The following is a 57,671-nucleotide window of genomic DNA, read 5'->3' as shown; positions in this document are numbered from 1 at the left end:
GCTGAGTGCCTTCTCAAGAGCACAGCGCTCCTTTATCGCATCTTTGCTAACTTCTCTAATTAACAACGCTTCTAGTACATATGCTCGGTATCCTTCAGCGAACGAATATTCCTTAATGTATTCCTTACATATGGCAAGTATACTCTCCGCTACGAGATATTCTTTTTTTTCTATTTCCAGCTCTACTAACATGAAAAGACATCTTACTTTCTGGGACACAATGTTTTCGGGAACTGTAACAGCAGTAACCTCTCTTAAATATTGAAACATATCTTCAATAATAAGATGTGGTTTAACACGATACATTACAAAAATGAACTCTAGTGAATTAAATAGACTTGCTAAGTCGCGTTGTCTTTGAAACCAGTTCATCGAACGAAATAACAAGTTTCTAGCATTCTCATACTCTTCTTTGAGCCAATAGGTTATGGATAATAGGTAGAGTGCATGATAATAAGCCTGTTCGCTTTTTCCTTCAATTGTTTCAATACAAGTTTGTACGTGATATTCGGCAAGATCCATATAACCGATGTGTATATAGATAAGAGTTAAGTTATAATGTACATTTGAAATATCTAAACTAAGAACCCTGTCATCTTTTTCAACGAAGTTTAAAGCTTTTTTAAGTGTTGTGATCGCATCTTTAATATGACGCTCCTGTAACTGAAGCGACGCAAGAGCATTATAGGTGCGTATCTTTACTTCAACGCTATCTTTATCATAGACTTCAGCATTAATTACTTCATTATAGTACTCCGAGGCCATGTCATAATCCAACAGCTCTCTATAGTATTCTCCCCAAAGAAAGTTAATGTGTATTATCATATTCTTGAATGATAATATTTCTATATTTTCTTGCAGTTCATGAAGAGAAGTTTTCAACCCGTCCAATAAACCTACGCTGAGACGATGTTTCGCTAAGCTTATTTGCTGTCTAATATTTTCTTGTTCCGTTATATATTGATCCGATTCATCTATAATAAATAACTCAACCGGTTCTTCTAATGCACCTGCAATGTCAACTAATTCCTCAAAGGGAAATTTAGCTCGTTTACCCTTTTCGATGTTGCTCAGTTTACCTGTAGCATAACCTAGTTTATTGGCGAGATCGATAAGTGTATATTCTTTTCTTTTCCTAATTTCACGGATTTTTCTCCCTACTGATTCGGGATCAAGAGCTCTCTCTCTTTCCAGCATTTAATTCATCCTCCAACAAACAGATCACTATTTTATCATTATAGCGCTTATCGTTTTTTCTGTAACTGTCATCCACTTATCTCATATTTTAGAAGTTCTCTCTGATCAAAATAGTCTTCAAAGGCACCACTTGAGGAACCAAGGCTGATTCTGTGGGAAAACCTCATAAATAAATTGGAGGAACATGGAATTATGAAGTTTGGTACAGGTATGAATGTTCTAAGGTGGTAATTGCTTTCGATTTATTATTTTCATAGACCCTATTGTATCAAACGATATCACTCGAGATAGTCAAACATTAATCTCGGAAATATTTATTTCCTTACTTTTAGATTAATCATAGGTTGATCATCGATTAACGTTTGAATTCTACATTGGATATTTTGTATTTCTAAGTTCAGCTGTTCTTCATCTTCTCTCTGATTGCATGAGATACGATCATCTGAGTAGTATGAGGCAAAATAGCTCAATTCTGATTCTAGAAGACTAAGTACTAATTGGAGAAACTCAATTTCGCTAAGTTCTTCCTTATGGTTTGATGGAACTTTATGTAGGGTCAAGTGATTTACCTCCTAATTCAATAGGTGGAGCACCCAGAAATTGAAAAAACCATTTCAAGGTGCTCCTTGTCGTAACCTAATGAATTTTCATTTTACCATTTTCATACTTTTGGTGCATTAGGAAATGTTAACCTTCCTATTGTGACTTCTTGTTATTATTCTCCAAATCCTTGTGGACCACTTCCATCAATCTGAAAATTAGTGCTGCTGCCTCAGACCGAGTGAGATCTTTCAACGGACGAAACGAACCATCTTGATACCCGTTGACTAATCCTAATTCAGATAGGTAGTTTACTTTATCAGCTGCCCATCCTGAAATTTTGGTCTCATCCACAAATCTCTGCTGTTCACTAGTTCCTGAAGCGTTCATTCCTCTCAACACATTAGCTAAGATCACCGATGCTTGTTCTCTTGTTATAAGTTCATGTGGTGCGAACACTTGGTTTCCCATACCGGCTATAACCTTATTTTTAATGCCGGCTGCAATATATTCTGCAAACCAGTCTTCTGGGCTTACATCCTTAAAAGTCCCTTTGTATTCTGCCGACTCAATTCCCATTAAACGGACGATTAACGCAGTGAATTCCGCTCTTGTAATCGCACGTTGCGGCTCGAATTTAGTTTCGCTAATCCCTGAGATTACTCCTTGTTGCGCCAAGAATATGATCTGTTCCTTATTAAAAGTACTGTCTATGTCTTCAAAGAACACTTGTTTTACAGGCGGAGTTGGTACTACCTCAAGATCAGCAGGTACATCTTTAATTGATTCTGTAGGTTTTGATACAGGTTGCCCGCTGATGTTTCCTCCAGAAGGTGCGAGGAAGCCCAAAGTCCGAGCAGTGATCTCTTTAACTTCACTCCGGTCAGAATTTTCGTTCTCTGTCCAAGCTTCCATCAGATACACTGTTCCCCCACTAAGATTTTTCAGCGTAAAGTGCTGATCCTTTCCTCTATATACTTCTGTCCCATGATGAGCAAGAACGAAAATTTCGTTGGCTGATGGGAGCGTCCAGGTGAAATCAACTTCATTCGTGGTTTTACCTACAGCTTTTACCTCGAAATCTCCACTTGGTAGCGTCTCAAAGATCGGCACATCGATCCCCTTAGCTTCACCAACTTCATTAAATGGAACTATTCGGTATGTTCCGTATTTCGTAGAGCTGCGAAGTCCAGTCAAGGAGAATGATGTGTTCTCCGTGGATGTAATGATTGTATCATCATCATCATCATATAGGTTGTATCCTGTTGCACCTATAATAGGCTCCCAAGAAATCTCTACTCCATCGACATCTCTTTTATCAATAGATGGAGAGATGGTCATATCAGCGGGTAGTGTTGTTGCATCTAATGCAAAACCTTCCTCACTTATACCCGTGTCATTTAAGGTTCTAATGAAGTATTTATATGTCTTTCCTGGCTCAAGGTTTTCATCATTATATACAGACTCCGTCACTGTGACTTGGCCGATTTCCTCTCCACCTCGTTGAACAATGTAAGCTGTAGCCCCTTTTACCTTACTTAAAGCAAAATCTAGAGATACTCCATTCGATGTAGATGTGTAACTCACAGTTGGAGGAGCTGCAGGTAATGTAAGTAGAGAATGAGTAAATTCTTCTGATCGATCTCCTTGGCTGTTCTCCGTGATAAATGAAACCTCTTCGTTTGTTCCCGCTCTTAATTCAGTTAAAGTGAAGTTAGTTTCCTGTCCTCGGTAAACTTCCTCGCCCTGATACTCAATGACCATCATTTCATTCTTCAATGGAAGAGTCCATGAAAGCTCAGCTTCCGTTGTTTTAGGTTTTGAATTCACGATCAACCCTTTAATTACTGGGAGCGTCGTAAATTCTTTTACCGAGAATGCTATGGCGTCGCCTGCATTGTTAAATGGAACAACACGAATATTATTGTACGTTTGTGCACTGATTAAATTGTCCACTGATGCACTAAATTCGGTCGTTATAGTAATTAATTCTGAGTCAAAATAAACTTTGTACCCCTCTGCCCCCTGAATTTTATCCCACGAGATCGATACGCTATTATCTGATACAGACAGAACTTCAGCTAGTTTTGAAGATGTAGCTGGAACGGTTCTTGCTGTTAGTGCAAATCCTGTTACACTCTCACCTGACTTATTTGAAGTTTTAATAACATAAGTGTATTCTTCTCCAGCTTCTAGTCCATCTTCTTTAAATGAAGTTTCATTCAACGGGATTCGTCCAACTTCCTTACCGTCACGTTCAATGATATACTCTTCAGCTCCGCGAACAGCACTCATGGATAAATCGATAGTTAGGGAGGTATCCGTTATACCACTAATAGTGGCTGTAGATGGTGCTGTCGGTTTTGTTAAGCTTGTAAATGTAAGAGGCTCGGATTCAATACCTTCTACATTAAAAGAAGTGATGGTAAACGAATAAATTGAACCCGCACTTAAGCTAGGAATGATACTCTCCAAATTCGAAGTTGAATATTTATCGCCCGTTTCATTATTTAAAATTTGATAAGAAACAGCTCCCTTGACTGGAGACCATGTCACGTTAATTTGATTCGTTTCAGGATGAACTACAATAGAGTTCTCATTTACGACTTCTGTCTTTGTCGTAACTTGAACCGTCCTAACTTCTCCTGCTCCACTAGTGTTCTCCCCGTGAATCGAATAACTGTATTTAGTACCTGGAAGAAGACCTTTATCTGTGTATCTGATGTCTGATGAAGGAATCTTCGCAATAAGTACCCCATTACGTTTAATCACATATGTGTCAGCTCCTGTTACTTGTGTATCAGAGAGATCAAGCGTTAGTGACTCTTTCTCGATGTCTACCGTATTCACGTTAACGGGTTTTCGTGGCAGCGTCTTAAATCCAAATTTTGAATTCTGGGAACTGACACCAAACTCATTTACAGCATGAATCACATATTCATAATTCGTTCCATCCGAAAGTCCGGTTATTTCGAGAGAAGTCTCCGTCCCTTGATACAATACGTTGTCGTCGTGTTCAATAATATATTCAATAGCTCCGGTTACGGGTTCCCAATTCACTTCTGCTTTATACGTTGCTGGGGATGACTGAACATTTGTAACGAATGAAGGTTTAGTCATCCATACATAAGCTGTCTTCTGACTTTCACCTGTTTGATTTACAGCCTGAACAGTAAATGTATGCTTTGAACCTGGAATAAGATCATTGACTTCGAATTCTGCTGAAGTCGGAGTTCCGACAATTTGTCCATCCATAGAGACAATGTACGAATTAGCGGTTGCTACTGTTTCCCAGCGAAGGCTTATAGTCGTCTCAGTCGTCTCAGTCACTTCAACTTGATTAGGCGAGTGAGGATTGGTTAAGAATTCGCCTCCTACAGAATCACTATAACCAGAGTTGTTGCCTGCTTCCACTGTGTAGTTGTACACATGACTACCTGAAAGCCCCGTAAGTTCTAGATGAGTCCCCGCAACTTCAAATGAACGGTCTCCAATCTTAAGTCGATATCTATCTGCCCCAGGTACGGGAAGCCATGAAACGGTAGCACTTGTTTCAGTTATTGAATCTAACTTTAATTCTTGTACTTGATCAGGGACGGTGATAGAGCTTGCCGAAACAGATGAACCTTGTCCACTCTCATTCACTGCAAAAACTTCAAAGGAATACGATGTTCCCGGAACAAGATCTTGGACAACAGCTGTGGTTTGTTCACTAGGGACGGTTAAATACTCTCTGCCTTCTTGAACAATCACATAGTGGTCAGCTCCTTGAACTGCCTGCCATGTTAAGCCCAACGAATGCTGAGTCGGATTCACGATTTGTAAACCTTGTATTTTACCAGGTAGTGTCATCAGTCCATTTAAAGTAACTGTCTCGCCCGTTCCTGTTTCATTGGAAGCACTTAGTCCATATTGATATAACGTCCCTGATTCAAGACCAGAGTCTGTAAAGGTAAGTTCAGGTCCTTCAAATAGCGATTCACCATCTCTATTCAATGAGTAATAGGTTGCTGAAGTGACCGTATCCCAACCGAGTGTTATTTTCGTTTCCTCTATTTGTAGACTTGCAAAATGACCAGGAGCAGATGGTAAAGATAAGAAACCAGCATTTCGACTAGAGCCTTCTCCGGATTCATTTATGGCAATTACACTTACGGAATAGACCGTCCCTGCAGAAAGTCCACTTATTAACTGTGCACTTGTACCATGTACGATTTGATCAGAAACAATTTGATTGTTCCTATCTCTCGCTATGACTCTATAGGAAGAAGCGCTCGTCACGGGATCAAAGGAAACACTCGCCTGACTATAATCATTTCCAACCTTTTGAATTACAACATTTTCTGGAGCAAGTGGTAGTGTGAGCGTAGAAACAGTATTTGAGAATTCACTATGTCCAACATGATTCATGGCACGTACTCTGTATTCATACCTGTTTCCACCTGATAGAGCTTCATCTAAAATCCCATTTGAAGGGTAGTCTAGACTCCAAGTTTGACCTGTTGTTGTGTTTTCAATTTCAAATTGATACCCATCTGTGAGTACATCTTCAGGTAGATCAAAAGAAACTTTTGCGGTCCCTTCAGAGACATTAGTTACCTTTAAATGCTCAGGTATATCGGGCAACCTTTGTAGCCTGAGCGGGGAAGTCACGGTAGTGAATGAATTCCCTGCGTTATCTTGTACTTTGGCATGCACGTACCATGTCCCTTCAGAATCAATAGTAACTATTTTTTCATTTTCATCAGCAGAATCCCAACTTACGGGTGCTTCTGCACTGTTAGTGATTTTAAAATATCGTTGATTTGGATCCACTCCTGAGTGTACATCAGAGTAAGTAATAGAAACGTCAATGTTTTTATCCGTCCAATCTGTAGTATTCGGAGTAATTGAAATTGACGGGTCAAGGTTATCAATAAATACTTTTTTGACAACTTCTTCTCCTACATTGCCGACTGCATCACGTGCTCTTACCGTTAAAGTAGTAATACCGTTATCATGAATTGTTCCAGTACTTCCTTTCACGAACTCGGTATCATTGATTTTATATTCGTAATGGATTGGATTATGATCTGTACTTCCATTAATAGAGAACGTAACCGAATCCTGTGTCCAGGATGATTCACTCAACAAGACTTGAGGAGTTGACGGAGCCGTCTTATCAATCTTAGCCATAGCTGATGACAATGCTCCAACATTACCTACGTTGTCCACCGTTCTTGCAAATATTTCAGTTTCACCTTCTGCTGAAATGGTTTCTTCGGCTACATAATCAACCCAGGCTCCTGTAGCTCCAAACCGATATTGCGTCTTAGCAACTCCGCTTCCCTCATCTACCCCATCGGTAATAGTGAATGTCACGTTTTTGTTGGTCCACTCCAAATCACTCAATGTTAACTTCGGTGCTGTTGGACCAGTTTTATCGATTTTAGCTTCAACTACTGCTTCAACACTTATATTTGAAGCATTATCGATGGAACGTCCGTAAATTTCACTTCGTCCTTCCGTAGTAATGGAAAAGCCTTTTGTATAGTCTTTCCATTCACCCCCGGGACCGATTTTATACTGGATTTTTTGAACACCACTGAGATTATCCGTACCAGGAGATAACGTCACATTTACATCTTTATTGGTCCAGCTAGAAGGATCCAATGAGAAAATAGGTGCTTCCGGAGCAGTTTTGTCTATACGAGCTGTTGAAGAGGAGACAATGCTTGTATTTCCAAAGTTGTCTATTGTTCTAGCATAGATATCCTGAAGACCTTCTTTAGAAACTTCAAATGGCTCTTTATAATCCACCCATTCACCGGTTGATCCGACTTTGTATTGACTTTTCTGTACACCACTTAAGTCATCTGTTCCGTTTTTTACGGTCACTATTGCAGATGTATTAGTCCAACTTGAAGGAGCAACCGATACTTCAGGTGCAGTCGGTGCCGTGGTATCCTTAATGATTTGGCCCGCCGCAGTATATGCTGTTGCAATTCCCCCTCCATTTACCGCACTGACAAACACGTTATATTTCCCATCTGCAACTCCGTCCAATGGAATATTCAGCGGTGTCGCTGTCGTTGTCCCAGATTTTACAACTTTGCTATCTGCATCACGTAATTCATATTTGTATGTAGTCCCAGTTGGGTTTCCATTCGCTGACCATTTTACGGTTGGTGAGTTTCCTGTCTGCGTGACAGTTGCTGAAGTTGGAGTATTAGCATAGGTATAACTACTAGTTTGAGTAGAATAATCCGTGTAAGAACCACTAGAATTTTTAGCTCTAACTTTAAAGACATAATTGGTATTAGGTGATAATCCAGTAACCGTTGCTGTATTAGCAGAACCTGCATTAATCGTTTGGTTCGTCGTGACATTGAGTAACTCATAGGTCACAGCTGACTCGTTCTCTTTTTTGTCCCAGGTGACCGTAAGACCATTGGTAGAAGTTGAACTGATTACGGGCTGACCCGGAACAACAAAACTTCTTATATTAAAATTGACTGTGTTTGCTGTAGAAACGCCACCTTTATCATCCATAACCCACACCTGTAAGGAGTGAGCGCCATCCGATAGGGTTGAAGGCAGTGTATAATTACTGCTAAATTGTTGATTAGATCCATTGGCCGTCAATGTAGAAAGAACATTTTCGGCCCCCCCATCTATAGACCACTTCACAGTCAGAAGATCACCGATATCCGTATCTTTGGTAGTACCGGCAATCTGAAGTGTTTGACCTTTGTAGTAGGATTGGTTAGCAGCTGGAGAACTTAAAGCAAATGAGGGCGGTGTATTCTGTGGGCCAATTCCCACAATGGTTGAAACTTTCCTCGATCCGCCGCTCGAAACGGTTTGTTTATCCCACCAAAACTGTGCAGCTGTATCTCCTGCAGTAATCTGTTGTCCCACGTAAAAAGAGGAAGGAGGACTGCCGCCTGTCAAGCTGGCGTTTCCTGGGCTCTGATAAGCTCCCATAAAAATTCGATCTGCGTTTACTACGTTATATGTGTTTGCGTAAAAAGCAGTGATCTGTACCCCACCACTATAATTTCTCCAGCCATTTTGAATAACTTCAAATGGTGAAGCGTCATTACCGTTCACCATAGTATCCCAGTAAAAGGTTCCACCTAGATTTTGATTACCACTACCTCGATTGACTGCCTCTAACTCAACCTTCATATACCCACCTTGTGATGTTGCATTAACAATCGACACACGAAGGATGAATTCAACATTATCTTTCTGACGTGACATTTCAATGATATTGTCATTAATTCTAAAGTAATTTAAAGGCAGCGAGTTGAAATTGATTCGTTCCCCGTTATAATCCAGGAACGTTGAAACATTCCCGGCATTGCTACCAAAAAATACGTTGGTGTTTGGTAATAAAATGATACGGTAATTACCCTGATCGTTCATCTCCACTTTTACTACGGAAGATTGAACAGCTTTTAATGATGTCGTGTTGGAAACAACAGAAATAGTATCTACTGCTGCATAGGCGGCAGGTGTAAATACACCGGTTGCCACTAATGGGGGTGCAAGTAAAGCTAACGCTAATACAACTTTAGTTGCTTTTTGTGCTGCCTCCCTAACTTTCTTTCTCTTCTTCAATAGTCTCCCTACCCTTCTAACTGTAAAAACAAAAAAAGCACCTCAATATTGGTGGTTAACCAATATCGAGGTGCTTCCCCGTTTCTACTATTAAGTTATTTGTATTATAAGCCATGGTCATACTGCTGTAAATATATTGCCTTAAACTCATGTTGATTTTTATGAACTGAAATTGTATTAACACTTCATCTCAGTGCTTATTACATTGAAACCAACCTGATATACGATTTTAAAAAAACTAATGATGATGCTATGATCTTAAGGAATGAGATTGCTTTTACACAACTACCTAAGTCATTTTCTTAGAAAATCGATATAAAGTTTCAAGTACTGCTTTGGCACTAATATCCGTGATGATAAATGAACACTACTAAGATGCACGGTACGAAACTCTACATCATTTAAGTTATTTAGCAGCAGTAATGGCATCATAGAAATGAGTGCCTTCACGAGGTTCTATACAAGTAATCTTTTTCAAGGCCACTCATCGGATCTCCTATAGTTCTATTTCTGTAACAATCGGTCCTTAGATTGCATTGGCAATACTTATGACCAACAATAATACCACTGCGAAGACAACCCCATACCCAAGTACATACAAGGTAACTCTCGATAAAGACTTAATCAACCGATATGAGATATAAAGAAAATTCATTAACAGATAACTCATATGATCCTACCTTTCTTTAAAAATAAGAAAACGCACCTACCCAATACGGGCAGATGCGTGCTTCGCATATATTTTATTAAGTTATCTTTTACTCTATCATCCTTCATACAGCCTATCAACTGCACCTTCACAAAATATTGAACAATGTTTTAATTCTCGCGCAACTTTGAGTTGTATTTAATTAAACTTCATTATTGAGTTATATGTCATTTCTCCAATTGTTTTCGTTCCATAAGTTGTTTGTATATGGAAGCAGATCTTCTGAGAAGATCTGAAGGTATTCCTTCTTCACTCATTGTTGTAGGAGAGTGAACTGGTAACACTTCCTCTTTTGTTTCGATTCTTTTATATTTGTCCAAAATAACTATGTCGTGAAGCAACCATAAACTTCCTGATTGTCTTAGTAATCCTAATTTCTTATATCTCTCTAGGGATCCTCGTGAGTTATCCCGGCGTATTGTTCCCTTAGGTAGACCATGTTTCTTCTCAGCTTCAGATGTAGTCATCACTTCTGAAATTATTTTTTTGCACTGATCACAAATTGTGTAGTTTCCAAAAAACGTTGGAATACCGTTCTCTTTCAACCAGACATTACATTGAGAGCAACGATAAGGTAGCCTCCCACCTTTAATTCGATCTACTTTACTTTGTAAATCTTGGATTTGTGCTTGTAAGCTAAAGATTTGAGTATGCAAATCCGGGATTAAGGTTCGCATCCCTTCCATAAATTTTTTTTGCTCTTGAAGGTGATTCAAGCGATTAATCAATTCATCGATCCAAGAATGTAGTAGGTTAGTTTTACGCCGGCCGGCTCGATAGTAGATCTCACCTACTACCTCATGTATAAGCCAGAATTTCTCCGATTTACGTATGAGAAACTGCGATTGCAGCATTTTAAGGGGACCTTCACAATCTTGTTTTACAGTCCCGGGACTTTTAATGTCAAGATCTCGTTCCATTTCAGTAGTACCTTTCACCTGCTTAATCGTACATAAACACCTTGGACATATCAGGATGCTACCTTTGTCCCCAAGTTTAGCTGGTTCATCTTCATTCCAAATAGGCTGCTTGCATAAATGGCAGTCTATCCGAGAAAATCTGAGGTTTAGTCTTTCTTTTCTCTGCTCAAAGCTTCTAATCTCTCCTTCGATACTAAATATCTGATAGGAGGCATCCGGGAGTAAGTCATAATTATCTATAAGGGTTCCAAGTGTGGCTCGAAGATCTTTTAGGCGTTGTTCATAATCATCCATTATATGCATATATCTCCCCCATCTCTAAGGTTCACTATTGCATATATTATATTCGAAAACGCACCAACTAGAAATGAAGCAGTTAAATGATTGGCTTCTTTTACTGTTCCTTAACCGTGTTAATAACTCATCTAATAAAGCATATCGTAAATCATCTATAGTATTATGTAGTTAATCATTAATGACATGAAAAATCGGGTTCTTCTCATTCCTTCTATATCAAATAGTTATTTTGTTATATTAGTTCCATTGCTAGTTTATAATACTGAGGTGATTCTCTTGGACATAAAAGATTACAAGGTGATTATTCTTTATATAGCTCCCTTCATTGTTGTTATCCTATTTTTGGGTTTGTTGCTGCTTAAGCCTTTAAAGGTGCCAGAGGTTTGGACAGCACCTGGGAGTATTCTTTCAGTTGACCCCATTATTGATGCAAAACCAATTCGCGAAAGCGCTCAAGCCCATCCTACTAATCTTTACATGACTTATGTAAAAAAAACACAAATTAATTCTGTATGGGAGAAAATATACCTCGGGTCTGAGGGTTATACAAGAACTTCTGTTACAAAGTTCTATGCTTCAGCTTCTGAAAGCACTAGTGACTTTACCGAAAGAGATTTGACTATTTTAGATAAAGAACTTTTACCTTATATGAAACACACTATCGTAAAGGCTGCAATGGTACATGAGGAGATTGATTTACCAGAAGAAATATCTAAGCCAGTTGTGGTTTTTCATCCAGAGAAGTTTAAAACAGGTCAAGATCTTAAGGTTGGAGATGAAATTCTATTCATAGATGATATAGAAGTTGACTCGCCAGAAGATATTAATTTTTATCTAGAGAATTTTAAAGTCGGAGATACCGTAAACGTAATCGTTCATCGTGATACTAGCAACGTAGAGATTCCAGTGACTATAAAGGAACTGGATCGCCAAGGAAAAGCAACGTTAGGAGTTTATTTAAAAAACCAATTTGTCTTCAAAGGGTTATCTGTTGATGACGTTATCCATTTGGACAACAACTATTCAGGCGAGTCAGGAGGTTTCATGTTGGCATTGGGTTTAATACAGCAACTCGATCCGAATGTCGATTTGGCTAGAGGAAGAAAGGTTGCTGGCACAGGAGGCATAACTAGGGGTGGTGATATTCAGTCAATAAGTAACCTGGATCTCAAATTGCTTACTGCAAAGAATGAAGAAGTAGATATTTTTATCTATCCTAAATATCAAGAACAAGAGGTTGCCGAAGCAAAAACTAGCTACAATTTAGAAAACATTAAACTAGTAGGGGTAAGAAACTTACAGGAGGCTATAAACTACCTCAGTCAATAACTGAATTGTTATAGATCCCTTTCCAAATTAAGAACGTTAATATCAAGCTAAATAAACCGATTATCTGACATTAATTGAAACTCTGGTAAAGTGACTTACATCCGTGAGTCTGCCATGTCCGTATATAACTATAGAAATAGCCGTGACATAACTCAGTACAATTGAGAGACCTGAATGGAGTTTCTCAATTGTACAAAATAGATATTCTTAAGAAATGAAGTAGACTCTCAAGTCAAGCAAAACCAGGTCTCAACTCCCCATATTTTCTGCTTCGCCAACACCTCTTGTACTGTAACATTTCTGGCCCGTTTGAACATGGATTTCTTCTATAATCTCCATGGCATGTGAAGAGTATTTTCTTCTCTCCCCCCATACATTAGTAAGGTTCATTTATTTCCTCCGTTTTTTTCTTACTGATGTTATTACCTCTCTCGAATTTTCCCATACAAAACCTCATCAATTTTATTCATTACCAACTGATATGGTTCTATAGCTTCAGCAATTAATTGAGAATATTTCTGAGCAGTTTGATGCCCCTTTTTGTTTCCATCGTACATCATCACATGAGATTCTATTTCTAACGCAGCGATAACTGAATGGATTATATAGAGTGACATACTAAGATACAGATCATTAGAGGTACTATTAGTTTTGTGAATTGTTAATTCCTTATAAATAGTTGAGAATATGCTTAAATCAGACTCTTGGCTATCGTAATTATCAGTAGACCTCAACCATTCTTTAGCACAATTCACTCGATCTAAAATCATTCGGTTCCAAAATCCTAAATCATAAGAGTCTATTTTAATCCTAATGGATATATGAATACCTGGGATAAGCTTTTCGGCACGTAAATAATACATCGTATCTTGTATTGCTATTATTGACTGACTAGAGATGGATTCGATGTCTTGCTCTGCTTGATCTCGAACCTCTTGTGGGCCTCGTAATATCGGGTCCATGAATTCAACTCCTTAAGCCCTAAACTGAGTTAGAAACTAGTGAATGGTTAAACACAAAAAAACGCACCTTGCCCAAGATTGGGTAGATGCGTACTTCGCATATGGATTATTTGATTCTCATAAAGATAACATTATTTAATGTGTTTCTCAACACTGGATGTTGGAAAAGGTCTTGAATCAGGAAGGTCAAATAATTAATAGATACACCTATTCATTCCTAAGTGAAGAGATGAACGGAATCTTACTCCCAACACCCTTCCCCCAAAAATGGATTCTGCTTAGTCTGCTTATCAAAGGTTAAATAAAATACTTATATTACTGAATATATTATGTAATATTTAATTGTTCAATTATGTACTATTTTATCGAGTTCAAATTTCCGTATATTAATCGGGTTCATTAGATTATCTTTATGAGATAAGGAAGCGAGTGCTAAACATTTAAATGCATTACTATTTTCCCGGAGCAAGGTAAGTTCATCTTATGGTTAATGAATAATAATATATTACTGAATATAAAACTTAATACTCAAATCACTTTGCTCTATAGAATATCGTCTGCAGCTTAAAATAGTAAGTATTATTGTTCAGTAATATTAACATATTATTTAAACTTAATACTTTTATTAATCGCACAACTAAGAAATGTCCAGCTCTTATTGATTTTGACTGTTGTTCATGCACAAAGGCAAGTAAGGAATTTAGTAAGGAGGTATTTGTTACACAATGCAAACTTACTGAACTCAAATAGGAAAGTACGGAAAATTATCAATAATACTTCAACCAATCAGCGAAAAACATCACACGGCATTCTGCCGACGAAATTGCACCATCTTCAAGACGGAGCAATAAAAACGCATAAGAATACATAGAGTCACTAAATATCATAACACTGGTTACAAATCATACAGAAGAGAGGTTTACTCGTGTTGTCTGTTGAGAAAGTAAAATGGTATGGGAAACAACTTGTTTAATTAGGGCAATGGGTCCAACAAGCGAAATTTGTTCATTCTGTGGAAATAGATACTGAATTACTTTACACATTCATATAGAGGGCTGCATAAATTCATTCTCATGAAGATTGAGGATGTAAATACGAGCCTTAACTCTTAGCTGATGGCTACGAAAAATTCATTCAATCGGTACCGCTTCCCAACGCGTTCACATTTTCGATCGTTGTCTAAGTAATCGCAGTTTACATAGTTCATATTCCTTGGAGACTAACGGCATATAAGTTTCTTCAATGTTTCATACTTCTTAAGATGAAAAATATGTATATTTTAAGTTGGTATCAGATATTTCATTTCATCGATCATTTATACGCTGAATAAGTTACAAGTTGCGTGGTACATAGAAAAATCAGATACTGAACAGTTATTTATAATGAATTGATACGCTATCGTATATTTGATAATTCAATCATTTAATTGTTTATCGATTTTTCTGTTTTATTCTTTCCCTTCTTGATCTGAAGTAGCTCTCAAATCCTTGATAACACTGGGTTTACTATCGATCGAAACTCGGAAGAAGAAATTTATTATTGACTGATAATTTGTGAGTGAAGAATTGGTACGTTATCGTATTTTATAACATTCAATCATGTTTTAATCTATAGCTTTCTTAAGTTTTATCCTTCCCCTTTTCAAAAAAAGGATAAGCTAAACCCTTGATAATACTGACTTTTCGTAGATATTTTATAGAATTCATAATCATAATATGAGATTGCCTAGATTCGTAGGGACAAGATGTAAGTGCACCCAAATTACATTATCGATTCGACTAATTTTAAAGTACCCATCAACAGCATCTCCAAATTAGCTAGATGATATACTTCAAACAATTAAAGATTAAGGTGGCGAAATAATTTAATTGAAGGAGAAAACACACTTGATAGCTTAATTAAGATTGATTAGCTAATTAAAACTTTATTACAGAGAATCTATATGATTCGTATACTTTTTATAGAGACCTTAATATGTAAGTAAGCATTATCTTAACTAATACGTCTAGGTGATTACAGCGAAGGAACACTGTATTTCACAATACGGATAACTTAGTCTTTCCTCCTTGATAATCTTCAACTCTATTGAAACGGGTATATGTTCACATTACTCATTAAGTTGAGTTCCAAAAAATGTTGTCGCTACTCAATACTATTGAAAACAGCTAAACAAATTTTAAGAAATATACGAAATCTCGTGTATAGCAAATCCTTAATGTGTTAATACTATTAATAGGGAGCTTTTAATTCGCAGTATAAGCGTAAGCGTCATATGAAATTTACATAATATAAATATATTCAACAAAGTATTTAGTTTACTGAACATTTTTGGAATTCAGACATTATATTTTTGAATAAAGCAATACGCTGTGTCAATGCAACATGCAATGGATTGGTGAGTTGTTTATAAATTACATAATATGATTATAATCAAATGACTACACCTGAATTTAGCGTCTCTTAGAAACAGGGATTAGCTATTCTGCTAGGTCAAATGAGCTGAACATGTAAACGCACTAGAATTTTTTCATAATACTAAAGTATTCAGTTTATTATTACTTTATAAACATTGTTTAATATATCAGATCTTATCGGAATAAGATGATGTGGTTGTTTATCCCAAACTATATGTTTATTCAAAGTGCGGTTATGCTCTGCGAAAGACTATCAAACGAATCGAGTCAAATTTCCATAATAGATCATAACAGTGTCTTACAAGACATAATGCACCTTTTTTATTACAACATATATTACGTAATATATGAGTATTCAGTTGTATATTTAATTTTAAGTGTCAATTCACACCATATCCTAACGGAAGTTAACACAATTAACTAGTCTGTTGGCATCAACAACGTATTTGTGTGAACAAGCTATATTCTTACTTAATACAAACGTATTCAGTTTACTATTACTTCTAAATAATGATTATACAAGCAACCCCTCAGTTTATGGTAGATTAAGCTGAGGGGTTTTAGTTACCACACTCCATGAATGTACAGTGTACGTACTACAAGCGAATTTCAAAGGCCACCGACAATATAAATCTCCAATGGATGGCATGAAGTGATCTTATGAGAATACTATATGTTAGCTTATAAATCACATAATAAGTTCAGTCACGTATAGAACACTCAATATGAAGAATCATTGTATCAAAAAAGTTACTCTCTCATTGAAATTACATAAACTGTTACGTTGTATATTACGTAATATATAATTATTCAGTAATATCGTATTCGGTGTAGCACAACAATCAGTAGATGATTATACATAATCAATGAGTATTCGTACTTAGTAATGTATACTTCTTATTCAGATTAATGAACTTGAATATATTCATTCAAGTACTGAGGTTACTTAATACTTGATGACACCACAACTGATCATTTTGTCGCTAAACATCATATTTATCCTTTTTCTATGCGTTAAAGAAGGATAAGTAAATAACTTTCAAGTCAGATAATATGAATATATTCAGTTATATATTCAGGTTACTAAACGTGAATAATCATCCCATACTACAAGCACAAGATAACTCAATAATACCTCTGACGGGATCAACAGGTACTCGTCATGAACAAGCCAGATTCTTGCTTAAACAAACGTATTCCGTTTACTGTTAGTTGAAACTAATGATTACACAGGCAGCCCCACTGCTTATGCTGGATTAAGTCGAGGGGTTTTAGCTACGACACCCCATGTATGTTCAGTATCGGTCAAGCTGTACAGGAGAATTCGAAATACCATCATGAGTATAAATCTCCAGTACGTAGCTTGATATGATCTTATGAGTGTACAGGGTTAACTTATATATTACATAATATATTCAGTAACTTATTCACTATTCAATATGTAAAATTATTCAATCAGAACGATCAGTATCTCTTTTGAAATAACAAATTAAATCATATATTACGTTGTATATTACGTAATATATAAGTATTCAGTTAATATTACATTTGAAATGAAGCACTACAATCAATAGAAGATTATAAGTCATCAATCAGAATCTATTCTTGGCAATCTATACTGCTTTTTCATATTATTGAACTTGAATTTATTCAATTTAGTATTTAGTTTACTGAATATATTTATAACACTACACCGAGTCATTAATCGCTAAAAGGAAATATGTCTTGATTCTATACGTTATAAAGAAGGATACATATGTGATATTCAAATAAAGTAATATGAATATATTCAGTTATATATTCAGGTTCCTACGCATGAATAGACACCAGAAACTAGAAGAACGTTAACTCGATTAACTCCTCTGTGGGTATCAACAACGTATTAGTTTGAACCAGCTAATTTCTTCCTTAATACAAACGTATTCAGTTTACTGTTACAGTTAGCCCCTCAGTTTATAGTGAGCATACTTTAATGTATGTTAACTGTACCGTTAAGCTGTACAGGAGATTTCGAAAGGCCACCGAGAGTAGATATCCCTATCTTGTGGCTTGTTGGCCTCGTGTGAATACTCACTGGTAGTATTAAATAATATATTCAGTAACATATTATACAATGATAACGAAGAATCATTGTATCAGAAAGATTAATGGGTTCTTGAAATTACATCATCTATTACGTTGCATATTACGTAATAGATAAGTATTCAGTAGATACTAAATTGGAATGTGGAAACACAATTCAATAGATGATTATAAGTCATCAATTTGTATTCATGCTTGGTAGTATAAACTGTTTATTTAACTTAATGAACTTGAATATATTTAATCAAGTATTGAGTTTACTGAATAGTTTATAACATGACAGTCGCTCATTTATCGTTAAAATGCGAATATGCATTGATTCTATGCGTTAAAGAAGGATACGTATGTAACATTCAAATAATTTAATATGAATATATTCAGTTATATATTCAGGTTACTTCATATGAATATACATCACATACTAAACTAAAAGCAGAAGTTTATTTGAATAACACCTCTACGGGGATAAACAACGTATTAGTAACATACAAGCAATGCTTAATATAAACGCATTCAGTTTACTGTTACTTGGACCTATTGATTATAAAGTCATCCCCACCGCTTATGGTGGTTTAAGCCGTGGGGTTTTAGTTACGACACCCTACGTATGTTTAGTTTACGGTGAAATTGTACAGGAGAATTCGAAAAGCCACCAAGAGTATAAATCTACTCTGGGTGGCTTTTAATGGTCTAATAAGAATACTAACAGTTAACTGTATTACATAATATATTCAGTAACGTATTATATACTTGCTGAGAAGAACATTGTATTGAAAAGATCAGTATTTCTTTCGAAATTATAAATTACATCATCTATTACGTTGTGTATTACGTAATAGATAAGTATTCAGTTAGTATTACATTGGAATGTAACACTATAATTTAATAGATGATTATAAGTCATCTATGAGTATTCATGCTTGACTGTAGATACACATTATTCAGATTACTGAACTTAAATATATTCAATTTAGTATTTAGTTTACTGAATATTTTATAACACTACACCGAGTCATGAATCGCTAAAAGCAGATATGTCTTGATTCTATACGTTATAAAGAAGGATACATATTTGATATTCAAATAAAGTAATATGAATATATTCAGTTATATATTCAGGTTCCTACATATGAATATACATCACATACTAAACGCAGAAGTTTATACGAATAACACCTCTACGGGGATAAACAACGTATTAGTAACATACAAGCGCTAAAATCTTGCTTAACATAAACGCATTCAGTTACTTGGAACTATTGATTGTACAGTCATCCCCACCGCTTATGGTGAATTAAACCGTGGGGTTTTAGTTACGACGCCCTATGTATGTCTAGTATACGGTGAAGTCGTACAAGAGAATTCGAAAAGCCGTAGAGAGTATAAATCTCCTTTGGGTGGCTTGTAGTGGTCTCCTAAGAATACTAACTGTTACTTATATTACTTAATATATTCAGTAACGTATTATATACTTGCTGATAAATTGTATCAAAAGATCAATACTTATTTTGAAATTACAAATTACATCATCAATGAGTATTCATTCTTGGCAGTATGTACTGCTTATTCAGGTTACAACACCAGATCATTTATCACTAAAACGGGATATGTCTTGATTCTTTACTTTAAAGAAGGATACGTATGTGACATTCAAACTAAATAATATAAATATATTCAGTTGTATATTCAGGTTCCTACATCTGAATATACTTAACATAGCTGAAGCAAAAGTTTATATTATTACTGCCTTTGTGGAGATCAACAACGTATTTGTAATAATCAAGCTCAATCCTTGCTTAATATAAACATATTCAGTTTACTGTTACTTTGAACAAATTATTATATAGTCCGCCCCTCAAGTTTATGGTGGATTAAGCAGAGGAGTTTTAGTTACCATACTTTATATATTATGCTTTACAGGAGAATTCGAAATGCCATTGATTTTATTTTGAGGCTTATAGATCTTGTCTGAATACTGAAAGGTAAATTGTAAATTACATAATATATTCAGTAACGTATTAAATACAATCTCAGAAGAACCTTTGTATCGAGAAGATTAGTATTCTTTTGATAATATATATTACATAATCTATTACGTTGTATATTACGTAATAAATGATTATTCAGTTTTGATAAATTTTATATGAAGCACTGCAATTCAATAGATGATTATAAGTCATCAATGAGTATTCATGCTTGACAGTAGATAAACATTATTCAGATTACTGAACTTAAATATATTCAATTTAGTATTGAGTTTACTGATTAGTTACTACACCACACAGGTCATCTATCGCCAAAAGCGAACATATCTTGATTTTATGCGTTAAAGAAGGCTTAGTATGCAACTTTCAAATAAGTTAACCTGAATATATTCAGTTATATATTCAGGTTACTACATATGAATATACATCACATACTAAAAGCAGAAGTTTATTCGAATAACATCTCTACGGAGATAAACAACGTATTAGTAACATACAAGCTGTATTCTTGCTTAATATAAACACATTCAGTTTACTGTTACTTGGAACTATTGATTATACAGTCATCCCCACCGCTTATGGTGGATTAAGCCGTGGGGTTTTAGTTACGACACTCTATGTATGTCTAGTATACGGTGAAGTCGTACAGGAGAATTCGAAGAGGCACAAAGAGTATAAATCTCCTTTGGGTGGCTTGTTAGTGGTCTTATAAGAATACTAACTGTTACTTATATTACATAATATATTCAGTAACATATTATATAGATGCTGATAAGAACATTGTATCAAAAACAGCAGTATTTCTTTTGGAATTATAAATTACATCATCTATTACGTTGTATATTACGTAATATTTAAGTATTCAGTTATTATTCCATTTCAAATATAACACTACTATTCAAAAGATGATTATAAATCATCAATGAGTATTCATGCTTGGCAGTATATACTGCTTATTCAGGTTACAACACCACACCAGGTCATTTATCACTAAAACGGAATATCTCTTGATTCTATACGTTAAAGAAAAATACGTATGTAACATTCAACTCAAATAATATAAATATATTCAGTTTTATATTCAGGTTACTACATCTGAATATACTTAACATAGTTGAAGCAGAAGTTTATATTATTACTACCTCTGTGGGGATCAACAACGTATTTGTAATAAACATGCTGAATTCTTAATTAATATAAACGTATTCAGATTACTGTTACTTGAAATTATTGATTATATGGTCAGCCCCTCAGTTTATGGTGGATTAAGCTGAGGAGTTCAGTTACGTTCAGAGTAAGACAGGGAATTTCAGAGGACACAGGGAGTATAGGCATCCATTGGATGGTTAGTAGCGGTCTTATGAGAACTCTAAAAGTTAACTTATATATTACACAATATATTCAGTAACGTATTGAACACTCAATATGAAGAACCATTGTATCAAAAAAGTTATAACTCTTTGAAACTACATAAACTGTTACGTTGTATATTACGTAATATTTAAGTATTCAGTAATATTATTTTTGGTATGTAGCACAACAATCAGTGGGTGATCATACATAATCAAAATGTATTCGTGATTAGTAATATATACTGCTATTCAGATTACTAAACTTTAATATATTCAATCAAATATTGAATTTACTGAATAGTTTTATATAACCACTCTGATTTATCGCAAGAAGCGACTATGTTTTGATTCTATACGTTAAAGAAGGATAATGAGATGCAACCAAAAAAACAACCTGAATATATTCAGTTATATATTCAGGTTACTACACTGAAATACAAGATCATAATCAGAAGCAAAAGGTAACTTCTCTGTGGAGATAACACTGAATTTATAATGAACAAGCTAATTTGTTCATTAACACTAACGTATTCAGTTTACTGTTACTGGAAACTATTGATTACACAACTAGCCCCTCAGCTTATGTCGATTTAAGCTGAGGGCTTTCACTTTATGTATGTTCAGTATAGGGTCAAGCTATACAGGGAGAATGCGAAAGGCCACCGAGAGTAAAAATTTCCATTTGATGGATTGTAGTGATCTTATGAGAATCCTAAAAGATTATTATATATTACATAATATATTCAGTTATATATTCAAAGAAAAATGATTAATAGTGCTCCAATGAGTACTCATAGTTGGCGATATATAATGCCTACTCAAATTACTGAACCCGAGTACATACATTTATCTGTTGAGGTTACTAAATAGTTTTTATCACCAAGCAGAATATTTATAACTAAAATCGAATATGTATTGAATTGTTTATAAGTAACCTGTGATTTTTATCCAATCCAAATAATATGAATATATTCAGTTATATATTCAAGTTACTAAAGTTGAATATACTACAAGCAAAAGGTTACAAGTTTAACTCCTATGTGGGGATCAAAAACGTAAATGTAACAAACAAGCTAATTTGTTCATTAACACAAACGTACTATTACATAATATATTCAGTATACTAATAAATTTAACTTAAATATTTAGTGTTACGTAATATATTCATTCAAGTATTAAGTTTTTCTAGTCGTTTGATTGACAAATTTAGATCATTTTTTGAATGATTTATGAGTTTTATTCAGACATAAATATGTTCAGACATGTAGTTCGTGTATTTAAACTTTAATGGGGACAGTTATTGAACTTGCTAATGAAATCTACAATATTAAAAATCGACAATTTATATTTCTGTTTACTTTAGGATTCAATCATATATTCAGTTTTGTAATATATTTCTGTATAAATGATTGAATCCTATAAAAAAGATTCTAAAAGTACACAAGGTAAGTCAATATTATATTGAAGAACGGGTAGAATTCGAAAAATATTCAGTATAAGAATTTGAGGATTTAATCGTGACGCAGAGCGTCTAGACTGTAGTTATCTATAAGACACAAAAACTTATTCAACAAGAAATAAATTTAAGGGGTTGGATTGAATATGTTTCCCGTTTTTATCGAACCACTTATTCTCAGAAACATTATGCCAAAGATACTTCTTAAAGATAGAATCGAATTTAACCTTCTGATCACAACCAATAAAATCAAGAGAGTGTGGCTTTTTATCCGAGTAAAGTAACACAGGGATAACCTCAATTGCATTAATCCTTTTCATGGATTCAATAGTTTCGAATTTTGAAGCGAAATCTATTGCCTTACAAATACCACCAGTTTCATATTCGTCGAACTTAACATAAAGAAAAACCTGATGTTCATTGCTTTTAAGACGAGTTACTGTAAAATACGGCTCCCAACCTAATATCTTCATTTCGTTACCATAAAGATAACAAAAACTTGAAAGGGAGGAGGCATTCGTGAGATTATTGGAGGGCTTAGGTTGTCCAATAAAAGCTTGATCATTAAGGAGTGGTCGTAAGTTTAAATTCAGTTTATTTTTAAATAAGTCTCCTTCATTTATAAAGGAAAGCACTAAACTTTCAAGTGATTCAATATTTCCTACATACAAATTTAAAAATGTGCTCCAGTTTTCAATGGTGTTCAAATAATTCCGCTGAATATTCTGCCATCGAGACCAAATACTTTGACGCGCAGTCGTTACAAAAAAAATAGTACTAGGTATAGAAGTGGCTAAAGAATCTCGCTCAACCCCTTGGGTTATATATGACAGATATTGATTGTACTTAGAAAACTTCTCATATAAAAGTTTGCCTTTCTCCGTTCCCATATCAAACTCAACCCAACAGTGAAATTCCTTGTCAGTACCATTAGGTCGAATAATAAACTCTCCATCGGGCCTGAAAATTTTCTTAGTTTCTATTTTAGTATTTTCATCCATAGAGGAGAACTCTACTGAAGCGTATCTATTATCAATAAAATCATATGTGAAATTATGTTTTAAAGATAAGAGTTCCATTAAAACATTGAAATCAATACCCAAGTTATGATGTTTTTGCAGTCTCTCTTTTGGAGCGCGATAAAGTTCATATGGAAAATAACCGTGTTGATTATTCCAACCTGTATTTCGGTAACCTTCAATCTCAGGGATATCTAAAAGGCTGTAAGCTATAGATAATCCTTCTTCTGATAAAGTTAAAACCTTCGTATCATTATTAAGCTTAGCTGCCACCTGAATAATACCGGTCTTCTGCATTTGAGCCAACTGATTCCATGTGCTTCTCATTTTTGATAAGTTAAGTAGTTCCCATGAGAAATGAGGATAGGTTAAAGGAATATTATCCGGATCCAAAAGAAAAAACACTTGATACGGGGTAAGACTTCTATAAATAAAGAGACGTTCAATTATCTTACACTTGGTCGGAGAAAGTTTATGTATTGTTCGAACATCCAATTTGATGACAACTCCTTTATAAATTTGCTTGAATTTGATACAAATTTACTAACCTTTATGAATCCTAATTTCTTGTCACTTAAAGCAGTATGTCGAGATTAACAGAAAAAAACCTTATGTGACAACGAATTTGTCGACCTTTTGTGGTCGATATATGCAATGACAGACATCGTGACAAGTTCAGTGATAACAATAGTGACTCAGTCACCAAAGTTATCACTGAATCAATCATTAATGTAGTCATTAAAATCATCATAATATTGTTTGAGTGTATTATTTTTTAGAAACGAAATATTATAAAAATAAATGAGAGAAATCACACTACTATTGTGGATACTCTTCAACAGACCATTAAGAAGAATAGAAAAGCGTTTATACTCTCCCCTAATGTAAATAATGATAATATGACTATATTTAAATAAAATAGAGTCACCCTAGGGTCACTCTAAATTAACAGCTTTAATAAAAATGTCTCACACGAGAAATCGTTATAACAGATAGAGTATTACAGAATTCATATTAGATAAGATAGCATTCTTAAAATAATATTTAGATATATTTGCTAAATTAATATTAAAGCGATATACTTAAGGTAACCCAGAGGTGACCTTAAGGTGACCTCTAATCAGGGGGAGGTGAAGACTGAGCATGTCAGAAAAACTTTATACAGAGGTGCATTATCGAGCATTTCTTGATAAATTAAGTGAGGCTCACATATCGGTATTGAGCATTATTACAGACAACAATCTCATCCCTAAAAAAGACATCATCTCTATGATGAGTGAGGATTATTCTAAAAATCCAGTTGTTGCCGCAATAGATGCTCTTTTGTTCGCTGGTTTAATATCATTCGAGTACAGCAAAAGGCAACATAAGTTCTTTCTTTCTGATGACGGTAAAGCATTCACAGAATATGTAGCAAAACAATATGAGGAGGAAAATTCTAATGGGTCTATCTAATAGTAAAGTACTTACATTCATGAACGAAAATGCACTGATCAATGACGTCTCTCTAAGATTTGGTGTAATTGGAGCAGGGCAGAAAGGTAACAAAGATGCAGATATTTTTGCAGGTTATACATATGCAAATGGAAAACAAATATATCCTAGCCTTGCCGTGAATTTTTCTAAAAATGACATGCTTCATCTTAAGAACATTCCGGTCGAAGATCGCATACATTTTGAAGATTTTAGAGGTGCTGCCCGAACACCTTCTCTTGTGGTTGAGAATTTCGATCCACAATTGAACCCAAATGCAGACAAGATGCGTAATCAATTGATTGAAGCAATGGAAAGAAAATTCATGGATGTTGATCATTTGTTTATATGCGCTGGAGCTGGTGGGGGCTTTGGTACAGGCTTTATTTCACTAGTGTTAAGTTTAATAAAAGAACAGTTTTTTCCGGTCCCTATAACTCTTTTGCTCTCAAGTCCATTTGATGATTTCACTGAAATGTCTAATGCAATTCTTCTCCTCGCAGAAATCAAGGAATTCATTGAACTTCAAAATGAGCTCTTTAGTCCAGGTCAAGAAAAACCACTTGGTAGTGTAATTCTTACTGATAACAAGAAACTATTTAACGACTTTACAACCAAAAAGGAGAATAGACTGAACAGTAGTACTTTGATTTCTTGGAAAGATGAAGGGAACGATGCGATTATAAGTACTATCCATGAGGCTAACTTGATTCCTGCTAACTTTGGATCAGACAATAGTACTTATGATCCTTCTGACTTTATTAAAATCGTACAACTGTCAGGTGGTTTCTTGAGTATTCACAAAGCTAGCATTGAAGCCCCTTACGAAAGTAATACTTTGAATAGTAAAATGAGAAATAGTATTCAGTTGGGCTACTTTTCTTGTGGCCATGATTATGAAACTGCAACAATGTATGGTGGTTTTGTACTTAGACCATCAAGTGCATCAATATTCAAAGATGTCAAAACAGAACAGACTATTAAACAAGTAATATCAGAGTTTAATGATACAGCTCAAGGAAAATATGGAGATCCTATCTGGTTTGATGAATACGCGGTTGTCTATACTATTTTTAGTGGGATGACTTTACCCAGCCGAGTCGTTGAAATGACTAAAGAATATGATGAAATGTTAGAAAAACAAAAACAGGTAAAAAACAAAGATATCGAACTGAATATCTCAGGTGTAATGGAATCTGTAAAACAATCCACTTTTAATCCATATCAAAAAAGAGGAGCCAACAAATTTGGTGGTGGCGCTTCTGGAGGCTTTGGGGGATCTGTATTCAATAGAAAGCAAGAAAATCAAATTGACGAAGAAGTTGCTTCAACCACTGAAGAAATTTCAGGGCCTAATAACAGATTTGGAAGCAACTCGGATGATACTAAACCTACAAATGTTTGGAATAAAATTCAAAACCGTAAATAGGTTCTCACTCAAATCACTAAACGGTTTAAATGTTTATAGCATAAAATACTAAAAAGAGGTACAAAGAGCTTATTTACTCTTTGTACCTCTTTCTTATTTTGAAATTCCGTATGTTTATAATTTGAATTCCTTATTTTCATTCACTAACTCTAGCACAATTCTTAGACCTGAGTTAATCATTTTCGTTTTGTAGCCTTTTTTCTTACCTACACATAACTTATCTAATTCAGCCAACAATTCATTTTCGATTAGATACGTTTTACGCGTATGTGTTTCTTCTACTTTTAAATCAACTGTGTTTGACAAAGATGAAATAATACTTGATATCCCGTTAACAGCTGAAACTTGTGGATGAGAACTAACAGGTGCTTGCTCATTGTTCTGTTTCGCCTCTTGAATTTCTTGTTGAATTAACTCTTTAGCAGGATCTTGTTGTACTGGTTGTTGGTATTGCTCTACTAAAGGTTGTTGTTCTACTGGTAGTGATTCTTGTTGTATTGGTGGTTGTTGTGTTACTTGTTTTGGTTGTTCCTCTGCTGGACTAATTGTAGATATATCCGAATCAGCACTTGAATGTTTATTCTCATCAGAAACAGGTCGCAAAGAATTATTACCGCTTATAAGAGTATCATTCAATATACGATTTTTTTGATCTGATCCGGTAGTACCACTGTCACCCAACAATTTTTTAAACTGATCCTTTTTGGACACGGTTTAGCAACTCCTCTAAAAATTGTTGATATTGCTCAAGAGCATCTCGGTCCTCTTTTGTTGTGTTTTGGATACCAAGAATAGAATACTCTTTAATTCGATTACGTCTTTTAATTACAGTGTCAAATACCCAGTCCTCATAATCTTCTCTAGCTTGATCAATAATTGAAGAGTCAATTCGAGTTCTGGAATCCGACATACTTGGTAGAATGCCAGCTAACTTTAATGTAGGCGTAATTCTTTCTTTAATAAGTTCCACCAATTGAAGGTACCTTGGGATAGCTTTAAAACATAAAGGTTCTGATTGTAGCATAACTACCACATAGTCGCTAGCAGATAATGCAGATACTGAAAGATCGCCTAAGTTAGGTGGCTGGTCAATAAGGATAAAATCATACTGGTCTTTTATGATATCCAATGTTTCTTTTAGAGAGGTAGGAACAACTCTGTTTACATTTCCTAAAGCTCTACCTAATGTCGATAGGATGTCGTCGGCCGGCAATAAATCCAGGTTCTCATTCACCTTAACAATGTACTTAGCAGGATCTAAATCAATAATTGCGTTTAGTACTGTATTATCTTCAAAAGAGTAAATGTCTTTTCCTGATAATATTTGTGTAGTGTTACCCTGCGAATCAAAATCAACAGTTAAAACTTTAAATCCTCTTTCAGCTAAAAGATAACTCGTAATGCAAGTAGTAGAGCTTTTACCCACTCCGCCTTTTTGTACTCCTATAGATACTGTGATACCCATGATATCCTCCAGTTCGGTATAAATATACTTATACTCTATTTTGGTGGATAGTGGAGAAAGAGTCAAGTGTAATACACACAAAACTGAATACTTAAGTGTTAAATGAACAATATAGTATTCAGTTTTATATTACATAATATATTTTTAACTATACAAATATTACACAGCATGAAGATTATACAACTTAACTAGTACTACGATTTACTTGAGTAAAGAGGGTACAGTGAAAAAATTGAAATCAAAGTTGTTGACACAAACCAGTTAATAATCTATATTGTGTATAAATAAACCAAATATGATCCGGACGGGTCCTCAAAAAAAGCGAAGCACGCTCAATGCCTTAGGCATTAAGCGTGCTTTTTTTTGTTTTCTTACCCTGAAGGAAAGGGGTGACAGTGATTGGATTATACACCTGGGGAACTGATGCGTATCCATAGAACAAGACAAGATATGACTCAAAAAGATCTTGCAAACTGCATAGGATCATTTCAAGTGAGAGTCAGTAGATTGGAAAATGGACTTAAGCCACCCACACCTGATGAGATAAAGAAGATAGAGAAGGTTCTTGGAACTATTATTTGGAGTCAACAAAGGGGAGATGCAATGAATGGCACCTGATTTTGAGCAACTCAATAAGAAAAAAATTATTATTGCCATTCCTAATCCTGCTTTTGCAGAGGCTTTAAAAAAACATTTTGAAAATGAAAACATTCATGTATTAGAAGTGTGCGTTGTGGTTGATCATCTTGTGGAGAGGCTTCATCTAATCAAAGAAGACCCTTCAACCACTTTAGATGCAGTCATTATCTCAAGCTCTCTCGCTGTAAAGCAATCTGATAAAAGGCACGAGTTCCTCGCAGATGTAATCGATAGAATTCGAGAAGATTTCAGTAAAAGCTCGATAATTTTTTTATCGGATGAAAAGCAAGGTCATCCTTTACTTGCTGAACTAGTATCCATGGGGATTTACAATATATTTCTGAAATCACAAAAATCTGAACCCTTGAATATTAAACAGTTAATTAAATGTATAGACCACCCTTTACCTTATAGTGAAGTTAAAAAGTATCGGAATTATGATCAAGGAATACCGTGGAGAAGATTCGTAAATGGTGCTCAATCTATAACCATTAATATTGAGGGACATAACAAAGATAAGGCCTACAGACGACAGGATAAACAAAATGTGAAGGAAGGTGAGGTTAGTACCAATACATCAAATGAAATAAATTCTTCTTCTAAAGAAATGGATGAAGATGAAGAACATCTGGTGAAGAGTAACAAGCAAACAAACAAAACAATCTTGCCCGACATCATGGAAGAAGAATTAGAAGAATCCGATTTTTGGACGCTACCTGATCTAAAGCAGAAGATCATAGTCAGAGACCGAATTGTCGGTAAATCAGTCATCTCGGTAGTCGGTATCGAAAAAGGCGTAGGAACAACCCACTCTTCTATATTGATAGCAAACTATCTAGCAAGTCATGGGTATTCAGTTAAGTTATTAGAACTAAGCGGAAATAACGAACTTGTTTATATCGAGAAAGCCTACGAAGGTAAAAACGTAGACACCTGTCTTAATGATGAATTCATAATTGAAGGTGTAACTTACGTAAAATCAGCAGATGATTTTGAAATGGCTGACCATCTGAATTCAGAACATACACATATTGTTCTAGATATGGGGACTTATGAAACCACTGAACACATATCTGAATTTCATCGGGCAAGTACTCAGGTTGTAGTTGCATCAGGAAGTGAATGGAAACAACACAACATTAAAAGGTTTTTGTCATCCAATCACGTTGATCTCGAAAGATGCATCTTTATGGTTCCTCTTGTCAGCAAACAGAGCATTGTCGATATCGAAAAAGATAATGAGGGAATTCATGCATTAGATATTCCTTTTCACTCTGATCCTTTTGATTCTCAGGATGATACGAATGAACAGTTTGATCTAGTGTTTGATCGAGGATTTACAAAGAAGAAGAAAATGATAAAGAGATCCATTCTTATACTAGCAACAATTATACTTATGTTTTTGTTATTTTTCTTTATTTCAAGATAAGGGGTGTATGTAATTGTCCAAAGTAAGGCAGCGTACAAAAAATTTGATTATAGCTGGTATTGTAGGTGCTCTATCTATGGGAGTTTTATCAACTGGTGGCGCCATCTATCTCATTAAGCAGCAAGCTAAAGACCAGAAAGCGTTGAGGATGCATTATGAATCTCAACTCGTTGAAGCAGAGGCATTACTTCAGCACCAACAATCAACTATGAAAACAGTCGTAGTAGCATCCAAACCACTAAAAGAAGGGGAGAAACTTAAGAAGGAAAATTTGAAAGTCATTCAAATTCCTGAAACAGATGCTCCAACTAACATGGTACAGACACCCGATGATCTATATGGAAAGATCGTTAAAATTGATGTAGGTGAGAATACACCCGTAATCAATTCAATGGTATTTGATAACGGTCCAACCCCTCGTGATCAACGGATACAAGAGTACAATGTGATGTTACTTCCAACTAAACTGAAAAAAGGTCAATTTGTAGACGTACGCTTAACCTTCCCGACAGGTGAAGATTTTATCGTTCTATCAAAGAAAAAAGTTGAAGATCTTTCCGGCACAACTGTTTGGTACAAAATTAATGAAGCTGAATTGTTAGTAATGACTAGTGCGATCGTTGATGCATACCTTAACGGTGCCAAACTTTATGCCGTTACTTATTCTGATCCATATATGCAAGAAAAAGCAATTCCAAACTATCCAGCTAACCTGAAAGTAATTGACCTTATTCAATCCGATCCGAATGTTCTGACATTCGCAAAAGAGCAATTAAAAAGAAATGTAAGACAAGTACTTGAAAACAATCTCTCTCAAATGGATGAAGCAGACAAAATGAAAATCCAAAATGGAAGTGTGATCTTACAACAAGAGGTTGCTAACAACCAAATTACGAATCAGCAAAATAACGAAGCAGTAACCGGAACACAGGGGGCTCCTATACCCAATACAAGTGCTGAACAGAGTACAACACCAGGTAGTTCAATAGATCCATCTCCAACAACTCCATCTACGGAAGCAAGTAAAGAGGAAATTGTTCAGCCGATAGAGTCCGGACTGGATACTTCTACAAGCGAAGAAAAACAGAAAGACGTTTTTGGGCAGCCATTAGTGAAATAGAACGGAGGGGCAGCATGAAAAGATCATTATTTCTTGGATCAGCAGATATAAGTGATTTGCTTCAATATGTAGGTAAAGTTATTTCAATTTCTGGGAGGAAAGTACTTTTAGTTGATGGCACAACAGAAAAGTACATACAGAACAACACACCAACACCAATGACGACATTGCAAATGAAAGTAGTAGAGTTTGATGGGTTTGACGTAGCAGTTGGCTACGAGACTTTTGATGAAATCGAAACCTTGGTTGCAAAAAATGATTATGAGCAGCTCATTGTTCACTGCAGTGATATTTCATTTTTGAACAAAGAGGAGTTCAATTCGTTTCATACCAAATATATTGCCGCTACGCCAGAAAAAATGAGCATAGATAAAACAGTTGAATTAGTAAAGGTTTTATTCGGAAAAGAACATTCTGACGGTAAAAGTCCAAAAACAGATGTTACTAAAATCTCGGTTAATCATGTAGAAGGCAATATTGCCGAGGATTACCTCGAGACAATTCTGACAGACCTCCCTATCAGTTGGTCTGAAGAGCCATTTGAATTACTACATGATGAAATTGATTATGTAACAAAAATAAATAACCAACACCAAGGAAAAATAAACATTCGACGTCTCTCAAAGAACTATAAAGGGATTATTAAGAAATTAACGGCGGAAATTTCGGAACTTGAAACGAATTTAATAAAAAGTTCTATGAAAGAACTTACGAGGAGGTCCTTTGCATGGGGCAAGTAGCATTTTGGAGTAACCGTCATGGTCAGTCTGGAAACTCATCCAATTTGATTGCTGTGGCCACACTCATTGGGATGGAGTATTTAACGAAAACGCTTGTGAGTCACACACATTGGAGTATGTCATCTTTGGAATCTACTTTTCTGAACGAAAAGGATCTTAATAGTTCAGAGTATTCGAGCTTAGGCATCGACGCCTTAGAAAGACTAGCTCGCAGTAATCGCTTGGCTCCAAAGATCGTAAAAGACTACACCGACACCGTTCTGCGGGATCGTTTAGAACTACTGCGTGGAACAGTGAAACCTAATGAAGAAATGTTCTCAATGATTCATGAAGTAATTGGAAGTATTTTCGATGCGGCAAAGAATTACTATAATCTCACTCTGATTGATGTGAGTAGTGGGGTGCGAAACAAGTTAACGAATTCGGTCCTGATGACCTCTGATGTAATCGTAGTTAATCTCAACCAAAATAAAGCGGTCTTAGATGAGTTCTTCACTGATGAACCAGAGTTCCTCAAAGAGAAAAAAGTTGTAATTGTTCTTGGTCAATATGATCGTCATTCTAAATACTCTGTTTCCAACATTAAACGAATGTATAAACCAAAAGCACCTATATATACCGTTCCTCACTGCACAGGTTACATGGATGCTCTCAATGATAAGTCAGTAGTTCAATTTTTCTTTCGAAATAAGAATATCGGAATCCAACATGAAAATCACTTCTTTCTGAATGAAGTTCGAAAATTGGCTAAAGGGATATTCGAAGCCGCTGGAGTTGATACAAAGATATATAGTGAGCAGGGGGCTTAAGGTATGAGTATTAGTCATCTTGTGAATCTTGGATTAATTCTAGTAATGCTATTTCTTGTTGGTGTTTATATCTATTTCAAAATGACTGAAAAACGTCAACCCAAACGCGATCCTCGTGAGATAGATCAGAAGTACACTTTAGCTGGAATTACCGATTATGTAAAAACAGCCATTAATGATCTGACAACAAGTAACATGGAGCATTTGGGGTTAACTGAAGAAGAATTTGATCGACGGATGAATCAGCGTTTGATGTTGCAAAAATCATTAAAGGGATGCACAGATGGAGATATTCGTGATAAAAACTATGTCAAAAATACGATTTTTGATCTTCTCTTGAAAACATATGACTTAAATGATGAAAATATCAATCGTATTATTCCGTTTGATAATAAGAAAGCTCTCTCCCTACAAGATAAGTTTGAAATTATGTTGTTTCAAAACAAACAAAAACATGGGGTAAATGCTTTAGGTCAGATCATTGATAGATACAAGTTAGATGAGCTGAAGAATCCTGAAGAAGAAGTAGAAGACGAATATTACGTTATTACACCTCAAGAAATTGAAGAGGTTTATCGTAAGGAATCCAAGGGACTTTCTTTTGAGGATAAGCTCATGATTATTGTTCAAAGAATCTATCAGCAATATAAGGGATTCTCAGTAATTGATGAAATAAGAGACATGAAGATTGATGGAGTGTCGGGTGGGGTTTCTGGTGTACCCATTGATCAGATTGAACCTTTCGATGATATGGCTTTCTTTGCGGATCGTGTTAATAAGAAACCCACACCCTATAGTCATGACAGTGTTTGGATTTTGTATAAAGGTAAACCGATCCATATGTCGTTTTTGAGTTTCGGATCTGAAGCTGAACTTAAACGTGTCTGCCAAAATATCTATCGTTACAATAATCCAGGACAACTCTCAGAATCGAATGGTTACAAAGTAAATGAAATGAAAGACGGTTCACGGATCGTTGTTGTCCGTCCTGGTTTCTCTGAGTCTTGGGCATTTTTCAATCGTAAGTTTGATACACAAAAAGCATCACTCGAGCAACTCATCAGCCAAGAAGAAAAAAATCGGATGTTAGTTATTCTTCTCATCAGGTATCTAGTTAGGGGAGGGCGTGTAACAGCTGTAACCGGGTCACAAGGTTCTGGTAAAACAACGTTACTTATGGCTATGGTTCTTGAAATGTATAAAACTCATGCAATTCGTGTCCACGAGATGGCATTTGAGCTGCATTTGAGGAAGATTTTCGGCAATCGAAATATCCTCACTTTTAGAGAAACCGACTCTATTACAGGACAACAAGGTTTGGATATTCAAAAGAAAACAGACGGAACAGCATTTATTTTGGGAGAAGTAGCAACAGATGCTGCGGTACCTTATATGATTCAAATGGCGCAGCAAGCAGATATGTTTTTTACACACCATGCGAGAACATTTAAAAAGCTCGTTCATTACCTCCGAAATTCATTGCTCAAAATGAATGTTTTCAGTGATGAGAAAATAGCTGAAGAACAAGTTGTGAATGTCCTAAATTTCGATATTCATTTAGTTCGTAAGCGTAACGGACATCGATTTATTGAGAGAATCACAGAATGTACACCACTTCATGATGATGAAGATATTCCATTCGATATCCGGACTATGAGTGATTCGGAAGAGAGAAAAATTACATTCATGGAAACATTCATTAAGTATATGAAGAGATCTACAAATCGGAAAGTATTCGATGAACGAAATATTATTGAATATCGTGATGGTGGTTATGTTGCAGTTCATCCAATCTCTGATCACAATGTCAAAGAAATGCTGGAAAATCTTACGGAAGTTGATCAAGCAGGCTTTAAACAATTTATGCAGGAAAACTGGGGGTAAGAAGGATGGATTTGAAGGCTATTGCAGTCAGTATTCTTTTAACCTCAGTGGTCCTAAGCATCGTACTCTATATCGTAATGAAGATCATTTCAAGAAGATCCGAGCGCGATGGTTCCCAGGAACATTATAAGAGCTATGAGATGCTCACCGGGAATAAGAAATCAAATCGTAAACAGATGATTCATCGATTTATGCAAGATTCGTACATCGCGTACAATAAAGTACCATTCTTGCGAAATTATATCCAAAAGATTCGAAAGAGATTGCAAGCCATCCATTCGTATGATGAATTCACGATGCGAAGAGAAACCATGAGAATTGTTTTTTACACACTTGGAACAATTGCTGCTGTCGTTCTAGTTTTGTTATTAATGAATCATGATTTCACATTCATCTTCATGCTGTTCCTTGCAGCTATCGTAGTGAATGGCATGTTAATCGATACCTTTGTACATAAAGTGGATGATCGATTGTTAATTCAATTACGAGATCAACTCTTCAAAGATGTACGACATCACTATCATCAGCATGGCAGTGTAGAAGAGGCTCTTCGTCAAGCATCAGAATCTTCATCGTATGAAGCTGCACTACACGCTAAAAAAATTCATGAGGTCTTAGTCTCTGTAAATCCAGAAGAAAGCCTAACCGTTTACTATGAGCAAGCTCCAAACCGTTTCTTAAAGGCATTTGCAGGCATGTCCTTTCTAATAAAAGAATTCGGTGATAAAACAATCAAGGATGGATCTCTATATCTCAGTAATCTCAATAAGTTAGCCAGTGAGGTTAACCTTGAAATTCTAAAGAGAACTCGATTGAATTACTTGTTCAAAGGTCTTACCGTCATTGCAGTTACACCTATTATCTTCACAAAACCAATAGAACTTTGGGCAAGTCAGCAATTTCCTGCGATGGAGGCTTTCTATTCTAGCAAGTTAGGATTCATAACGAAAATAGTTGTATTTGCATCTGTTTTGTTATCATATATCCTCTTAAAAAAAATGCAGGATCAACAAGAAGGGACCTATGTAGCGAAAACAAAAAAACGTTCTTGGGAAAAACTCCTTTTGAAATCAAAAATTGTTTCATGGATAGTAGACCGTCTTGAACCAGCCAAAAGAACAGCACAGCATTTCAAATTAAGTAAGTTAATTAAGGATGCAAATGCGGGTTATCCCATGGAATGGCATTACCTTCATCGTTTTGTTCTGACGATCATTCTTTCTATTGGCCTGGTGTTCTCATTCGTATTAATGCATCACATCGCAATCAAAGATGTGCTGGAGTCACCCACGCAAAACAATTCTATGTTTGGTCGAATGTCCGAAGAGGAGTTGCGTGAGGCAAAATCCATCACTGATTTTGATAGTACTATCATTAAACATATGAAGGAGGTGAAAGACAATAATCTGCAGGATCGTGTAGTTCAGATGATTAAGCAAGACCCCGAAGTTGCAACAAACGATACTCTACTCAATGCTTCAACAGAAAGGATCCTAGCAAAAATGGATCGGATTAATTCCGAATACATGAAGTGGTGGGAGATCCTTATATGCTTATTAATGGGTTGGGTGGGTTATCAATTACCCTATTGGGTACTTCTCTTCCAGAAGAGAATGAGAGCAATGGATATGCAAAATGAAGTGGACCAATTTCATACCATCATTGCGATGCTCAGTGAAATCGATCGAGTATCGGTTGAGGTCATTCTAGAATGGATGGAAAGATTCGCTTCAATTTTCAAGGCTCCACTACATAAGTGCCTTATGAACTATGAGAGTGGTGCTGAACTTGCTCTTGAGCAACTGATGATCGATGCGCCATTTGCTCCACTCGTGAGAACCATTGAAAAACTTCAGTTAGCTGTAGAAAAAATTCCAGTCAAACAAGCTTTTGATGATCTTGAAACTGAACGTAATTACTATTTCGAACAAAGAAAACAGGATTACGAGGAAATGATCAATGCAAAAGCAGGCTGGGGTCGCATGATCGGTTTCACTCCAATGTACATGATCATCTTTTTGTATCTCGTGTTTCCATTTGTCTTTATGGCTTTTACACAGATGTCTACGTATTACGAACTTATGCAAAAATTATAATTTAAAGGGGATTATTAAAAATGGGTAATGCACAAAGCGCTTTAAAAATGGCTGCGGGACTTTTCCTGGCAATCGCACTGATCACTACAGCTGTAATTTTGTTTATTTCTGCTCAAGACGCCACCAAAACTGCACAAACAAGTTTCGCAGATATCCAAACAGAGCTTTCTCAAACAGCATACACTGTCTATGATGGGACCACGGTTTCTGGTAGCCAAGCAATCAATGCACTTAGAAAGTTCCAAGACAAAGGTGAATTCGGTATCCAAGTAATCACTGGTAAAAATCCAACTGGCTCTTGGTACTTCAAAACAGTGAACACAACTGTGCCAGTAGGTGGTCAGGGTTACGGTTCGATTGGTACAGGTACGCCAGCAGGAACTCTTGCTAAAGCTATGGATGAAGCAAACAATGATTACGTTAATCCATCCGGAAAATTCAAAGCTCAACTGATCAAAGACAACAGTAACGTTATTCGCGGTATCATTTTTACACAAAACTAATTAAATCACTGACTGGGGATAGACTTACTCAAGTCGTCCCCTTTCAAGTAATTAAGGGTGATTATTATGGGATTAGGTGAGAATACAAGATCTGCTTTGTATATGAGCGTTGCAGCACTTATGTTCATTACTGCTCTAACAATATTTCTGTTTTTCTTTAAAACTGTTTCCGATACGAATGATATGACTTACAAAATGACGTCCCAGTCTGACAAAAGTATTACTTCAACTTTGAAAATACCTACCTCTTATAAGGTTTCTGGTGCCGAAGTTAGACAATCCATATTTAAAATTAAAGACATCGGCGTTGATATCATAGTAGATGGTGTTACTTACTACAAAACATTGGATCCAACGGAGGTTAATGTTTCAGGAATTAATGTAAATAAAAACTATACTCCTACATACGTTCGAGATACAAAGGGCGACCTGATATTATTAAGATTTAATTAGAGAAAGGATGTAGAGGATGGGTAATCCCTTTTTAAAAGTCTTTATGGTTGTAGTGGCCCTCGTACTTATCTTTTTATGGCCGATTTCATCTGGGTTAAATAAGCAGGATGACATCTCTGAAATTGTGGTCTTGAATTCTGTGACTCAGTTTGTAGATTCTGTTAGAGATAAAGGTTACATTACTCCAACGATGTATAATGAATTTGTTGATCAAATGGCACTAACCACAAATACATACGACATCCAAATGGAACATCGCCATAAGCGTTACGACCCAATATATAATGATGCAGGGGTTTATTTGGGTGGATTTAATGTCAATTACGAATCCTTTTATAATGCTCAGATTAATGACAAGCTTTTTCCAAGGAACTCGACCGAGAATACTGAAAGTCCGACTCGTGTTTATAAGTTAGCGACGGGAGATTTTTTCTCCGTAGTGGTTAAGAACACGAACCGTACATCAGGAACCCTCATTAACGATGTCCTTACTGGGACCATCAATACTCCGAATGAAAAGATTGTCATCCCTTATGGAGGAATGGTCCTCAATGAAGATTACAACTAATCTCACGCTAGTGTTCGTTCTCATTTTACTTCCTTATTTCATTATTAATAATATCAATGTAACGCATAATCGGCAGAATGTAATTCTTGAGACGCGTTATAACCATGCCATGGATACTGCAACCCAGGACGCAGCCAAAGCCCTTATTATCAATGGTTCACAAGGCGCTGAATCTCAGTATGAGTTTCAAAAACGACTTAGAATCAATAAAGAAGAGGCAGTGCAAACGTTCTTCAATTCACTCTACTTGAACTTTGATGTTTTTGATAATTCGGCCGGTCAAGGTGTAATCAATAGCTACGTACCTGTTATCCTTATTGTTGGTTATGACGGTTACTACGTTTACTATATGGACGAATTTACGAATGCTACTGGGGAAAAAGAACTTAAGCATGTTTGGAGCCCTAAGAAACCCTATGCTCACTCTGATCAGAACGGAAACACGTTTGGTTTTACGCTTGATGATTTTGTCACGGTAAATCGTAATACAGACCAACAATGGTTCGAAGGATTCCGCGGAGAGATTGCAGGTACTGCATCTATACCACTATTAAATGACGCAAGTACGTTTGATCAAGTTAGAAGGGCATCTATTGTCAATCCGATTCAGAAAGATTTGGAACACTATATTAATATGTACAATAACTTTGCGAAACGCAACGGTGTAGCCTATACCTTTACTTTGCCCCTCATCAGTCAAGAAGAATGGAACAATACCATTAATGATGTCGGAGTACTCTCTTTTGTTCAAGGCATGCCAATGGGCGAAAAATACTATAATAACTACGCTTTGGGTGGAAGCCGTGTTGTGAAAAAGCCTATTTATAATGGGATTATAGCTAATGGCCGTAAGTATTATTATTCCAGGAATTCATGTACTTCCTCATTCACTACGGAAGAGGTTTTCTCTTCAGAAAAGGATGCTGCAAGTAATGGGTATATTCCACTTGACTGTACTGTTGGTAATAGAAATTAGTTATAGTGAGGCATACTTAATGTGTTTGTCCATTAGGTATGCTTTTTGATTAGCTTCTATTAGGATTTGTCATTATAATATTAAAAGGTATGCGAGGAAGCAAATAAGTTATTAGTAGAAATTTAAGATCGGTCCAGACAAAGTGGAGAAAGGCAAGTAGTAGATTTGATGAAAGAATTTCATTTAAGATATACTACATATATAAATTTCAGCCTCTCACTTAGATCCCTGATTGATAACTCGTAGTTATATTTTTCAACAGTGGATCTATGCCATGGGTGTATATAAGATGATTTATTACCAATAAAGGAGATCAGGTTTTACTGTCGAAACTAAATTTGAGGTGCGAATGCCAAGTACACATGATTTTCCCTGGAAGACTCGCACCTCGAATTTTGTCGAAACGATGTTATTTGTTGCCTTTTGGTAATAATATATGATTATTCTCATTACAATAACACAGAAGCACGTTATTAATTTCTTGTATTATGCTTGTATTACGTCATTTTTAGCAGTCGCACTCTATATGAGTGCGTGAATTGAAACCATAGCACAATTCACACAATATCAAGCTCTTGCAGAGGTCTCAGTCTATGTGGTTGACAATATACACCCTTACCCTTTATATTAAGTATAATTAAATCAAATATGATCTTTTATCAAAGGTCACAAAAAGCGAAGCACGCTTAATGCCACCAGGCATTTTGCGTGCTTTTTTGTTTGCATTTGAAAGGGGTGAGTAGTGTTGTAAATATTCTAAAATATAATAAAGATATCCATTTCTTCCGATATAAAATTATATTGTTCAATATTCGCGTTCCTTTTTGACTTCTAATATGATTGAAGGAACAGGAGCTGAGTTCATATACACTCAGTTGAAAATAATTTAATGATGGAGGAAAAAATTAATGAAGAAGATGATTATTTCAGGAGTTACTGCTTTAGCTTTGTTGACAGGGGGCATTGTAGGTGTAGAAGGTGTAGGGAGTTCGGTACAGGCAGCACAAGCTACCCTGAAATTCAAAGACGTTCCTTCTACACACTGGGCCGCTGCAGCTATCAACTCAGCTGTGGAACAAGGCTATTTTAAAGGGTACACAGACGGAACATTCAAACCAAGCTCACCTGTAACTAAGGCTGAAATGGCTAGCATCCTTGGTAGACTCTCAGATCAGCCCAATGCTTCTAGCCCAGGGATTAATAATTTCACAGATGTTCCTGAGTGGGCAGTAGGTGGGGTTTCCGCTGCTATACAAAAAGGCTTTATCAATCCTACAAGCTACCAAGGAAAACTGGATGCAAAGGCCTCTCTCAAACGTGGAGAGATGGCAATTTGGTTGACTCAAGGTTTAGCTACAGTAGATTTGGACTACAAACAAGCTCTGTCTGACGTTAAAAACACGGTCATACCCGCTAAAGAATACTTTACTGGTAATCTTGCTACATCTCAAAAAAATGCTGTAGCTGTAGCCATGGGAACAGGGTTAATGAGTGTCTATAATGACAAAATGTTTGGAGCAGATCGGACAACCACTCGAGCTGAGGTTGCTGTATTAATTGCGCGTTATGGCTCTGTGGCAAAAACAAAACCTTCCAACTACAAGGGTTTGAATGAACTTCGCCAAGTTGGTTTGACTGGAACAAACATTAATATTATTGCGCCAAAATACAAAAAAACACCAGAGAACAAGGTCTCACCCAACGTTGATTACAGTGAAGTTACTGACGATTTCACAAAAGTGCGCAATAAAAATATCATCACAGATACACAACATGCTGATCTTAAGATAAAGAATTGGATTATTGTTAATACATTTGCAAAAGGTACTGAAAGAAGTATTTATTACCCTGTTTTCGTGGATGAAGGATTTACACTCCTACGGGGAGCATATTACTCTTTTCCAGAACTTGAATTGAACGTGAAAAATAACAACATGAACCGGCTCCAGGCTGGAAGCTTACTTAATTCAGCAACAATTAATCCTATGAATTCTCCAACTTCAGATGCATTTGCTGCATACGGTGGGCCCGTGATTAATGATTTCACAAAAAATAGAGGTGTATTCGCTGTTAAGAATCCAGTTTACTGGAGTAGAGGACTTTTACATTTCGACAAAGAGATACTATCAGATGTGAGCCTCGTGTCTAAAGAAGGTCCTACCTACAGCGTGATAGCCACAGATTAGAGGGGATAAGATTGGGGCAAAAATCATCTATCAAAAAAGTGATTTTGTTCATGCTGTCACTCGTATTGTTTGTATCATCAGCAACTCACATCGATGCAGGTGGAGGCCCAGGAACTAAACCAGAATTGAAAACATTTCATATGGAGCCTTCTACACCTGCAAAGTCACAAAAAAAAGTAATTCCTGTAGAAGGAACAAAGAAGACTAATATAGGTGTATATATTTATCAGGTTGATAGCTTAAAATGGAAAGTTGATGGTAAGTGTAACAACATCGAATTAGATAACGATAGTACAAAGAATCTGCCAGTATCTTCAACAATTTGTGTCGATCTCGACTTGAACAAAGATGTATATATTCCCAATGAGTATTTCGACAAAAATGGTGTGAAGAGAAATTCTCTGGAAATAGTCGATAAATCTAATGAGCCTCACTATATGGATAATACGGCTTATTACGAACCAGGACAACCAATTTTAGTCTCTGTTGAATCGTTTACTGGTCGTAATACTAAATTCACCACGCAAATTGGTGGCGCAATTCCACCCATAGAAACGGATCAATATAATCCACCTAAATGGAATGCAGATTATCAGTTCAACACTGATCTATACTGGAAAGCATTTGCCGAGATCACTAAAGAAATTAATCTAACAAACGGTGGTCAGCTCCAGATCAATGATCGAAAACAGTTAAATGCAACCGTAAAAACCAAAACCGGAGATGGAAGCTTTGGTGCTGGGACTAATGTGAACAGCGGTAATGGTACAACAACGTGGACCTCTTCCAACCCTTCGGTTGCGACTGTAGGGTCTTCTGGACTCGTGACAGCTGTAGCTAAAGGAACAACAACTATAACAGTATTGTGGGAGAAGGATGACTTTCAGTTAACAACCACAACAAATGTCGGAGTAGAAGAAGAACCCGATGGTGGAGGAGATGATGACACTGGGGGCGGAGGAGGATCCTGCACCCCAAACATCGGACCACCTTCCCAGGGAACTACGATGAACATGAGTGATCTGGATCCAAATGCGAATGGAGTAATTAAAGCAGACAATAGGGACGCTGAGAAATTCGATGTGCTAAAAGGGATCCCGACATCTGAATCACTTTACACCAATGCATTCGCAGACAACTATCTGTTCAAACAAGCTTGGGCAAAAATGAGTGGTAAAACAACGTATGATTGTAACGTAACGATATCCTATGTAAGAGAATGGACTATACCTGGTCCAGAAGTTTGTCCACCTAGAGGAGCTTGTTCACCAGGACCTCCGGTGAAAACAGGGGATACAGTACCTAAACCTTACAACTTCCAGATTACAAGAGACTATTCTTACTGGAAGATCAACAATCTTGAAGTATACAAAATTGCTAAAGCAACCATGGAGAATTACGCTCTTCCAGGTAAAAAGGTAACCATGACACCTGCTGGCTACACACCACCGACGCTAGAATCTAAAAATGATGAAGCAGTGGAAAGTCATGTACGACCAGCACCAACAGCTGCAATTTCGTATACACCACCAAAATTAACAGGGGGATTGAATTCTCCACCAGATGTACCTGATGACACTGGACGTTTAAAAGGAATGGCTGAATCAAACACGCCACAAAGTAAAGTAAACAATGACCTTGTGAATTTTAACAGTACTAAGGTTATGGACGATGCTGAAGCTACTAAAGATGGTCCAACTCCATCAAACATCCCTAATCCAACAACCATTGGACGAGATGTTCTGTATAAGCCAAATAATATGATTAGTAAAACATTGCTTAATGATCTAAATACCACTAGTTCCGGGGACATATTCTACGACTTGTTGCCTGGCAACATCAACGGTGGTGCAAACAAAGTGTTACCGATCAATGGAATCAACACTGTTACAGTACATACTCCAACAGTTATCTATTCCAATGCATCAGACGACAAAGAGCACAATCAGCGGACAAAGCCCGATGCGTCACGTCGTGCCTTTATTTTAGATCGTCCATTCACTGTAAGTCTTCCTACAAGTGGGCAGCACCGAAACATACTTGGTTATGGCAACAGGGATTACGCAAAGTACATCAAACTCAAGCAGGTTCTCTTTGAATTCGATGTGTATACAGCTGACAAATCTACATTCTATCCTGCGAACACATGGATTGATGTCCCTGTAAGTCAGATCGAGAAAGCATTCTATTTACCCTTATGGGTAGAAGAAGGAAATTATACTGTGTCCTATAGATCCTTTGCTGAAAATTCACCAGCCACCGGATTTACATGGGAGGACAAGGCTAACCTTAACCTTGTGAATCATGTTGCTGTAAATACAGTTCCTGTACAGGTTATTGGACGTGTGTATGATTTCAGAGTAACTGATATTGCGGACCCGAATTGGGAAACTGTATTCCGGACAGCAAAAGGCAGCAGTACCTCAAAAGGGACATCCTATTGGGTCGGCATTAAAGGGATTGATGGGGGATCAAACGGTTCATTTTCTCCATATCAATTGCCTATTCGGAGAGGAAGTCATCCTTTAGCGAACTTTAAAAGTGTTGCGGTGAAGACCGGTTACCATTTCAAGTTTGATCTGAAGACGAAGGGGAATATGTATGGGGATAAGGATGCTATCCGAATCACACCAACATTCTACTTCCAGGATAATAATGCGAGTACAACCGCTAAACGAGTACCCGTTGATCTGTATTATCATTCAGACAAACAGAAATTTGTTAAGATCGGATCGAGTGCAGATGTAGAGCGTAGGAACATTACACTTAACACTAGACTTCGAAATGTCCCTTATGCAGATATCGTGAATTCTGCTGGATCCATTTATGATCTGAATACAGGCTGGTCAGTGACGCGAAATCAGTATTTGAATTCATATCTAAAACGTGCTAAAGAAGCCACGTATGTTGGAGGATATGATGTTCAGGTCCTACCTTCGCCACTTCGGACCTTCATTAATACATTTGACCGCCCAAACAATGCAAACGCCACACCAGCGCGAGTAAATGCATCGGTTCAACAATGGTATGGTGAATATAGTTTACCTGCTGCTGTATATGTTGTACCGGCTGGAACCGATTTAGCAACGTATGGTAAAAAGAATCGATTGGATGAAAAGTCACCTATCTTCTTAAAAAACGGTTATATCACGGTCAACTTCAACATTGAGACCATTCGAAATGCAGATTTGAATAATCCATATCTTCAATATATTCATGGTCCATTGAACAACCAATGGTGGGACATGGAGGGTTATGACGGTACAGATGGTTCGCGTGACCACAAGATCACTGATCCGTATGGAGTTCAATTCCTTCTAGAGGATGGAGATGTAATGTACTACGACGCGAGTAAGAGCTCATATGATGACTATACTCCTAACGGTACACATTAGAAGATCTGTCTGCATTGTGAAACAGTTTTGTATCATTTATAATGAAGTTAATCAAATACACAATTAAACGGAAGCACCGTCATCCTAAGGATACCCTTATGGATTGGCGGTGTTTTTTTATTGTAGGAGGCATTTATGAATAAAAGCATTCAAAAACCTTTAGTCATGGGAAATTACTACTATGGAGATGGAGAAATGGCTTGGGCATGGTGGCAATATAATCAAGCTGAACTAGCAATTATAGGCGATAAAACACTCTCACCACGTAGGCAGCTTGTTTCCCATATCACGAATGAAATTAGCAAGCGAGATCCTCAGGCAGTTTTTATGATTTCAACAGAGGCTCCTCAGCTTGGCGAGGCATATACAATTGAGTCTATTCCATGGGTGGAAGGCTATCCCGATCCACCTGAATTCTTCGAGGATCGAAGTGTATTTATTGAAACCAGACACTTTTTTTCGAACTCTTATTTCAACCTGTTGGCAAAGATACTAGATGTCCCAAGAAGCCAACTATTGCCACCCATTAGTTTTAAACCGCATATTGAGGGACCACTACAAGGTTACAAGAGAGCTATTGAGTCTCTCAGCGATGATGTGATCTATAAAGAATTGCTTATGGATCACCTGTTAAAGATCGGAAAGATCCCTTGGGTTCAATTGAAGGATCACGGAAAAAGATATTACATTGAAGCTACGGGGAGTGTTTATGAACAGGCACTATCCTTTCTAACTGCTGCTTGGTCTTTCTGGAGCATGACCTGTCAAATGGATGATCCTCAACAAATGTTACTAGTCGTTGAGTTACCAAAAGAATTACTTCGTCATGATGTAGATCCAGTTATTGAAAAGATAGTCATAGAAACTTTGAAGATTTTGAAATATGTTTCGATCGTCACCACAACTTCTATTATTCTTTCATCAGAAATGTTGTATCCTGCACCTGAATTGAAGCTACGCTTCAAGTTGTTTTTTCAGACAGAGGACTCTGATATCGATCTTAATCACGAGAGCGTAAAGAATGTAATTGATCCTGAGTTACTTCAAGAATGGAAGAATGGAAATCCTAACGTGGGTTTATGGATGGATGACGTCACCAGTAATCCCGATGACACTAGAGTCGTTGTAAAAGTAGGAGATCAGAGACCATTTTTCTGGGATGATTATGAATAACCTTGAACAGGTTATTCCTGACCTCTATTCTAGTTTTTGACCTTCATTACGTGATGGGATAGAGCCTAAATGTAGCAATTCATCCTTAAGGTGTTATTGTTATACAATAACGGAAGAGTACAATGAATTTCTTAATCTTTTTGATTACTTTGCCTCCACAGGACTGTATGCAAAAGTCACTCTGCAGTTAACCACATGTTGCTGGGGGAGTCTCACTTTTAAGCCTTTTGTCAAACAGAATAATTGATACAAAATCTATGTGTTGACCATTTCGTGTGCAAAGGTTGAACAAGTGTACACTCACTTAGAGAACAAGATCTATGCTCTCATACAAATCAACTCTTGTGCTGATGCTCATTCACTGGAGATTCATGTATATGTCATTGGCCTGTGAATGGGAGTCCATTGAACCTATACTAATTAGGGAATCTGATGAAAACGAGTAAGAACACCTTAGTATAGCAATTAAGTCGTCAATATTGGCGGCTTTTTTGCAGTTGAGTATTTATAAAAGATTTTTAGACGGTTAGTATAAGTATGAAATATTAGGATCTGTCTAAAGAATACTAGATCACGACCTATAATCAAGTACCCCTTACTAAATTTTTATATTATTTTATTGCTAATGAAGATACTAACCTGATTAAAAGTTGTTGACAATCATAGCAGTTGGAACCCGGTCTGAGGTAATATGAAAGTTTAATAACACGTTATTTTTATGTAGAAATTATTTATCATATGAAGTATAATAGAGGTATATCATTTACTTATATCTTAAACTTTCGGAAGGTCAGGCGACTATCCGCATTCTAAAGATCTATTGGATCTATTGACTCGAGTTTTTTACTTGTGTCTTAATTTTAGAATCGGTTGTTGTTCTGGCCTTTTTTTGTTGAGATTTTTAAATGTATCCCACCAGGATGAGTGTAAATCACACTACATTCTGGTGGTTTTTTTATTTATCCAATTATAAAGGAGAGATTCTGATGGAATTATTAATTGCTTTTCTCGTCGGAGGTATGACGAATCTGGCTGTTGCGTCTAAAATGGAAGGTGGTACTTTACTACCCTACGTTAAAAAGGTGGGTAAAAAACGTTTTTTTGTTCCTGGCCTGCTAGTTGATTTTTTCATCGGTGGAGCAGCAGCACTTGCAGCATTCTCCTTCTTTGAACCAGTTGGTTATGCTAAAATTGTCGGTACCTCTGTGCTTGCAGGGTTTAACGGTTTAACGTATTTGGCAAAAAATGCTCTAAGCAAAGCAACAGATACTGACTTAAAAGCCATTGATGAGGAATACCAAAAACTTGTTGGTGGCAAAGATGAGAAGAAGTGAATGGTTTCTTTATGGCGTGTGTGCATTAAGGTACATACGCCCAATACGTCTCACCAATAACTTTTCCGAGGTGTGCATATAATGAATGAAACTAAATCAATTACGAGAGAAATAGATGAACTTAAAGAATTAATATACAGAACATACTATCTATATATAAATTCTACGAATATAGTCATTAAGGCTGAATGTGAAGAACGATTGCAAAAATTGTTTATACATAAAAGTGAACTTGAGCATTTAGTTATGGCAGTACACTATATTGCACGAAAAAAAAAAGACATCGAGTCAGAAACCATGCGTCTATCGAGCATTACTGAAGGTAGGACCGTTTACTAATTGAGAAGAAGCCTAAGCAAATTTGCTTAGGCTTTTTTTGTTTTTGTGAGAGAAATTAGTCTGTGATATGATATTAATATAGGAGGGATTCACATGGAAAATAGCTCATCTGTTAACAAACTAATTGAAACAAAAACATTAATGGCAAAGATTCTTCGACTATATTATCTAACGGATAGTATTGTTGAAAAAGAAGAATTGCAATTGAAGTATACTGAGTTGGAAACACAATATCAGCAATATAACAAAGAGTCGTTGTCTGAAACAGAGAAGGCTCAGCTAGAACGATTAAATCACTATACTGAACTTTATGAAGAGTACCAAACAACAAGTAGTATTGTTCGGAAGGCTGAGATTGAAGAAGTTTTCAAGAATATTGAGGCTAATGATGAGGTTAATAAGTAACGTTGCTTTTGAGACATCCAATACACCTAGTAGATGCAACTATTCTAAGAATGAAGTAGATTGTTTTGTTAGGCGTGTTCACTACTCAGAAAACAAAACCAGGTTAAGATATTTGAGTTTGATATACGATTCACACACCATAATGCAATACCATTTGAAGTCGCACTAAAGAGGATTTACATGCGGTTACATAGCAAATTTTGTAGGAGGGGGCGACCAATTTGTTGGTCGCCTCTTATTTCTAAACTCTCAGTTATCTGCACTAAAGGCAATAAAACGTGCAAGACATATATGAAGTGTCCAATATATTCTCTTCCTATAGCCATGTCAGTATGATTTATTTATTCTCCTACAAAGAGTTTCTATATGGGCTAAATCATCTAAGATCATATATATTATTAGTAACATAAAAAATTGAAAGTGATTGTACAAATATAGGTGGAGCAATCAATTAGAAATAAGACGTTATACCGTTTTCTTTTACTTTTTGATTAGTACTTCCATAACTCCAATCTCTTCTCGCAACTACAATAGAAGGTGTCTTTCAGTTTTGGTTCCCTTAGGATTTATATTGATTTTTTATGGATCGATATGATGAAAATTAGTGACAGTTACAGCGGTAAGTTCAAAGAAACTACTTTTCTGAAAGGACCCAAAGTGTGAATAGCTATTATATTCACACTTTGAGTGTCTGTGAAGCTCTTTGACTACATCGAATCGTATTTTGGAACCAAAAAACTGGGACCTATATTGATTTTTATTCCAATATATAATCCAAGAGTTTCTATGTTATGATAGTGCTGGAGGTGAGTAGCTTTGATGGAAGAGCATATACCGCAATATTTTATCAATCAAGTTGTTGATGAGTTAGGTCTTAGATGTGAAGAGCTCTATAATAAACTTAATGAAGGAAACATCAGGGATTTCCTGCATGACATCATTTCTTCTGAGCTCACACCTGCCAACATACATGAGGTAAGAAGGAATACATTTAAAGAACTTCAAAAAACAAAGAAACGATGGCTCAAGTCTCTTCAAGAGCTTTCAAATATATCTAAAGTAAAAAACAAGCGTGTTGAAGTCGTCAAGGAACTTGACCTTGCCAATGAACTCATTGAGATGTATGGCATGGAGCAATTCATAAAAATTTATGAAGTTAATACGCTAGAGGAGTTAAATGCAAAACGAGTGCAAGAAGTCAAAACATGGGCAAATGACAAAACGTCAAGACTCATTGATTACCTATATATTAAAGACAAGACGCCTTTACAAATAAAAAAGGCAATTAAATCAGATACGATTGTAATCATCGCAGACATACTTATAAAAAATTTCGACGGGAACATCAACAAAATTATCATTGATCAACCCCTGGTATATACGGATCATGCCGCTGTAAATCCAGGATGGTCACGTATGAAATTAACCAAGAAAAGTGTAATTATCGATAACAAGTTACACTATATCAGTGAATATCAACCTGATGAGAATTATTCATTACTGACACTTGTGAATCAAGAAATCATTAATGAAGACCAAATTTTGCGTGCTATCGATGAAACGGATTCAAAATTGTTTAGAGCCGTACTCTCGATGCGAGATCGTAAACTATTTTTTGAAGAGCGCAAAATATACGTAACGATCGGGGATTTAGTGAGAAGAACTCATGGTTCTGATAATAAAAGTAACTATCTTTCCGTAAAGAGCCGTTTGACTAAACTCGCTAACGTTAAATTTAATGTCATCTCGGACAATGAAACACTCGTATTTGGTATTTTCGATCGATTGCATATTACTGAATTCGGTGACGGGGAAATGGCAGAGATCACTATCGCAGAGGATATTCACCAAAATTACATGATGGGCCAGGTCGTTCGTGCGTACAGTGATAAGTTAATTCATTTCGAAAATCGGATGTCGGAGCATTTAATCTTCCCTTTGCAGAAGGAAAGATTTCTTTGTTACTTACGCCAGCAAGGATATACTGCTGAATTCGATTACACATACTTTATCCACAAAATACAGTTTCGCAGTAAAAGGAAAGATATCAATCTCTCATTTATTGAAGAGTGTTTAAATGACTTTGTTAACCATGGAGTCACCGTTGAGTCTTATGTACGAAAGAAAGATGTTTTTCACATTACTTTTCTCCCGGTCAAACCTTACGAAGCTGAGGATTTGCTAGGGAATCAACAAATCAATCATTTTATGAATGAGCCCGAGCAACTGACCTTACCCTTCTAATATTCACTCAATAGAGTTAGATAACTAACTCTATTTTTTATTTCCCCCAAATCTCCGCTCAAAACTTGGGGGAATTTTTTAAAATGGTACAAAAATTACTCCAAATCTCCGCTCAATCCTAAAAAAATCCCCATATCTCCGCTGGAAAAAGGTTTCTTACCTAAATCTCCGCTCAATATAAGCGATGTTCGCATTTCTATCTTTATTTTGAAGACAGTTGGGGGAAAAAAACTAGTTTTTGAAGTGTAAAACAGTAAATAATTCTCCAAATCTCCGCTTAACTTTGATAATTCAATATATAAATCGCTAATGGTGTTAAATAGTAAGATAAACTTCTCCAAATTTCCGCTGTACATATAAGAAAATATATTTTTTTATCTATTATGCCCAAAAAACACTGTTTGAGTAGGGGTTCAGAAATAATTCTCCAAATCTCCGCTCTATTGATAGACCTTATACTTCAAGGGATATTTCATAAATCCCCCAAATCTCCGCTCAACTTACCTCTATTTACCATCAATTTTTTCGGTGCTATAATTGCTTAAAGCTTAGAAGATCTATTAATACATAAACGAATTACTCGAAATTAACTGTCGAAATAAAAATCAGCATAAAAAAAAGAACCCAACCACAAAGTTCTACTAAATGGCTAAGTTTGGCGACCTGGCATTTAGATAGAATTCGAGAAATCGGGTCTTGGTCTTGCTTCTTAAATGGATATGCCTCAATTATAGCATGTCTTTTTCAGAAAAAAAAGCCAAAACCTCTTATTTCCCATACCATTTTTCGGTTGGATTTAAGGAGCGGCACACTATGAAACACCATCCTGATTTATTTGATGCACGGACACTCCACAATGATACTCGTTTGTTATTCAAACTTAAATTGCTGCTCGGTACAATTTGTGCATATGGTGGGGAAGTTCCGCTTCCCATAACAGCACTTGCAAAACGTATGGGCACCTCCACATACCGTATCCGAATCCTTCTTAATAAGTTAGAGTTTGAGGGCATTGTTCACTACAATGATTCTGGAAACCTGTTCTTTAATCGATACGTCTTTGTTCGAGATCAAGCAGAGCCTTCCCAAGAAAACCTCTATGCGAAAAACTTTGCATTTTTCAATTGCGATGAGTTCCTATCTGAAGATCGCAATGTTCAACGGTTTGTTCTCCATTATGTCGGTAAAGAATTGATCTACATCCCAGGAAACTTTCGCTGGGGTTATATTAATGATCTTTATGGTCCAGCTGGGCTTCTTAATATTCGAACGCCTAAGGAAGCGAAAAACATTCTTATCCAAGCTTCCAAGTATCTAAAAATTAAAATACATACAGAAAACTATCAAGTACTCCATGTTCATCAAAAATGGATCGATATGGGGGAAGTCTATTCTGAGGGTGCTGAGCTGTGGGTCTTTAAACAGCTTAAAAAGCATCGTTTTTGTTGTGACTTTTTATCACGCAAAGCAGTGTGGCAGATCGCAAAAGTCATGGAAGACTACTATGCTAAATTTGGCTATGAATATGCCACTGAGATCTTTGACACAGCTCTGTTTAATATTCAGCTAAATAAGATGCGCTCTCAAACCTTCTTCAATATGATATACCGAGAAGACTCTGAGTATATTGTTAATGAGGATAAGAATGAATTAGATGAGATCAGTGCCTACTTTCGGTCTGTGATGGAATCAGCCGAGCTGAAGTATGCTGTACAGCTATCCATGGATCTTGAAGTAGTACACCAGAAGAAACACATGGCAGAGACTCAGCTTTTTGTTAATGATGCACTCTCAGAGTTAAATCAAGATCTGATTGTCACAGCAGAGGAACAACAACGCGAGATTTGGGATAAGCTTCGTCTGCTACATAACTGCTGGCTTAGTCGCTTTAGACAGAACCCTGAATGGTTCGCTCAACGTTATTACCAGATAAAAACCTTACCCGCACCTATTCTAGAGATCAAACTTGAGATCGAAAAATTTATTTCAAAACAAAAAAATAACGTAGTCTAATTGGTCTAATTTGTAATCAAAGTTAGGCTTCTTTAAGTTGTATTGAATCCTAATCCATCTAAATTTTGATGCAGTGACTTCTACAAACCGTAGAGTGACTGCTATTTGTCATGAGATAAAATGAATAATACTTACAATCATTAAGGAGTTTTCTTTCGAGAGAGTATTCAATCCTAAATATTTCATCTAATTAAATACTAACTATATAAAATACCTGTGGATAACGTGTTTATCATCTTTGATAAAGTGATACTCGATGTTGATTATGAATTCTTCAAATGGTATATCGTTTATTAGCGTAGGGATTACTTTAGGCTAAACGTTGATAAGTTTTGTTGGTTCGTGGACATAGCTTACAGCAGAGTGTATTCAGCTTTTAGTCTATTCTTTCGAAAATGAAGCTTATGTTAGAAGCCTTATGTATCAAGGGTTTCATTCGTTTTTTTGGGCCTATAAAAAGGTATTAACTAAAGGTTTTAATCTATGGTGTTAAATAAATGTATTAATATAAGGTATTAATTGATGGTGTTTTGAAATGGTTTTAATATGTTTTAAAATAACTCCATCACCTAAAAGATATGAAACTAACTTCCAGATCAGAACATAAACTTAAAACATCAATATCTAGACCCCGATATACAGGTAATTTAATTGAGAAGGCACTTATATACCTATCTTGCTCAGACAAGGAGCAGGAAATACACTTGAGATCTTTTTATCGATACTTCCAGTTATTCATTTGTTAATTGATCCTTATATTATCCAAACGGCTATGATATACTTACAGTAATCAAATATTAAATAAGTGGAAGCACCGCTACGTCGATTGAAGACGTCTAGCGGTGCTTTTTTTGTGTGAACTGTACTTTATACGGGCTCAACTCACGATTAGATGAAGGAGCAAGAGTTTGAGATGGTTAGGTTTCTAACCCAACAAATTACCCAGCTAAATAAATGAACCAGAGGTGAATGTTATGAACGTACAGAAAATTAAACCAATCACAACAATTGCAGCAGACCTTAAACTTAAAAGGCTATCAAAAAGGTACTCTCAGCAACAGTTAGCCTTAAAAATGGGCGTAGATAAAACCACAATTTCAGCCTGGGAACGAGATGTGCGATTTCCAAAAGAAGAGCATTTACTTCAGATATCGGAGTGTCTAGGTTTGCCACTCATGGATCTTCTTAGAATCTCTAAGAATAGAAAGTCCGTAGGTTGAAGATCATGAGACCAGTAGGGATACGTCTCAAAAGTGCAATTCTCATTGATGAAAGCAATGCTATTTATCAGTTACTTGAATTAGGTATTAAAGGCATACGTTCGTGGCGAAAATTCTATGAAGTAGTTGAAGAATATTTGAAAGCTAATTATGGATTGAAGATGTCTACGGATTTTAATTTTTATGGAGCTCTACCACCTAAGCATGCGGATGAGATTAGATATAATAAAAGGCATAAGTTTTTACAAGCGCTAGAACATGATGGGATTAATGTGTATCGCGGTACATGTTATATCCAGAAGGATGTCTATATTGAAAAAGGGGTTGATGTATTGATCTGTTTGGATCTTTATCAATTCTCTGTATATAAATACGATTATGTTGTTGTTTTTTCTGGAGATGCAGATTTCGTACCTGCTATTAAACGAGCGAAGAAAAATGGAACACTAGTACTTGCGATATTAGGCCATAATAAAGCAGCATTTCATCTTAGAAATATGGTAGATGTAACAATTGATCTGGAATCTATTATTGAAAAATTAGATCAGACAACACTGATTCAAAAATTGAGTTAATTGAATCTTCGGAGACGATCTCATCGATTATTGGATAATAAGTATTTGTGATGATATAGAATCATACCATGAGAGATACTCTGTGCACGGTTATTATACAACTGATATATGCTTGATCATCTTACATTATTTTGTATATAATAAGCGTAATCAAATATATGAAGCGACGAAGAACGCGCAAACTCCTAGGAGTTGTGCGTTCTTTTTTTTGCTTAGGAGGAAAAAAGATGTTCAAAAAACTAATGATTAGTTCTATCGTTGCGATAACTTCGTTATCCTCACCATTACAAATGAGCGCCGCAGCTGTGGAGAAGGAAATATCAGTGTATGTAGATGGAGAAAAACTACATTTTGATGTTTATCCAAAAATGATAAATGGAAATACATTAGTTCCCATGAGGACGATATTTGAGAGGTTAGGTGCAGCTATTGAATGGAACAAAGATAATTACTCCATTGAAGCTACAAAGGGAGAACGAAGCGTATATCTGGTCATTGGGAAGAAAGAGGCCACAGTCAATGGGGAATCATTAAAACTGCGTCAAGCTCCCGTCATGATTGATAATGTTACCTATGTGCCCCTTCGTTTTATTAGTGAGAGTATGGGTACCACGGTCGGGTGGTTGAGTAAAAATCAAACCGTGACCATCAACTCTACTCCACTGGAAAAGATTAAGGTCACACGTGTAAAAGATGGCGATACTTTTGTCGGGCAATATACAGATGGGACAAGTGCCGGCAAGCAAGCTGTGTTTCGTTTAATTGGTGTTGATACCCCAGAGGTCCTAAATGGGCCTATCCAATTTTATGGCCCAGAAGCTTCAAAATACACTAAAGATCAACTGATAGGTAAAACAGTTTATGTATCTCGGGACCAGACAGATGATCCTTATGGTAGAGTATTTGCTTATGTATACCTAGAAGATGGCATACTCTTCAATGCAGCTCTCGTGTCTAACGGTTTTGCTAGGTCTATGGCTATTGAACCTAATACACGCTGGGAAGGTCTATTTGAACAACTAGAATCTAAGGCTAAAGAAGAACATAAAGGGATGTGGGTTCAAACTGAAGCTTCTAATTTATCCATTGATCCCGTGAAAAATTACGTTAAAAGCAAGAGCAAAGAATTAGGGATTCTCCAAGGAGAGTTTCATCCAGAGCAGCTAATCACCAAAGAGCAACTGTTAAAGAGCCTCCTGATTGTTCTCTTCCCTGAAATTAAAGCCGTGCTTCTGGCAAAGTCATTCTATGAGTTAAGTCAGGATGAGCAGTTTAAAGAGATTCTCCAATATTCAATACATGTAGGTTTAGTATTAAAGGATGAAGTAGTCAATCCGGATGAGCCAGTAACAACTGTAGATGCAGCATCCATACTAAAACGGGTAATGCATGTAGACAGTATGGAGCAGGGTAAAACACTAAGTGATTTTGGCATTTACGCGCTTCGTTCCAATCCAAATGAAAAGCTCACATATATGGATGCTATACTACTGATGGAAAAAACGAATAATGCATACCAACCTATCAAAGATTATCTATTCCATCTAAAAGAAGCTGCAAAGGAATCGGAAGTGATTGACCAATTGTCCTCAACTCTATCAAATAGAGCAATGGCTGAGAAGATCTCATCTTTTGCAAATCGAATGTCTCTACGCAATTTTTCGGATGTGGATGGGTTAACAAATCTGAAAACCGATGCTACAGATGTTCTTAAAGAGGTAACCAAAGATATCAAAAGTAACTGGAAGGATATATTGAACCTTGCCAAAATAAAAAATGCTATTGAAAATGCCAACGATAGTTTGGATAAAGCCGATATGGCTCTGCGAAAAGCACTTGATGTGAATTGATTGAACTCTACCGTAATTGTCCAGTGTGCTTTAGTTAACATGGCTTATAATCGGATGTAATTATTTGAAAAAGGATCATGTACCCTACTGACAACGTTGAGATTTAAGCAGATACCAAATCATTAGTGCATAAATGGCGACCTCTTTCACTAAGAATAAACAGAGAATGATTGAGCAACAAGAGAGGTTGTTGTATAATGAGAACAATTAAATATGCTAACGCGAAGTACGCGAACGTCCTTAGGGATAGTTCGCGTTTTTTTATTTCTTTAACAATGTAGGAGGTGAACTATGAGGAAGCACAACAAAGTATTATTGCTTTTATCTGTGATACTGCTTTTGTTCGTATTTAATCTTCAATTTGTAATACCTGCTTTTTATGTCGTATGTGGGTTTGTCCTTTATGTCATTCTCTTCTGCTGGGCCAAAGCAAAGGGTTTGGATACTCAGCATCCTGCTTGGGATCCGATCTTAAATACGCCAAAGGGAATGTTGTATTTTATTTTAAGTGGAAGCATTCTATGGGCACCCGTTTTTATTCCATTTGTAATAGCACAGAGACAGAAATGGAGATCAAGCAAAGAAGGAAAAAACGAATGGTTGTATATGTGGGTTCAATATTTCAAGAACCCAACGAAATTACATCGTGACTGGTTTGATAATTTCTATCAATAAAAAGGATGTGCAAGACTTATGAGTATTTTTGATTTTTTTGTGGGTATTCAAGGGAGCTTCATTGCATCACTTCTACTTTTTCCAATATTAATATTGTCTTGGGTTTTATCGAGGCAATTACTTGAAAAGCGGAAAAGAAAATCATACATGTTCTTATCTAAAATCACGCTAGGTTATCTTGCGTTCAATGGGATAATACTGATCTTCAGTTTAGTTGCCACCACTATAGGAATAGAATCATATGCAATCTCTTCTTTCTTTAACATCATAGTAAAAAGTACGTTCATTATATTTCTTTATGGCTTCTACCGGATACATAACAAAGAAAACCTTAAACTTCAACTCATTTTTATAGTTCCAACCATTGTAGTGATTCTCACCGGTTTGTTTGCTCCTATACTCGGACATATCATAGCCATTTTATCGATAGTAACCATGATGATTTTATATGGGGATAAGTTAGGAAGAGGTAAATCCATTTATATGGCTTCTGGATTATTTCTAGCTTCTCTACTGATCTCCATGGCTATAAGTATCGTGCCATCGTTACATGGATCTTTTTACATGCTCAATATTATTTTTGAAATCAGTTCTTTCACTCTTTTATTGGTCAACCTGATTGAACATTCATTGATCATCATGCAGAGCTCGTACGTTTCCGCGATTACTGATTCACTCACTGGTCTATTTAATAGAAGGTATTTTACTAAGTATATCAACGGCTGTGTGGATCGGAGTATTCCAGTGAATGTTATATTCTGTGATATTGATAACTTTAAAAGATTGAATGATACCAAAGGACATAAAGTAG

General features: G+C 36.2%; 34 protein-coding genes (2 of these 34 cut by a window edge). 26 read left to right on the top strand and 8 right to left on the bottom strand.

All coding sequences use genetic code 11. The annotated features are described in order from the left end of the window. From BLS69_RS23020 to BLS69_RS23005, 4 genes are all read right to left on the bottom strand, one after another. Positions 1-1,197: the 5' portion of a helix-turn-helix domain-containing protein gene (locus BLS69_RS23020; protein ID WP_091036780.1), read on the bottom strand. 186 nt of this gene lie to the left of the window's left edge; 1,197 of the gene's 1,383 nt are visible here — the first part of the coding sequence; the start codon lies at positions 1,195-1,197; its stop codon lies off the left edge, out of view. Positions 1,198-1,511: 314 nt separating this feature from the next. Then, on the bottom strand, positions 1,512-1,757 hold the full coding sequence (locus tag BLS69_RS23015; RefSeq protein WP_091036778.1) for a hypothetical protein: 246 nt from the start codon (positions 1,755-1,757) through the stop codon (positions 1,512-1,514). Between the two features lie 136 nt (positions 1,758-1,893). Then, on the bottom strand, positions 1,894-9,342 hold the full coding sequence (locus tag BLS69_RS23010; RefSeq protein WP_091036775.1) for a fibronectin type III domain-containing protein: 7,449 nt from the start codon (positions 9,340-9,342) through the stop codon (positions 1,894-1,896). 876 nt (positions 9,343-10,218) lie between these two features. Next, positions 10,219-11,265: a hypothetical protein gene (locus BLS69_RS23005; protein WP_143023613.1), complete on the bottom strand. Its 1,047-nt coding sequence runs from the start codon at positions 11,263-11,265 to the stop codon at positions 10,219-10,221. 279 nt (positions 11,266-11,544) lie between these two features. Here BLS69_RS23005 and BLS69_RS23000 point away from each other — a divergent pair, with 279 nt between their 5' ends. Next, positions 11,545-12,597, top strand: a complete 1,053-nt coding sequence (locus tag BLS69_RS23000) for a PDZ domain-containing protein (protein ID WP_176872956.1) — start codon at positions 11,545-11,547, stop codon at positions 12,595-12,597. Between the two features lie 422 nt (positions 12,598-13,019). Here the strand turns inward: BLS69_RS23000 and BLS69_RS22995 are convergent, their stop codons facing one another. After that, a complete protein-coding gene (locus BLS69_RS22995; RefSeq protein WP_091036767.1) occupies positions 13,020-13,559 on the bottom strand; it encodes a hypothetical protein in 540 nt (179 codons plus the stop codon). Between the two features lie 9,396 nt (positions 13,560-22,955). Continuing rightward, positions 22,956-24,362, bottom strand: a complete 1,407-nt coding sequence (locus tag BLS69_RS22990; protein ID WP_091036765.1) for a replication-relaxation family protein — start codon at positions 24,360-24,362, stop codon at positions 22,956-22,958. A gap of 648 nt (positions 24,363-25,010) precedes the next feature. Here BLS69_RS22990 and BLS69_RS22985 point away from each other — a divergent pair. After that, entirely contained in the window at positions 25,011-25,322 is a 312-nt protein-coding gene (locus tag BLS69_RS22985; protein WP_091036763.1) for a hypothetical protein, read from the top strand. Beyond that, on the top strand, positions 25,309-26,769 hold the full coding sequence (locus BLS69_RS22980; protein ID WP_176872955.1) for an FtsZ/tubulin family protein: 1,461 nt from the start codon (positions 25,309-25,311) through the stop codon (positions 26,767-26,769). The genes BLS69_RS22985 and BLS69_RS22980 overlap by 14 nt, the downstream gene beginning before the upstream one ends. Before the next feature lie 114 nt (positions 26,770-26,883). Here the strand turns inward: BLS69_RS22980 and BLS69_RS22975 are convergent, their stop codons facing one another. After that, a complete protein-coding gene (locus BLS69_RS22975; protein WP_091036757.1) occupies positions 26,884-27,480 on the bottom strand; it encodes a hypothetical protein in 597 nt (198 codons plus the stop codon). Next, positions 27,458-28,234, bottom strand: a complete 777-nt coding sequence (locus tag BLS69_RS22970) for a ParA family protein (protein ID WP_091036754.1) — start codon at positions 28,232-28,234, stop codon at positions 27,458-27,460. The genes BLS69_RS22975 and BLS69_RS22970 overlap by 23 nt, the downstream gene beginning before the upstream one ends. A 399-nt stretch (positions 28,235-28,633) precedes the next feature. On the opposite strand from BLS69_RS22970, the gene BLS69_RS22965 reads away from it, so the two are divergent. From BLS69_RS22965 to BLS69_RS22850, 23 genes are all read left to right on the top strand, one after another. After that, entirely contained in the window at positions 28,634-28,852 is a 219-nt protein-coding gene (locus BLS69_RS22965; protein WP_091036752.1) for a helix-turn-helix domain-containing protein, read from the top strand. Beyond that, positions 28,842-30,302: a hypothetical protein gene (locus BLS69_RS22960; RefSeq protein ID WP_091036749.1), complete on the top strand. Its 1,461-nt coding sequence runs from the start codon at positions 28,842-28,844 to the stop codon at positions 30,300-30,302. Before BLS69_RS22965 ends, BLS69_RS22960 begins: the two co-directional genes overlap by 11 nt. Before the next feature lie 13 nt (positions 30,303-30,315). After that, complete coding sequence (locus BLS69_RS22955) at positions 30,316-31,422, top strand: SAF domain-containing protein (RefSeq protein WP_091036747.1); 1,107 nt, start codon at positions 30,316-30,318, stop codon at positions 31,420-31,422. Positions 31,423-31,436: 14 nt separating this feature from the next. Beyond that, positions 31,437-32,162: a hypothetical protein gene (locus tag BLS69_RS22950; protein ID WP_091036745.1), complete on the top strand. Its 726-nt coding sequence runs from the start codon at positions 31,437-31,439 to the stop codon at positions 32,160-32,162. Then, positions 32,150-32,971, top strand: a complete 822-nt coding sequence (locus BLS69_RS22945) for a hypothetical protein (protein ID WP_091036742.1) — start codon at positions 32,150-32,152, stop codon at positions 32,969-32,971. The genes BLS69_RS22950 and BLS69_RS22945 overlap by 13 nt, the downstream gene beginning before the upstream one ends. A 3-nt stretch (positions 32,972-32,974) precedes the next feature. Continuing rightward, positions 32,975-34,855: a Flp pilus assembly complex ATPase component TadA gene (locus tag BLS69_RS22940; RefSeq protein ID WP_091036740.1), complete on the top strand. Its 1,881-nt coding sequence runs from the start codon at positions 32,975-32,977 to the stop codon at positions 34,853-34,855. A gap of 5 nt (positions 34,856-34,860) precedes the next feature. Next, positions 34,861-36,951: a hypothetical protein gene (locus BLS69_RS22935; RefSeq protein WP_091036737.1), complete on the top strand. Its 2,091-nt coding sequence runs from the start codon at positions 34,861-34,863 to the stop codon at positions 36,949-36,951. A gap of 20 nt (positions 36,952-36,971) precedes the next feature. Next, entirely contained in the window at positions 36,972-37,454 is a 483-nt protein-coding gene (locus BLS69_RS22930) for an ABC transporter permease (RefSeq protein WP_091036734.1), read from the top strand. 66 nt (positions 37,455-37,520) lie between these two features. Next, positions 37,521-37,907: a hypothetical protein gene (locus BLS69_RS22925; protein ID WP_091036730.1), complete on the top strand. Its 387-nt coding sequence runs from the start codon at positions 37,521-37,523 to the stop codon at positions 37,905-37,907. 16 nt (positions 37,908-37,923) lie between these two features. After that, complete coding sequence (locus BLS69_RS22920; protein WP_091036728.1) at positions 37,924-38,475, top strand: hypothetical protein; 552 nt, start codon at positions 37,924-37,926, stop codon at positions 38,473-38,475. Continuing rightward, positions 38,459-39,451 (top strand): hypothetical protein, encoded by a 993-nt coding sequence (locus tag BLS69_RS22915; protein ID WP_091036726.1) that lies wholly within the window; start codon positions 38,459-38,461, stop codon positions 39,449-39,451. Before BLS69_RS22920 ends, BLS69_RS22915 begins: the two co-directional genes overlap by 17 nt. A gap of 908 nt (positions 39,452-40,359) precedes the next feature. Then, positions 40,360-41,637: an S-layer homology domain-containing protein gene (locus tag BLS69_RS22910; RefSeq protein ID WP_091036724.1), complete on the top strand. Its 1,278-nt coding sequence runs from the start codon at positions 40,360-40,362 to the stop codon at positions 41,635-41,637. 11 nt (positions 41,638-41,648) lie between these two features. Further along, on the top strand, positions 41,649-45,032 hold the full coding sequence (locus tag BLS69_RS22905) for a DUF5704 domain-containing protein (RefSeq protein ID WP_256332396.1): 3,384 nt from the start codon (positions 41,649-41,651) through the stop codon (positions 45,030-45,032). A 135-nt stretch (positions 45,033-45,167) separates the two neighbouring features. After that, positions 45,168-46,205 carry a hypothetical protein gene (locus BLS69_RS22900; protein WP_091036721.1) on the top strand — a complete coding sequence of 346 codons (1,038 nt, stop codon included), beginning with the start codon at positions 45,168-45,170 and terminating at the stop codon, positions 46,203-46,205. A 986-nt stretch (positions 46,206-47,191) separates the two neighbouring features. Then, positions 47,192-47,539 carry a DUF4257 domain-containing protein gene (locus BLS69_RS22895; RefSeq protein ID WP_165789818.1) on the top strand — a complete coding sequence of 116 codons (348 nt, stop codon included), beginning with the start codon at positions 47,192-47,194 and terminating at the stop codon, positions 47,537-47,539. Between the two features lie 432 nt (positions 47,540-47,971). Then, a complete protein-coding gene (locus BLS69_RS22885; protein ID WP_091036714.1) occupies positions 47,972-48,283 on the top strand; it encodes a hypothetical protein in 312 nt (103 codons plus the stop codon). 819 nt (positions 48,284-49,102) lie between these two features. Next, the gene (locus BLS69_RS22880; RefSeq protein WP_223200063.1) at positions 49,103-50,527 is read left to right on the top strand and encodes a hypothetical protein; all 1,425 of its coding nucleotides are present in this window, start codon (positions 49,103-49,105) and stop codon (positions 50,525-50,527) included. An 813-nt stretch (positions 50,528-51,340) separates the two neighbouring features. After that, entirely contained in the window at positions 51,341-52,540 is a 1,200-nt protein-coding gene (locus tag BLS69_RS22875; RefSeq protein WP_091036708.1) for a hypothetical protein, read from the top strand. 974 nt (positions 52,541-53,514) lie between these two features. Continuing rightward, positions 53,515-53,760, top strand: a complete 246-nt coding sequence (locus BLS69_RS22870; protein WP_091036705.1) for a helix-turn-helix domain-containing protein — start codon at positions 53,515-53,517, stop codon at positions 53,758-53,760. Positions 53,761-53,765: 5 nt separating this feature from the next. Further along, positions 53,766-54,335, top strand: coding sequence for an NYN domain-containing protein (locus BLS69_RS22865; protein ID WP_143023612.1), 570 nt, complete (start codon positions 53,766-53,768; stop codon positions 54,333-54,335). A 227-nt stretch (positions 54,336-54,562) separates the two neighbouring features. Then, entirely contained in the window at positions 54,563-56,185 is a 1,623-nt protein-coding gene (locus tag BLS69_RS22860; protein WP_176872954.1) for a stalk domain-containing protein, read from the top strand. A gap of 291 nt (positions 56,186-56,476) precedes the next feature. Beyond that, positions 56,477-56,860, top strand: a complete 384-nt coding sequence (locus BLS69_RS22855; protein WP_091036695.1) for a hypothetical protein — start codon at positions 56,477-56,479, stop codon at positions 56,858-56,860. Positions 56,861-56,878: 18 nt separating this feature from the next. Next, a protein-coding gene (locus BLS69_RS22850) for a GGDEF domain-containing protein (RefSeq protein WP_091036692.1) crosses the window boundary here: on the top strand, positions 56,879-57,671 show its 5' portion. The gene runs 338 nt beyond the window's last position; the window shows 793 of its 1,131 coding nt (coding positions 1-793); the start codon lies at positions 56,879-56,881; the stop codon falls past the right edge of the window.

Origin of the sequence: Paenibacillus sp. CF095 (assembly GCF_900101225.1) — a bacterium.
Lineage (GTDB): Bacteria > Bacillota > Bacilli > Paenibacillales > Paenibacillaceae > Paenibacillus.
This window is presented reverse-complemented; position numbering and strand designations above follow the sequence as displayed.

Coding starts and splice junctions, on each gene's coding strand:
- BLS69_RS22985 (WP_091036763.1), top strand. CDS start 25,011: ATGTCAGAAAAACTTTATACAGAGGTGCATTATCGAGCATTTCTTGAT.
- BLS69_RS22945 (WP_091036742.1), top strand. CDS start 32,150: ATGGGGCAAGTAGCATTTTGGAGTAACCGTCATGGTCAGTCTGGAAAC.
- BLS69_RS22935 (WP_091036737.1), top strand. CDS start 34,861: ATGGATTTGAAGGCTATTGCAGTCAGTATTCTTTTAACCTCAGTGGTC.
- BLS69_RS22915 (WP_091036726.1), top strand. CDS start 38,459: ATGAAGATTACAACTAATCTCACGCTAGTGTTCGTTCTCATTTTACTT.
- BLS69_RS22875 (WP_091036708.1), top strand. CDS start 51,341: ATGAAACACCATCCTGATTTATTTGATGCACGGACACTCCACAATGAT.
- BLS69_RS22855 (WP_091036695.1), top strand. CDS start 56,477: ATGAGGAAGCACAACAAAGTATTATTGCTTTTATCTGTGATACTGCTT.
- BLS69_RS22870 (WP_091036705.1), top strand. CDS start 53,515: ATGAACGTACAGAAAATTAAACCAATCACAACAATTGCAGCAGACCTT.
- BLS69_RS22995 (WP_091036767.1), bottom strand. CDS start 13,559: ATGGACCCGATATTACGAGGCCCACAAGAGGTTCGAGATCAAGCAGAG.
- BLS69_RS22930 (WP_091036734.1), top strand. CDS start 36,972: ATGGGTAATGCACAAAGCGCTTTAAAAATGGCTGCGGGACTTTTCCTG.
- BLS69_RS23005 (WP_143023613.1), bottom strand. CDS start 11,265: ATGGATGATTATGAACAACGCCTAAAAGATCTTCGAGCCACACTTGGA.
- BLS69_RS22895 (WP_165789818.1), top strand. CDS start 47,192: ATGGAATTATTAATTGCTTTTCTCGTCGGAGGTATGACGAATCTGGCT.
- BLS69_RS22940 (WP_091036740.1), top strand. CDS start 32,975: ATGAGTATTAGTCATCTTGTGAATCTTGGATTAATTCTAGTAATGCTA.
- BLS69_RS22860 (WP_176872954.1), top strand. CDS start 54,563: ATGTTCAAAAAACTAATGATTAGTTCTATCGTTGCGATAACTTCGTTA.
- BLS69_RS22960 (WP_091036749.1), top strand. CDS start 28,842: ATGGCACCTGATTTTGAGCAACTCAATAAGAAAAAAATTATTATTGCC.
- BLS69_RS22970 (WP_091036754.1), bottom strand. CDS start 28,234: ATGGGTATCACAGTATCTATAGGAGTACAAAAAGGCGGAGTGGGTAAA.
- BLS69_RS22950 (WP_091036745.1), top strand. CDS start 31,437: ATGAAAAGATCATTATTTCTTGGATCAGCAGATATAAGTGATTTGCTT.
- BLS69_RS22880 (WP_223200063.1), top strand. CDS start 49,103: ATGGAAGAGCATATACCGCAATATTTTATCAATCAAGTTGTTGATGAG.
- BLS69_RS22865 (WP_143023612.1), top strand. CDS start 53,766: ATGAGACCAGTAGGGATACGTCTCAAAAGTGCAATTCTCATTGATGAA.
- BLS69_RS22920 (WP_091036728.1), top strand. CDS start 37,924: ATGGGTAATCCCTTTTTAAAAGTCTTTATGGTTGTAGTGGCCCTCGTA.
- BLS69_RS22925 (WP_091036730.1), top strand. CDS start 37,521: ATGGGATTAGGTGAGAATACAAGATCTGCTTTGTATATGAGCGTTGCA.
- BLS69_RS22980 (WP_176872955.1), top strand. CDS start 25,309: ATGGGTCTATCTAATAGTAAAGTACTTACATTCATGAACGAAAATGCA.
- BLS69_RS22900 (WP_091036721.1), top strand. CDS start 45,168: ATGAATAAAAGCATTCAAAAACCTTTAGTCATGGGAAATTACTACTAT.
- BLS69_RS22910 (WP_091036724.1), top strand. CDS start 40,360: ATGAAGAAGATGATTATTTCAGGAGTTACTGCTTTAGCTTTGTTGACA.
- BLS69_RS22885 (WP_091036714.1), top strand. CDS start 47,972: ATGGAAAATAGCTCATCTGTTAACAAACTAATTGAAACAAAAACATTA.